The sequence below is a fragment of the Parvibaculum sp. genome (assembly GCF_040882025.1).
Classification (GTDB): domain Bacteria; phylum Pseudomonadota; class Alphaproteobacteria; order Parvibaculales; family Parvibaculaceae; genus Parvibaculum.
This window is the reverse complement of the sequence record NZ_JBBECC010000007.1, coordinates 1-48,069: the sequence shown is the minus strand read 5'-3', so window position 1 is coordinate 48,069 and position 48,069 is coordinate 1. Positions and strand designations below refer to the sequence as shown.

General features: G+C 62.5%; 53 protein-coding genes, 1 other RNA gene, 1 pseudogene and 1 riboswitch. Of the genes and pseudogenes, 37 read left to right on the top strand and 18 right to left on the bottom strand.

What is annotated here, in order from left to right:
* The 4 genes from WEB61_RS00700 to tkt all read right to left on the bottom strand — a co-directional run.
* Window positions 1–496, bottom strand: a 496-nt coding sequence (locus tag WEB61_RS00700) for a class I fructose-bisphosphate aldolase (RefSeq protein WP_368062403.1), incomplete at its 3' end; no start/stop codon positions are given.
* A gap of 35 nt (window positions 497–531) precedes the next feature.
* Complete coding sequence (gene pgk, locus WEB61_RS00695; protein WP_368062402.1) at window positions 532–1,740, bottom strand: phosphoglycerate kinase; 1,209 nt, start codon at window positions 1,738–1,740, stop codon at window positions 532–534.
* A gap of 18 nt (window positions 1,741–1,758) precedes the next feature.
* Complete coding sequence (gene gap, locus WEB61_RS00690; protein ID WP_368062401.1) at window positions 1,759–2,766, bottom strand: type I glyceraldehyde-3-phosphate dehydrogenase; 1,008 nt, start codon at window positions 2,764–2,766, stop codon at window positions 1,759–1,761.
* 26 nt (window positions 2,767–2,792) lie between these two features.
* Complete coding sequence (tkt, locus tag WEB61_RS00685; protein ID WP_368062400.1) at window positions 2,793–4,841, bottom strand: transketolase; 2,049 nt, start codon at window positions 4,839–4,841, stop codon at window positions 2,793–2,795.
* Between the two features lie 289 nt (window positions 4,842–5,130).
* On the opposite strand from tkt, the gene WEB61_RS00680 reads away from it, so the two are divergent.
* The 19 genes from WEB61_RS00680 to ftsH all read left to right on the top strand — a co-directional run bounded on the left by WEB61_RS00680 (window position 5,131) and on the right by ftsH (window position 21,241).
* The gene (locus WEB61_RS00680) at window positions 5,131–5,397 is read left to right on the top strand and encodes a DUF4164 family protein (protein WP_368062399.1); all 267 of its coding nucleotides are present in this window, start codon (window positions 5,131–5,133) and stop codon (window positions 5,395–5,397) included.
* Window positions 5,398–5,420: 23 nt separating this feature from the next.
* On the top strand, window positions 5,421–5,780 hold the full coding sequence (locus tag WEB61_RS00675) for a cell division protein ZapA (RefSeq protein WP_368062398.1): 360 nt from the start codon (window positions 5,421–5,423) through the stop codon (window positions 5,778–5,780).
* A gap of 69 nt (window positions 5,781–5,849) precedes the next feature.
* Window positions 5,850–6,006, top strand: a non-coding RNA gene (ssrS, locus tag WEB61_RS00670) — 6S RNA.
* 27 nt (window positions 6,007–6,033) lie between these two features.
* A complete protein-coding gene (locus WEB61_RS00665) occupies window positions 6,034–6,624 on the top strand; it encodes a 5-formyltetrahydrofolate cyclo-ligase (protein ID WP_368062397.1) in 591 nt (196 codons plus the stop codon).
* Window positions 6,625–6,626: 2 nt separating this feature from the next.
* On the top strand, window positions 6,627–7,442 hold the full coding sequence (locus WEB61_RS00660) for a YmdB family metallophosphoesterase (RefSeq protein WP_368062396.1): 816 nt from the start codon (window positions 6,627–6,629) through the stop codon (window positions 7,440–7,442).
* 5 nt (window positions 7,443–7,447) lie between these two features.
* Window positions 7,448–8,476 carry a glycosyltransferase gene (locus tag WEB61_RS00655; RefSeq protein ID WP_368062395.1) on the top strand — a complete coding sequence of 343 codons (1,029 nt, stop codon included), beginning with the start codon at window positions 7,448–7,450 and terminating at the stop codon, window positions 8,474–8,476.
* A gap of 240 nt (window positions 8,477–8,716) precedes the next feature.
* Window positions 8,717–9,463: a YebC/PmpR family DNA-binding transcriptional regulator gene (locus WEB61_RS00650; protein WP_368062394.1), complete on the top strand. Its 747-nt coding sequence runs from the start codon at window positions 8,717–8,719 to the stop codon at window positions 9,461–9,463.
* Between the two features lie 101 nt (window positions 9,464–9,564).
* Window positions 9,565–10,092, top strand: coding sequence for a crossover junction endodeoxyribonuclease RuvC (gene ruvC, locus WEB61_RS00645; RefSeq protein WP_368062393.1), 528 nt, complete (start codon window positions 9,565–9,567; stop codon window positions 10,090–10,092).
* Complete coding sequence (gene ruvA / locus WEB61_RS00640) at window positions 10,089–10,700, top strand: Holliday junction branch migration protein RuvA (protein ID WP_368062392.1); 612 nt, start codon at window positions 10,089–10,091, stop codon at window positions 10,698–10,700. The genes ruvC and ruvA overlap by 4 nt, the downstream gene beginning before the upstream one ends.
* Entirely contained in the window at window positions 10,697–11,749 is a 1,053-nt protein-coding gene (ruvB, locus tag WEB61_RS00635; RefSeq protein ID WP_368062391.1) for a Holliday junction branch migration DNA helicase RuvB, read from the top strand. Before ruvA ends, ruvB begins: the two co-directional genes overlap by 4 nt.
* A complete protein-coding gene (locus tag WEB61_RS00630) occupies window positions 11,746–12,219 on the top strand; it encodes a YbgC/FadM family acyl-CoA thioesterase (protein WP_368062390.1) in 474 nt (157 codons plus the stop codon). The genes ruvB and WEB61_RS00630 overlap by 4 nt, the downstream gene beginning before the upstream one ends.
* 251 nt (window positions 12,220–12,470) lie before the next feature.
* Window positions 12,471–13,196, top strand: coding sequence for a protein TolQ (gene tolQ, locus WEB61_RS00625; RefSeq protein WP_368062389.1), 726 nt, complete (start codon window positions 12,471–12,473; stop codon window positions 13,194–13,196).
* Between the two features lie 60 nt (window positions 13,197–13,256).
* Entirely contained in the window at window positions 13,257–13,658 is a 402-nt protein-coding gene (locus WEB61_RS00620; protein WP_368062388.1) for an ExbD/TolR family protein, read from the top strand.
* A gap of 9 nt (window positions 13,659–13,667) precedes the next feature.
* Window positions 13,668–14,489 (top strand): hypothetical protein, encoded by an 822-nt coding sequence (locus WEB61_RS00615; protein ID WP_368062387.1) that lies wholly within the window; start codon window positions 13,668–13,670, stop codon window positions 14,487–14,489.
* Window positions 14,490–14,589: 100 nt separating this feature from the next.
* Window positions 14,590–15,861, top strand: a complete 1,272-nt coding sequence (gene tolB / locus WEB61_RS00610; protein ID WP_368062405.1) for a Tol-Pal system beta propeller repeat protein TolB — start codon at window positions 14,590–14,592, stop codon at window positions 15,859–15,861.
* Window positions 15,862–16,173: 312 nt separating this feature from the next.
* On the top strand, window positions 16,174–16,704 hold the full coding sequence (pal, locus tag WEB61_RS00605) for a peptidoglycan-associated lipoprotein Pal (RefSeq protein WP_368062386.1): 531 nt from the start codon (window positions 16,174–16,176) through the stop codon (window positions 16,702–16,704).
* A 136-nt stretch (window positions 16,705–16,840) separates the two neighbouring features.
* Window positions 16,841–17,785 (top strand): tol-pal system protein YbgF, encoded by a 945-nt coding sequence (gene ybgF / locus WEB61_RS00600; RefSeq protein ID WP_368062385.1) that lies wholly within the window; start codon window positions 16,841–16,843, stop codon window positions 17,783–17,785.
* A 40-nt stretch (window positions 17,786–17,825) separates the two neighbouring features.
* The gene (gene tilS / locus WEB61_RS00595; RefSeq protein WP_368062384.1) at window positions 17,826–19,163 is read left to right on the top strand and encodes a tRNA lysidine(34) synthetase TilS; all 1,338 of its coding nucleotides are present in this window, start codon (window positions 17,826–17,828) and stop codon (window positions 19,161–19,163) included.
* Between the two features lie 170 nt (window positions 19,164–19,333).
* Window positions 19,334–21,241, top strand: coding sequence for an ATP-dependent zinc metalloprotease FtsH (gene ftsH, locus WEB61_RS00590; protein WP_368062383.1), 1,908 nt, complete (start codon window positions 19,334–19,336; stop codon window positions 21,239–21,241).
* A 64-nt stretch (window positions 21,242–21,305) separates the two neighbouring features.
* On the opposite strand, the gene WEB61_RS00585 is transcribed toward ftsH, so the two are convergent.
* Window positions 21,306–21,629, bottom strand: a complete 324-nt coding sequence (locus WEB61_RS00585) for a 2Fe-2S iron-sulfur cluster-binding protein (RefSeq protein ID WP_368062382.1) — start codon at window positions 21,627–21,629, stop codon at window positions 21,306–21,308.
* 11 nt (window positions 21,630–21,640) lie between these two features.
* Window positions 21,641–22,906, bottom strand: coding sequence for a cytochrome P450 (locus WEB61_RS00580; RefSeq protein WP_368062381.1), 1,266 nt, complete (start codon window positions 22,904–22,906; stop codon window positions 21,641–21,643).
* 170 nt (window positions 22,907–23,076) lie between these two features.
* On the opposite strand from WEB61_RS00580, the gene WEB61_RS00575 reads away from it, so the two are divergent.
* The 3 genes from WEB61_RS00575 (at window position 23,077) to glmM (ending at window position 26,078) form a co-directional block, all read left to right on the top strand.
* Entirely contained in the window at window positions 23,077–23,706 is a 630-nt protein-coding gene (locus tag WEB61_RS00575) for a TetR/AcrR family transcriptional regulator (protein WP_368062380.1), read from the top strand.
* Window positions 23,707–23,760: 54 nt separating this feature from the next.
* Window positions 23,761–24,570 (top strand): dihydropteroate synthase, encoded by an 810-nt coding sequence (gene folP / locus WEB61_RS00570; RefSeq protein WP_368062404.1) that lies wholly within the window; start codon window positions 23,761–23,763, stop codon window positions 24,568–24,570.
* A gap of 161 nt (window positions 24,571–24,731) precedes the next feature.
* A complete protein-coding gene (gene glmM / locus WEB61_RS00565) occupies window positions 24,732–26,078 on the top strand; it encodes a phosphoglucosamine mutase (RefSeq protein WP_368062379.1) in 1,347 nt (448 codons plus the stop codon).
* 11 nt (window positions 26,079–26,089) lie between these two features.
* On the opposite strand, the gene WEB61_RS00560 is transcribed toward glmM, so the two are convergent.
* Window positions 26,090–26,476 (bottom strand): hypothetical protein, encoded by a 387-nt coding sequence (locus tag WEB61_RS00560; protein WP_368062378.1) that lies wholly within the window; start codon window positions 26,474–26,476, stop codon window positions 26,090–26,092.
* A 113-nt stretch (window positions 26,477–26,589) separates the two neighbouring features.
* On the opposite strand from WEB61_RS00560, the gene thiD reads away from it, so the two are divergent.
* Window positions 26,590–27,408: a bifunctional hydroxymethylpyrimidine kinase/phosphomethylpyrimidine kinase gene (gene thiD / locus WEB61_RS00555; RefSeq protein ID WP_368062377.1), complete on the top strand. Its 819-nt coding sequence runs from the start codon at window positions 26,590–26,592 to the stop codon at window positions 27,406–27,408.
* Here thiD and WEB61_RS00550 read toward each other — a convergent pair.
* Window positions 27,405–27,875 (bottom strand): GNAT family N-acetyltransferase, encoded by a 471-nt coding sequence (locus WEB61_RS00550; RefSeq protein ID WP_368062376.1) that lies wholly within the window; start codon window positions 27,873–27,875, stop codon window positions 27,405–27,407. The two genes, thiD and WEB61_RS00550, sit on opposite strands and share 4 nt — an antisense overlap.
* A gap of 61 nt (window positions 27,876–27,936) precedes the next feature.
* Window positions 27,937–29,367, bottom strand: coding sequence for a PLP-dependent aminotransferase family protein (locus tag WEB61_RS00545; protein WP_368062375.1), 1,431 nt, complete (start codon window positions 29,365–29,367; stop codon window positions 27,937–27,939).
* A 141-nt stretch (window positions 29,368–29,508) separates the two neighbouring features.
* Here WEB61_RS00545 and WEB61_RS00540 point away from each other — a divergent pair, with 141 nt between their 5' ends.
* The gene (locus WEB61_RS00540; protein ID WP_368062374.1) at window positions 29,509–30,306 is read left to right on the top strand and encodes a PhzF family phenazine biosynthesis protein; all 798 of its coding nucleotides are present in this window, start codon (window positions 29,509–29,511) and stop codon (window positions 30,304–30,306) included.
* A 33-nt stretch (window positions 30,307–30,339) separates the two neighbouring features.
* Window positions 30,340–30,933, top strand: coding sequence for a LysE family translocator (locus tag WEB61_RS00535; RefSeq protein ID WP_368062373.1), 594 nt, complete (start codon window positions 30,340–30,342; stop codon window positions 30,931–30,933).
* A gap of 3 nt (window positions 30,934–30,936) precedes the next feature.
* On the opposite strand, the gene WEB61_RS00530 is transcribed toward WEB61_RS00535, so the two are convergent.
* Entirely contained in the window at window positions 30,937–31,785 is an 849-nt protein-coding gene (locus WEB61_RS00530) for an SDR family NAD(P)-dependent oxidoreductase (RefSeq protein ID WP_368062372.1), read from the bottom strand.
* 84 nt (window positions 31,786–31,869) lie between these two features.
* Here WEB61_RS00530 and WEB61_RS00525 point away from each other — a divergent pair, with 84 nt between their 5' ends.
* Window positions 31,870–32,445 (top strand): TetR/AcrR family transcriptional regulator C-terminal ligand-binding domain-containing protein, encoded by a 576-nt coding sequence (locus tag WEB61_RS00525; protein WP_368062371.1) that lies wholly within the window; start codon window positions 31,870–31,872, stop codon window positions 32,443–32,445.
* 29 nt (window positions 32,446–32,474) lie between these two features.
* On the opposite strand, the gene WEB61_RS00520 is transcribed toward WEB61_RS00525, so the two are convergent.
* Complete coding sequence (locus tag WEB61_RS00520) at window positions 32,475–33,377, bottom strand: DMT family transporter (protein ID WP_368062370.1); 903 nt, start codon at window positions 33,375–33,377, stop codon at window positions 32,475–32,477.
* Window positions 33,378–33,584: 207 nt separating this feature from the next.
* Between WEB61_RS00520 and WEB61_RS00515 the strand changes: the two genes are divergently transcribed.
* Window positions 33,585–34,760, top strand: a complete 1,176-nt coding sequence (locus WEB61_RS00515; RefSeq protein ID WP_368062369.1) for a phosphoserine transaminase — start codon at window positions 33,585–33,587, stop codon at window positions 34,758–34,760.
* 76 nt (window positions 34,761–34,836) lie between these two features.
* Entirely contained in the window at window positions 34,837–36,414 is a 1,578-nt protein-coding gene (serA, locus tag WEB61_RS00510; RefSeq protein WP_368062368.1) for a phosphoglycerate dehydrogenase, read from the top strand.
* Between the two features lie 50 nt (window positions 36,415–36,464).
* Here serA and WEB61_RS00505 read toward each other — a convergent pair whose 3' ends face one another.
* Window positions 36,465–37,049: a hypothetical protein gene (locus WEB61_RS00505; RefSeq protein WP_368062367.1), complete on the bottom strand. Its 585-nt coding sequence runs from the start codon at window positions 37,047–37,049 to the stop codon at window positions 36,465–36,467.
* A gap of 113 nt (window positions 37,050–37,162) precedes the next feature.
* Between WEB61_RS00505 and WEB61_RS00500 the strand changes: the two genes are divergently transcribed.
* Both WEB61_RS00500 and WEB61_RS00495 read left to right on the top strand, forming a co-directional pair.
* A complete protein-coding gene (locus tag WEB61_RS00500) occupies window positions 37,163–37,654 on the top strand; it encodes a PAS domain-containing protein (RefSeq protein ID WP_368062366.1) in 492 nt (163 codons plus the stop codon).
* A gap of 32 nt (window positions 37,655–37,686) precedes the next feature.
* The gene (locus tag WEB61_RS00495; protein ID WP_368062365.1) at window positions 37,687–38,181 is read left to right on the top strand and encodes a PAS domain-containing protein; all 495 of its coding nucleotides are present in this window, start codon (window positions 37,687–37,689) and stop codon (window positions 38,179–38,181) included.
* 16 nt (window positions 38,182–38,197) lie between these two features.
* On the opposite strand, the gene WEB61_RS00490 is transcribed toward WEB61_RS00495, so the two are convergent.
* Genes WEB61_RS00490 through WEB61_RS00480 form a run of 3 tightly spaced genes read right to left on the bottom strand, consistent with a single transcriptional unit; the run spans window position 38,198 to window position 40,202 of the window.
* The gene (locus tag WEB61_RS00490; RefSeq protein WP_368062364.1) at window positions 38,198–38,857 is read right to left on the bottom strand and encodes a pentapeptide repeat-containing protein; all 660 of its coding nucleotides are present in this window, start codon (window positions 38,855–38,857) and stop codon (window positions 38,198–38,200) included.
* A 22-nt stretch (window positions 38,858–38,879) separates the two neighbouring features.
* Window positions 38,880–39,269: an OsmC family protein gene (locus WEB61_RS00485; RefSeq protein WP_368062363.1), complete on the bottom strand. Its 390-nt coding sequence runs from the start codon at window positions 39,267–39,269 to the stop codon at window positions 38,880–38,882.
* A 3-nt stretch (window positions 39,270–39,272) separates the two neighbouring features.
* Window positions 39,273–40,202 carry a pirin family protein gene (locus tag WEB61_RS00480; protein ID WP_368062362.1) on the bottom strand — a complete coding sequence of 310 codons (930 nt, stop codon included), beginning with the start codon at window positions 40,200–40,202 and terminating at the stop codon, window positions 39,273–39,275.
* Window positions 40,203–40,381: 179 nt separating this feature from the next.
* Between WEB61_RS00480 and WEB61_RS00475 the strand changes: the two genes are divergently transcribed.
* Entirely contained in the window at window positions 40,382–41,674 is a 1,293-nt protein-coding gene (locus WEB61_RS00475) for an adenylosuccinate synthase (RefSeq protein WP_368062361.1), read from the top strand.
* A gap of 122 nt (window positions 41,675–41,796) precedes the next feature.
* On the opposite strand, the gene WEB61_RS00470 is transcribed toward WEB61_RS00475, so the two are convergent.
* The 3 genes from WEB61_RS00470 to WEB61_RS00460 form a co-directional block, all read right to left on the bottom strand.
* Entirely contained in the window at window positions 41,797–42,198 is a 402-nt protein-coding gene (locus tag WEB61_RS00470; protein ID WP_368062360.1) for an MAPEG family protein, read from the bottom strand.
* Between the two features lie 131 nt (window positions 42,199–42,329).
* On the bottom strand, window positions 42,330–42,746 hold the full coding sequence (locus WEB61_RS00465) for an MAPEG family protein (RefSeq protein ID WP_368062359.1): 417 nt from the start codon (window positions 42,744–42,746) through the stop codon (window positions 42,330–42,332).
* An 18-nt stretch (window positions 42,747–42,764) separates the two neighbouring features.
* Entirely contained in the window at window positions 42,765–43,829 is a 1,065-nt protein-coding gene (locus WEB61_RS00460; protein WP_368062358.1) for an NAD(P)H-dependent flavin oxidoreductase, read from the bottom strand.
* A gap of 66 nt (window positions 43,830–43,895) precedes the next feature.
* A riboswitch (TPP riboswitch) is annotated at window positions 43,896–44,007 on the top strand.
* A gap of 52 nt (window positions 44,008–44,059) precedes the next feature.
* Between WEB61_RS00460 and WEB61_RS00455 the strand changes: the two genes are divergently transcribed.
* From WEB61_RS00455 to WEB61_RS00430, 6 genes and pseudogenes are all read left to right on the top strand, one after another.
* The gene (locus WEB61_RS00455; RefSeq protein WP_368062357.1) at window positions 44,060–44,437 is read left to right on the top strand and encodes a hypothetical protein; all 378 of its coding nucleotides are present in this window, start codon (window positions 44,060–44,062) and stop codon (window positions 44,435–44,437) included.
* 25 nt (window positions 44,438–44,462) lie between these two features.
* A complete protein-coding gene (locus WEB61_RS00450) occupies window positions 44,463–44,849 on the top strand; it encodes a hypothetical protein (protein ID WP_368062356.1) in 387 nt (128 codons plus the stop codon).
* Between the two features lie 14 nt (window positions 44,850–44,863).
* A complete protein-coding gene (gene thiC / locus WEB61_RS00445) occupies window positions 44,864–46,735 on the top strand; it encodes a phosphomethylpyrimidine synthase ThiC (protein ID WP_368062355.1) in 1,872 nt (623 codons plus the stop codon).
* A gap of 5 nt (window positions 46,736–46,740) precedes the next feature.
* Window positions 46,741–47,115: a bleomycin resistance protein gene (locus tag WEB61_RS00440; protein WP_368062354.1), complete on the top strand. Its 375-nt coding sequence runs from the start codon at window positions 46,741–46,743 to the stop codon at window positions 47,113–47,115.
* Window positions 47,115–47,660, top strand: coding sequence for a mismatch-specific DNA-glycosylase (locus WEB61_RS00435; protein ID WP_368062353.1), 546 nt, complete (start codon window positions 47,115–47,117; stop codon window positions 47,658–47,660). The genes WEB61_RS00440 and WEB61_RS00435 overlap by 1 nt, the downstream gene beginning before the upstream one ends.
* A 66-nt stretch (window positions 47,661–47,726) precedes the next feature.
* Window positions 47,727–48,069, top strand: a pseudogene (locus WEB61_RS00430) (hypothetical protein); the annotation flags it as partial.

Sequence of the window (48,069 nt, the reverse complement as noted above, 5' to 3'; positions counted from 1 at the left end):
GCGCCGCATAGCGCGCGAGCGCTTCGGCATTGGCTTCGAGGCAGGTGCGGGTCGGGATGCCGGCTGCAATGTCGATCACCGCGCGCCATTTCGCGAAGCGTGCGCCAAGGTCGTGGTACTCCGCCAAGCGTTCGGCGAGCCCGTCGAGGCCCTCGGTCACCTTTTCGGTGGGGAAACCGGGCATGTCCTTGGCGCCCGTGTCGACCTTGATGCCGGGGATCGATCCGGCCTTTTTGATCAGGTCGACCAGCGGCGTGCCATCCTTTGCCTTCTGGCGGATCGTTTCGTCATAGAGGATCACGCCCGAGATATAGCTCTTCATCGCCTCTTCGGTGCGGAACAGCATCTCGCGATAGTCGCGGCGGCTGTCGGCCGTCGATTCCGTGTTGATGCTGTCGAAACGTTTCTTGATTGTGCCCGAGCTTTCGTCGGCGGCCAGGATGCCCTTGCCCGGCGCGACCATCGCCTGCGCAATCGATTCAAGCGTCTCAGTCATGTTCTTACCCTCTCGATCAAGTCTTGCCTTGCGGCCTATTCTCTTGCCAGCGCTGCGACACCCGGCAGTTCCGCGCCTTCCATCCATTCGAGGAAGGCACCGCCGGCGGTCGATACATAGGTGAAATCGTCCGCCGCGCCTGCCTCGTTCAGCGCCGCAACCGTGTCGCCGCCCCCGGCAACCGACACGAGTTCTCCCTGTTTGCTGCGCATGGCGACGAGGCGCGCGGCCTCGACCGTGCCGCGGTCAAAGGGCGGCACCTCAAAGGCGCCGAGCGGTCCATTCCAGACCACCGTTTTGGCGGTTTCGAAGCGGCCCGCCAGATGTTTCAGCGTGTCGGGCCCGACATCGAGGATCATCATGTCCTCCGGTACTGCATCTGCCGAAACCGTATGTGCGGCAGCGCCGGCCTTGAATTCGGCGGCGACCACCACGTCGGTCGGCAGGATGATGTCGCAATTCTCGGCGCGCGCGTTGGCAAGAATGTGGCGGGCGGTATCGAAAAGATCCGGTTCGCAGAGCGACTTGCCGATTTTCTTGCCCTGTGCCGCCAGAAAAGTGTTGGCCATGCCGCCGCCGATGACGAGCGCGTCGACCTTTTTCACAAGATTTCCGAGCAATGCGATTTTGGTCGAAATCTTGGCGCCGCCGACGACGGCGACAACCGGGCGCTGCGGGTTGCCCAGTGCGGCGTCGAGTGCCGTCAATTCCGCTTCCATCGCCCGTCCGGCATAGGAGGGCAGGAAACGGGTGATGCCTTCGGTCGAGCCATGGGCGCGATGGGCAGAGGAAAAGGCATCGTTGACATAGACATCGCCGTTTTTGGCCAGCGCGGCGGCAAAATCCGGGTCGTTCTGTTCCTCACCCGCATGAAAGCGCGTGTTCTCGAGCACGAGAATGTCACCGGGCGCAAGGGCGTCGACGGCGCGCGCGACGGCGTCGCCGATACAATCCTCGGCGAAGGCTACCTTGCTGCCGGTGTGAGCCGAAAGCGCCACGGCAACGGGCTTCAGCGTGTATTTGGTGTCCGGTTTGCCTTTAGGGCGGCCGAAATGCGACAGCACGACGACCTTCGCGCCCATGCCCGCAAGTTCCGTCAGGGTCGGCGCCACGCGTTCGAGCCGCGTGGCGTCGGTCACCTTTCCGTCCTGCATCGGCACGTTGAGATCGGCGCGGACCAGCACGCGAAGACCCTTGAGGTCGGCGGCTACAAAGAGGTCATCGAGTGTCTTGTGACCGGCCATGAGTCTCGAAGGCTCCGATCAGAGAAGCTTGCCCATCGCGACCGCCGTGTCGCCCATACGATTGGAAAAGCCCCACTCGTTGTCGTACCAGCTCAGCACCCGCACCAGCTTGCCGTCGATCACCTGCGTCTGGGTCAGATCGAAGGTGGACGAGGCAGGATTGTGGTTGAAATCGATCGAAACGTTGGGCTCGTTGGTCGTCGCCAGGATGCCTTTGAGGTGACCCTTGGAGGCGGCGATGATCGCCGCGTTCACCTCTTCCGCCGTTACTTTCTTTTTCGCCGTGAAAACGAGATCGATCACCGACACGTTCGGCGTCGGGACGCGGATCGAGGTGCCGTCGAGCTTGCCTTTCAGCTCCGGCAGGACAAGGCCGACTGCCTTTGCGGCGCCGGTCGAGGTGGGGATCATCGAAACGGCGGCAGCGCGTGCCCGGCGCGGATCCTTGTGCAGCGTGTCGACGGTGTTCTGGTCGCCCGTATAGGCATGGATCGTCGTCATGTAACCCTGCTCGATGCCGCAGGACTTGTGCAGTACCTGCGCCACCGGCGCGAGGCAGTTGGTGGTGCATGACGCGTTGGAGACGATCTTGTGCGACTTCTTCAGGTCCTTGTGATTGACACCGTAGACGACCGTCAGGTCCGCATCTTCGCCCGGTGCCGAGATCAGCACCTTCTTCGCGCCGGCTTTCAGGTGGGCAGCTGCCTTGTCGCGGGCGGTGAAGAGCCCGGTGCATTCGAGTGCAATGTCGATACCGAGGTCTTTCCACGGCAGCTTCGACGGGTCGCGCTCGGCGATCACCTTGATGGGGCCGCGTCCGAGATCCATGCTCGACTTCGTCGTCTTGATCTTGCCGGGGAAGGGGCCGTGGACGCTGTCATATTTCAGCAACAAAGCATTGGCGTCGACCGAACCGAGATCGTTGATCGCCACGACCGCGATGTCCTTGCGGCCCGATTCCGCGATGGCGCGCAGCACCAGCCGCCCGATCCGCCCGAATCCGTTAATCGCAACGCGCACAGCCATTTTTTTCTCCCGAGCCTGGTGATGTCTTACGATTTTTCCGCGAGGCGGGCCTTGGCCGCGGCCACGGCCGCCTCGGCGGTGATGTTGAAATGCTTGTAGAGGTCGGGCGCCGGAGCCGATGCCCCGAAACCTTCCATGCCGATAAAGTCGCCGTCGGCGCCGATATAGCGGTCCCAGCCATAGCGGATGGCGGCTTCGATGGCGATTTTCACCGTGCCTTCGCCCAGCATGCCCTCACGAAACTCGCGCGACTGCCGCTCGAAGAGGTCGAGGCAGGGCATCGAAACGACGCGTGCCGGAATGCCGTCCTTTTCGAGCATCGCTTGTGCGGCCATGGCGATTTCGACTTCCGATCCGGTCGCCAGCAGGGAAACCCTGGCCTTGGCCGATGCCGGCGAGAGTTCGTAGGCGCCACGCGCGCAAAGGTTTTTCGCGGAATTCTCAAGCCGGACCGGCGTGAGGTTCTGGCGCGTCAGGGCGAGTACGGATGGCGTGTCGTTCGCTTCGAGTGCCAGTTGCCAGCATTCGAGGGTTTCGACGGCATCTGCCGGGCGGAAGACCAGCAGGTTCGGCATGGCGCGCAGACTCGCCAGATGTTCGATCGGCTGGTGTGTCGGACCGTCTTCGCCGAGGCCTATGCTGTCATGGGTCATCACATAGATGACCCGTTGTCCCATCAGCGCCGAGAGGCGGATCGCCGGACGGCAATAATCGGTGAAGACGAGAAAGGTACCTGAATAGGGGATAAGGCCCTTGTGCAGCGCCATGCCGTTCATCGCGGCGGCCATGCCATGTTCGCGAATGCCGTAATGGATGAAGGAGCCAGAGAAATCCTCAGCCGTCACAACCTTCTGCTCTTTCGAACGGGTGTTGTTGGAGCCCGTCAGGTCGGCCGAACCGCCAATCATCTCGGGCAGCACGGCATTAATGACATTCAACGCTTCTTCGGAAGATTTGCGCGTCGCCCATTTCGGCTTCTCGGCGACCAGCTTTTCCTTGTAGGCGGAAATCGCCTTGCCGAGCTCCGCCGGCAGGTCGCCGGAGAGGCTACGTTCGAATTCGGTGCGGCGCGGTGCATCAAGCGCTGCAAGACGCTCTTCCCATGCCTTGCGTGCCTTGACATTGCGCAGGCCGGCGATACGCCAGGCGTCAAGTATTTCGGTCGGGATGACGAAAGGTTCGGCTGTCCAGCCGAGTGCGCCGCGCGCCAGTGCGATCTCCTCCTGGCCGAGGGGCGAGCCATGTGCAGAAGATTTGCCCTGCTTGTTGGGCGCGCCATAACCGATCACCGTGTGGCAGGCGATCAAGGTTGGGCGGTCGGACTTCTGAGCCTTCTCGATGGCAGCGGCAATCTCGTCGGGGTTGTGTCCGTCAATGCGGGTCGCATTCCAGCCCGCGGCCTCGAAGCGCTTCAGTGCGTCTCCCGATTCCGACAAGGAAAGTGCGCCGTCGATCGTGATGCCGTTGTCATCGTAAAGGACAATCAGCTTCGAGAGTTTGAGATGACCGGCGAGGCTGATTGCTTCGTGGCTGACACCTTCCATGAGGTCGCCATCGGAGGCCAGTACATAGGTGTGGTGATCCACGACCTTGTCGCCGAAGCGTGCAGCGAGCAGGCGCTCGGCAAGCGCCATGCCGACGGCTGTCGAAATTCCCTGGCCAAGCGGGCCTGTGGTGGTTTCCACGCCCGCCGCGTGACCGTATTCGGGGTGTCCGGCGGTAATCGAGCCGAGCTGGCGGAAATTCCTGATCTGCTCAATGGTCATATCCTCATAACCGAGCAGGTAGTTAACGGCATAGAGCAGCATCGAACCGTGACCGGCCGAAAGCACGAAGCGGTCACGATCCGGCCAGTCCGGCGCGCGCGGGTCGATCTTCAGGAAGCGTGTGAAGAGGACTGTCGCTATGTCGGCCGTGCCCATCGGCATGCCCGGATGGCCGGAGTTGGCCCGCTGCACCGCGTCCATCGCGAGTGCGCGGATCGCATTGGCGAGGGTCACGTGGGACGCTGCCGGCGCCCTTCCGGTTGAGGCTTTCGCCTTTTCGGCGACAGCAGATTTTTCGGTTGGTGTCATGTGTCACTCTGTAGCCCAGGCGGGCCTGAGCGGGCATGGAGGTCGCGGGTTTCAAGAACCGCAGGTCTGGCTCGGATCGGGCCCTCCCGAGAGCGGCGCCACAATGACCACGGGACCATGTTGAGTCAATGCCGGAATGGGCGCCCCGGCAGCCGTTTTCAGGCACATCTTCCTGCGTTTTCGCATATCGTTGGTGGCGTTATCGGCAGGGGCGCCGTTGACCTGGTTTCCCTGCACCGCCTATCTTGGGCCGCGAGGCCATAGAGCACCTCGAAGCCGGACAAAAAGCATGAGAAAACTCGATTCGGCGTTGGAGCGCTTCTCAAGCGCCGTTGACAAGCTGGAAGCGACGATCAATCGGCAAGTGGTGCGCGCGCAGGCGGCAAAGCGTCTGCAGGAAGAAGTCGACGCGTTGAAAGAAGACAGGTCCGGTCTTGCTGAAGAACTCGACCAGATGCGGTCGGAGGCGCGCAGACTCAACGAACTCAACGAGCGCGCATCGGAGACATTAGCGAACGCCATCGAAGGCATTCGCGAGGTGCTGGCCGAGGCCTGAAAAGGCCCGGGAAGGGGATTTCGATGGGACAGGTCAAAGTTTCGCTGAACGATCGCACCTATACGGTCGCCTGTGGCGATGGCGAGGAAGATCATGTCCGCGAGCTTGCGGCCTATATGAACAAGCATATGACGACATTGGCGCAGGAAGTCGGACAGGTCGGTGATGCCCGTTTGTTGCTGATGGCGGGGTTGCTGATTACCGATGAGTTGTCGGAGGCGCTGCAGAAGGCGAAATTGCTGGACCAGGAGATCGAGAATCTCTCCGGCGCCCGCAGTTCGGCGCTGGACCGGTCGCGGGAGGCGGAGGATGTGCTTGCCGATGTGCTCGATAATGCGGCGCGGCGCATCGAGGATCTTGCCAAACGCATCGAGGCGGCGTGAGCCACGCTCCGTTCCGTCGCGACGTTACGTGCTTGACCCGAGGGGTCTCCAAGGCCGATAGAATAGAGCCGGGTGCTGCCTGGTACGTCAGGAACACATACTCTCGGGGCCTTACGGTCCTCAAGGGAGCTGTCCCTGAGGGAGACCGTGGTCTTCTTCACACGGCGCCCACCTACGTTAGTAGGTCTCCGGGGAACGAAGTTCCAACGGCCAAGGCGGCCCCACCTTTCTCATCTCTTCCCGGACTGGCGGTATGAATGCGGCGAAGCGGGCGGTGCGCGCCGCAGCGATCCTGCGTCGAGATGCCGCGCGGGATGCGGCCGGGCCAGAGGCCGGGGCCCGGATCGCCGATCATTTTTTCAACTTCATCCCCCTCTCGGCCCAAGCCCGCGTCGCCGGCTATGTGGCGATGGGGAGTGAGGCCGATCCGTCGGAAATTCTGGTGCGCGCTTCGGCGAAGGGGCATGAGTGTGCGTTGCCCCGTGTCGCTCGCAAGGACGCGCCGCTGGCCTTTCTGCGGTGGCAGCCAGGCGATGCGCTTTTTGCCGGTGCGCATGGCACGCGCGAGCCTGCTCCGGGCGCTCCCGTGTGCCGGCCCAATGTCATGCTGGTGCCGCTCTTGGCGTTCGACCGGCTGGGCCGGCGTATCGGCTATGGAGGGGGCTATTATGACCGTACGCTTGCCGCGCTCAGGCGTGAGGTAACCGGTGTTCTTGCGGTCGGGGTTGCCTTTTCTGCGCAGGAGGTCGAAGACCTGCCGGAAGAGAAATTCGATGCCCGGCTCGACTGGGTTGTGACCGAAGCAGGCGCGCGCCTTTTTGCCGCCGCGCCTTCCGGAGTGTGAAAATGAGACTTCTGTTTCTGGGGGATATTGTGGGCCGCAGCGGGCGTGACTCGCTGATTGCCGAATTGCCCGGGTTGCGCCGCGCTCTGCAGCTTGATTTTGTGGTCGTCAACGGCGAGAACGCCGCTGGCGGCTTCGGCATCACTGGAGCGATTTGCGACGAGGTTTTCGATGCAGGCGCCGATGTCATCACGCTCGGCAATCACTCGTGGGACCAGCGCGAAGCGCTGGTTCATATCGAGCGAGAACCACGCTTGATCCGTCCCGTCAACTACCCTGCCGGTACGCCGGGGCGCGGTGCGACGCTTGTGGAAAGCGCCTCGGGCGCCCGCGTACTGGTCGTAAATGCGCTCGGCCGCGTTTTCATGGAAGCGCTCGATTGCCCGTTCGAGGCGGTTGAGCGTCAACTCGATGCCTGTCCGCTTGGGCAGGCGGCCGATGCGATTGTGGTCGACATTCATGCCGAGGCGACATCGGAGAAGATGGCGATGGGGCATTTTTGCGACGGGCGCGCGTCGCTCGTTGTCGGTACGCACAGCCATGTTCCGACCGCCGACGCACAGGTGCTCCCCGGCGGCACCGCGTACCAGACGGATGCTGGCATGTGCGGCGATTACAACTCCGTCATTGGAATGGAAAAGGATGAGCCACTCAATCGGTTCATCACAAAAATCCCGAGCGGCCGTTTTCAGCCTGCCATGGGGCCGGCAACGCTGTGCGGCGTGTTTGTGGAAACAGATGCGGGATCGGGTCTTGCACGTCGCGTCGAGCCCATTCGCATCGGCGGGCGCCTTCGTTCCGCCTTGCCGGAGATTTGACGCAGATGCGAATTGTACTGGCGGGCAACTACAATGAAAAGCGGGCCGGCATCAATTTCTATGCAACGGTGCGCAAGCTGACAAACGGCTTCGTGCGCAACGGTCATCTCGTAATGCCGTTCAGCGACCGGGACGTGGCGCGCGAACAGGGGCGTTTCGGCATCGGACGCGCTGGCACACGGCATGTCAATCGACGCTTGCTGGAGCTCTGCGAGAATTTTCGGCCCGATCTGCTGGTGCTCTTCCACGCGGACAAGGTGTCGAACCACACGGTGCGCGAAATACGGAGCCTGCTGCCTGGTCTCCGTGTCGCAGTTGTTAATCTCGACCCGATTTTTATTCCCGAGAACCCGCCGCGCATCCGGCGCTTCGCCGAAGTGGCGGATGTGACCTTCATCACCACAGCAGGCGAGCGACTGAAGGAATTTGCAACACCCACGCACGGGATGGCGTTCATTCCGAATCCGGCGGATTTGTCGATCGAAACGCTGAAATGTTTTGCGCGGAATGATCAACCGTTCGACTTTCTGTGCGCCATAGGCACCGAGCGGACGACCCCTCAACGGGGACAGATGATGCGTGAGATCGCGGCGCGGGTTCCGGAGGCACGCTATGCGTTTTACGGGTTGGCGGAGCGGCCTTATGTATATGGGAGTGCCTATTTCGAGGCGATCGCTTCGGCGCGTATGGGCCTCAACCTCAATCGGGCCAACGACCATTATCTCTATTCGTCGGATCGCTTTGCCCAGTATGCGGGCAACGGGCTTCTGGTCTTCGTCTCGCGTTCGACAGGGTATGACGATATTTTCTCCGACGAGGAATTTGCTTTCTACCGCGATGTCGACGACCTGGCGGATCGGCTGCGCTATTTCCTGAAGAACGACAACGAACGCCAGCGTATCGCGCGTAACGGTCATGCGCGTTATCACTCGTTGTTCAGCGAGCGCCTGGTCGCGCGTTTCATCGAAGAGGTCGTTTTCGATCGCGCCCTGTCCGGCGACTATGCCTGGCCGACCGAAATTTACCGCGGCTGAGAGCCCGAGCAGGAATTGTTCGGCGTTGGCCGAGGGATCGGAGACAGTGATTTTCCGAGACCATCTGTGGAGAGTTCGCAATGCCGCCCGAATCGCCTAATACACGTGAGAGATGTATATATCCGACATAGACGATTTCGGCGTGTATTTGGCTATGTTGGCGGATACTGGATTTTGGCTGAGGCGGCTTCTATAAAAGCGCCCAAATCCAGCTTGCACCGATGAGTGTTGGGAGACGGAATGGCCGGCCATTCACAATTCAAGAACATCATGTACCGCAAGGGCGCGCAGGACAAGAAGCGCGCCAAGATGTTCGCCAAGCTTGCCAAGGAAATTACCGTGGCGGCCAAAATGGGCTTGCCCGACCCTGAGTATAACCCGCGGCTGCGGGCCGCTATTCAGGCGGCACGTGCCGAAAACATGCCCAAGGACAATATCGAGCGCGCGATCAAGCGCAGCACGGATCAGGGCGGCGAGAACTACGAAGAGGTTCGTTATGAAGGGTTCGGCCCGGGCGGCATCGGTGTCATCGTCGAGACACTGACCGACAATCGCAACCGGACGGCTGGCGAGGTGCGGGCCATTTTCACAAAAAACGGCGGCAATCTCGGCGAAACCGGTTCGGTTTCCTTCATGTTCGACCGGCTGGGTCTGATTGAGTATCCGGCGGAAGCCGCGAGCGCCGACGACATGATTGAAGCTGCCATCGAGGCGGGCGCCGACGACTGCCAATCGAGCGCTGAAGCTCATGAACTCTACAGCGCCCCCGACGCATTGCATGAAGTCGCCAAGGCGCTTGAGGGCCGTTTCGGTGAACCGCGTACGGCCCGCATCGTCTGGAAACCGCAGAACACCATAGGCCTCGACGACGAGAAAGCCGAGACGGTGCTCAAGATGCTCGAAGCGCTGGACGACAACGACGATGTACAGCAGGTTTATGCGAACTTCGAGATGTCCGATTCGGTGCTGGAGAAGATGTCGGCCTGATCGATCCACCAGGATGGGTCCATGGCTTCCGTTCCGGCTCCCGTCACGGATGTGAACCCGGTAGACGTTTGCAGCTTGTCTGCCTGGAGGACCAGCCGCCCATGCCGGTACCGCTCAGAATTCTCGGCATCGATCCGGGCCTCGGCGCGACCGGTTGGGGCGTGATCGAGATTGCCGGATCGAAGCTCGTCCATCTTGCCAACGGCACGGTTGTTTCAAGTTCAAAGTTGACGCTTGCACAGCGGCTTGTCGAGATTGAGGCAGGACTTCTCGATGTACTCGATCGCCATGCGCCCGATGCCGCAGCGGTCGAGCAGGCGTTTGTGGCGCGCGATGTGGCGGCGGCGCTGAAGCTCGGTCAGGCGCGGGCCGTTGCGCTTCTGGTCGTCGCGCGAGCCGGTTTGCCGGTTGCCGAGTACGCGCCAAACCGGATCAAGAAATCGGTGGTCGGCGCCGGCCACGCGGCAAAGGCGCAAATCGGGCTGATGGTCGAAATGCTTTTGCCAGGCGCGAAACCCGCTACCGAGCATGCCGCCGATGCGCTTGCCATTGCCATTTGTCATGCCCATTCGGGTGGCGCCGACGAGCGGATCGCAGCGGCTCTTCTACGGGCGGGAGCTTCGCGATGATCGGCAAGCTCAAAGGCATTGTCGATTCAACGGGTGAGGACTGGGTTGTCGTCGATGTCGGTGGCGTCGGCTATCATGTCACCTGTTCGCGGCGAACGCTTTCCGCATTGCCGGCGTTGGGCAACCCGGTGACGCTTTCCATCGAAACCAAGATGAGCGACGAGGCGATCCGCCTGATCGGTTTTGCGAGCGACGGCGAACGCGAATGGTTCCGTCTGCTGCTGGGCGTGCAGGGCGTAGGCACGCGTGTTGCACTCGGTGTGCTCGGCGCCCTGACGCCGACTGACCTCGCTCGGGCGATCGCGCTTGACGACAAGAAGGCAGTGTCGGCGGCGCCCGGTGTCGGGCCGAAAGTTGCGGCACGCATTGTCGCCGAGTTGAAAGACAAGGCACCGGCAGGGGCCGGTCTTGCGGTGGTTCTGAACGGTGTCGATATCGATGTTGCTCCGGCCTCCGAACCGATGCGCGATGCGGTGTCGGCACTCGTCAATCTGGGTTATCCCGCCGCGCAGGCCGCAAGTGCGGTTTCGTCTGCGGCCCGCCGGGTTGATGCGGATGCAAGCGCCGAGGTGTTGATTCGGCAGGGTCTCAAGGAGCTGGCGCGATGACGGAACGCCTTCTCGGCGCGGCCAAACGAGCGGAGGACGAGTTCGAGCGCTCGCTCCGGCCACAGGTGCTCGCCGATTTCGTTGGGCAGGCGCGGGCCAGGGAGAACCTCTCGGTCTTCATCGAAGCGGCACGGGCGAGAGGCGAGGCGCTCGATCATGTGCTTTTCGCCGGTCCGCCAGGTCTCGGCAAGACGACGCTGGCGCAAATCGTGGCGCGCGAATTGGGTGTCAATTTCCGGGCGACCTCGGGACCCGTCATTTCCAGGGCGGGCGATCTGGCTGCACTTCTCACCAATCTCGAACCGCGTGATGTGCTTTTTATCGACGAAATTCACCGGTTGGCGCCGGCGGTCGAGGAAATTCTCTATCCGGCGATGGAGGATTTTCAGCTCGACCTCATTATCGGGGAGGGGCCTGGCGCAAGGTCGGTCCGCATCGAACTGGCGCCCTTTACGCTGATTGGCGCGACGACGCGAACAGGGCTTTTGACAACGCCGCTGCGCGATCGTTTCGGCATTCCCGTGCGGCTCAACTTCTACGAGATCGTCGAACTCGAAAGTATCGTGCGGCGCGGTGCGCGCGTCCTGGGTATCGAGATGACATCCGACGGTGCGCATGAAATTGCGCGCCGTGCGCGCGGAACGCCGCGCATCGCTGGCCGACTTTTGCGCCGCGTGCGCGATTTTGCCGCCGTCGAAGGCGTGCGTGCGATCGATGCAAATGCGGCCGACAAGGCGTTGCGACGGCTCGAAGTCGACGAATTGGGGCTCGACGCGCTCGATCACCGTTATCTCCGGTGCATTGCCGTCGGTTTTTCGGGCGGGCCGGTCGGTGTCGAGACAATCGCCGCCGCGCTTTCCGAACCGCGCGATGCCATCGAGGAGATCATCGAGCCCTATCTGATCCAGCAGGCACTGGTGAACCGGACCCCACGCGGCCGGATGCTGACGGCCGCCGCCTTCTCGCATCTCGGCATTGCACCGCCTCCGAGCGGGACCGCAGGGCAGGGCGCGCTCTTCAACGGTGACGAGGGTGGCGACCAGCAATGAGTTTCGATTGGCCCGATCTTGCCGGCCGGATCGACGGCCAGACCCATCGTCTGCCTGTCCGGGTTTACTACGAGGACACGGATTTTTCGGGCATCGTCTATCACGCCAACTATTTGCGGTTCGCCGAGCGGGGCCGGTCCGATTTCCTCCGATTGATCGGCGTTCATCATGCCGATCTCTTCGAAGGCGCGGCGCCGCTGGCTTTTGCCGTCCATCGCATGGAAATCGACTTTCTCAGACCCGCTCGTATCGACGACCGGCTCGAGGTCAGGACCCGTTACGTGAGGGCCAGCGGCGCGCGGATCGAAGCGGAGCAGGCGATCCTGCGGCTCGCCGAGGGTGGCGAACCGGAGCCGATCTGGCGGGCACGGGTCTTGGCGGCTTGCCTCGACCCCGGCGGCCGGCCGCGCCGACTGCCCGCCGGGGTGCGAGATGCGCTGGCGCCCTTTGTCGCCGCCGGAAACGGTTAAACAGGATCTCAAGAGGTCGGCCGCTGCGATGTTGTCGCTCCGCAACACCGGACCGCTAACCTCTTGAGGGGGCAGCCGTAATTCAGAATCGCGCCACGGTAATGACATAATTGAAAGACTAACTTCGGCCTCAATTCGGGGGCACACATTCAACGGCAAGGCGCAGCGGGCACGGATTGCCCGGATGCGGAGGCCGCGTCTGCGATGTGCCGCTCCCTGCATCGAGCCTGACAGCACGGAGAGGCAATCTGATGGATCCCGCTACCACTGCCCAGATCATCGCCGAGACGACGGTGGATACCGCTGCAATGGACTTCTCCATGTGGGGGCTGTTCCTGCGTGCCGACATCGTCGTCAAGCTCGTCATGCTGGGCCTGCTTTTTGCCTCGGTCTGGTCCTGGGCGATCATTTTCGACAAATGGTGGCGCTTCGCCCGCGTCGAGCGGCGTGCCGACCAGTTCGAGCGCATTTTCTGGTCGGGCCGGTCGCTTGACGACCTCTACCAGGAAATGGGGCATCGGCCGCAGCACCCGCTGTCCGCGCTTTTCATCGCGGCGATGCGCGAATGGCGACGATCGCAGGAGATCGCATCGAGTTCCTTCATCGGCCTCAAGGAGCGGGTCGACAAGGTGATGCAGGTAACGATCAGCCGCGAAATGATGAATCTCGAGGGTCGGCTTCTGTTTCTGGCGACCGTTGGTGCGACGGCGCCCTTTATCGGCCTTTTCGGCACGGTCTGGGGCATCATGAATGCATTTCAGTCGATCGCGATAAGCCGCGATACCAACCTGGCCGTCGTTGCACCAGGCATCGCCGAAGCCCTTTTCGCAACGGCGCTCGGACTGCTCGCCGCCATTCCGGCGGTCATCTTCTACAACCGCTTCGCCAACCAGGTCTCGCGGATCGGCGCGCGGCTCGAAAGCTTCTCGGATGAGTTCTCCGCCATCCTGTCGCGGCAACTCGACGAACGGAGCTGATCTATGGGGATGTCGGCAGGGAACAGAAAGTCAGGGCGCGGCCGCTACAGCCGGGCGCCGATGGCCGAGATCAACGTGACGCCGGTCGTCGACGTGATGCTGGTGTTGCTGATCGTGTTCATGGTGGCGGCGCCGTTGCTGACGGTCGGCGTGCCGGTGGATTTGCCGAAAACGCAAGCAGCGCCGATTTCAGGCGACAACGAACCGCTGACAATCACGCTCAATGGCAACGGCGAAATTTTCGTGCAGGAGACGCCTACAGAAATCGACGCCATGGTGCCGCAACTGCTTGCCATCGCGGAGAATGGGTATGAGCAGCGCATTTTCGTGCGCGCCGATGGATCGCTTCCCTACTCGGAAGTGATGAAGGTGATGGGTGTCATCAGTTCGTCCGGGTTTTCCCGTGTCGCTCTCGTGACGGAGTCCGAAGTAAAGCCGGCGCGCGGGGCCGGCGAAAGATAAATAGCGAGAATGCGCAATTCTGTTCTCTTTTCGGTCGCTGCGCATGGCCTGATCGTGGCGTTGGCACTGGCGACCTTTCCTTCACCCGAGGAACTGCCCTCGGTGGAGACGCGTGCGCTGCCTGTCGATCTCATTACGGTGGACGAGCTGACGAATCTCAAGCGTCTTCCGAAGATTGAAAAGCCGCTGCCGCCGGTCGAGGAGCCTGAGCCGTCGAAAGAAATAGAGCGGCCGAAAGCGGAGACGCCGCCTGCGCCGCAGCCGGCGCCCCCGCCGCCTGAGCAGGAACCGGAACCCTTGCCGGAAAAGACGGTGGAAAAGAAGGAGCCGCCGAAGCCTGTCGAAAAGAAGGTAGAGAAGCCGGCGCCGCCCAAGAAGGAGCCAGAACGCAAATTCGATCCGAACAAAATTGCCGCGCTGCTGAACAAGGAGCCGGACGCGGCGTCGAAACCGCAACCCTCACCGAAGGTCGAGGAGGATGTCGATGCACCGCGTACGGATGACCCGGAGATGCGACTGACACTGAGCGAGAAAGATGCGTTGAAAGTGCAAATGCGCCGTTGCTGGAGCGTTCCTGCGGGCGCTCCAAATGCCGAGCAATTGGTCGTGAGAATCAAGATCTATCTCAATCAGGACGGATCGTTGGCGCGGCCGCCGGAGCTTCTCGACCGCTCGAAGCTGATTACGGGCGGTTCCTATTATCAAGCCGCAGCAGACAGCGCGATGCGTGCCATCCGCCTGTGTCAGCCGTTCAAGATGCCGCCCGACAAATATGCAAGTTGGCGCGAAATAGATATGAATTTCGATCCGAGAGAAATGTTGGGCGGATAGCCCGTCGTCCTGGGAGTTAAGCGCAATGACCAATTTTCGCATATCACGGCAAAGAGAGCGGAGCCTGAAGCGGCTGGCGTTGGCGACATTCGCCGTGGCGATGGCTTTTGCTGTGCCTGCGCACGCCGCTCTGCAAATCGACATTACCGAGGGTCATGTCGATCCCGTGCCGGTGGCAATCGTCGATTTTCTGGGCATGCCTGGCGAGGATAGTCCCGTCGGTGCGGACATTGCCGGCGTTGTGACGAATAACCTCGAGCGTTCAGGCCTGTTCAGGCCGTTGCCCAAGGCGGCCTTCATCGAAAAACTCAGCGACATCAACGTTCAGCCGCGTTTCGGCGATTGGCGCATCATCAACGCGCAGGCGCTCGTCACCGGTCAGGCGCGCATGGAGTCGGACGGCCGTCTCCGCGTCGAGTTTCGCCTGTGGGACGTTTATGCCGAGCAGCAGCTTACCGGTCTCCAGTTCTTTACGACGCCCGACAACTGGCGGCGCGTCGCGCATCTGATTTCCGACGCTATCTACAAGCGTCTAACTGGCGAGGATGGATATTTCGATACGCGCATCGTCTATGTTTCGGAAACGGGGCCAAAGAACAATCGCATCAAGCGCCTGACGATCATGGATCAAGACGGCCACAATCCACGCATGCTGACCAACGGCCGCGAGCTGGTACTGACGCCGCGCTTCAGCCCCAACTCGCAGGAAATCACCTATCTTGCCTATCGGAACAACGCGCCGCGCGTCTATGTGCTCGACATTGAAACGGGCCAGCAGGAAGTGGTCGGCGAGTTCCCGGGCATGACATTTGCGCCGCGTTTCTCGCCGGACGGCCAGAAGATCATCATGAGCCTGCAGCGCGGCGGCAATGCGGACATCTACACGATGGATCTTCGTAGTCGGCAGGTGACGCGACTCACAAACACGGCCGCTATCGACACAGCGCCCAGCTACTCGCCGGACGGTCGCCAGATTGTGTTCGAGTCCGACCGTGGCGGCGCGCAGCAAATCTACGTGATGAATGCCGACGGTTCGAACCAGCGGCGCATCAGCTTCGGGCAGGGGAGCTACGCGACGCCGGTCTGGTCGCCGCGTGGCGATCTCATTTCCTTCACCAAAATCTCGGGCGGGCGCTTTGTGATCGGTGTGATGCGTCCGGACGGCACTGGCGACCGGGTGCTGACCGAAGGGTTTCACAATGAAGGGCCGACATGGGCTCCCAACGGGCGTGTATTGATGTTCTTCCGTGAGACACGCGGCGCTCAGGGGGGGCCGAGCCTCTGGTCGGTCGATGTGACCGGTCACAACGAGCGCCCGGCAGCAACGCCGACCTTTGCCTCCGACCCGGCATGGTCTCCACGCATTCAATAACTAAAACAAGTATTCGGTATCTCTCTGGAGCTTCACTGCTTAAAATATGATGTAAAAATGTCACGTAAACTTGACCGAAAAGCCGCAGAGTGGCTGGCGCTTCTTGCGTAGTAGACAAGCCTGTGGCAAACAATGTGTTGCGGTACAGCAACCCCCAGCGTCGGCCAATTGTGGGCGATGCGAACTGGCCACCCGGAGTGCCGGAGTCAGTAAGAGCTTGTACGTGGATTTCTCCGGATAAATGGGGCGTAGCCTGTTTTGTCGCGGGGCGTCTCGTGCAAAAGTAACAAATCGATTGAGCGCTGAGGCGCCATGGCCGCTGAGATCAAAAGGAGATCACTCGAAATGAAGTCCCCGAATGCTGGCCTGCGGATTGCCGCTGTGGCCGCTGCTTTCTTCATGTTGGCCGCTTGCAGCTCGAAACCCACCGATACTTCCGATGGCTCGACCTCAGGCGCCGGCACCATCACCCCCGGCACGCAAGAAGAGCTGGTCGCGAATGTCGGCGACCGCGTTTTCTTCGACACCGACCAGTCGTCGCTTGGCGACGAAGCCCGCGCCACCCTGCAGCGTCAGGCGGCGTGGATGCAGCTCTACCCAAACCTGACTTTTACTCTTGAAGGTCATGCCGACGAGCGCGGCACGCGGGAATACAACCTTGCGCTGGGTGGCCGTCGTGCCAACGCCGCAAAGGATTATCTCGTGAGCCTTGGCGTCAATTCGGGCCGTATCAACACCGTATCCTACGGCAAAGAGCGTCCGGTCTGCCTCGACTCCAACGACAATTGCTGGGGTCAGAACCGCCGCGCCGTGACAGTGGTTGCGTCTGGCGTCGGCAGTTAAGCTACGCCATCGTCAACAGCGGCTTAATTCCTGGGAGCGCTCTTCCGCTGGTTGCGGAAGGGCGCTTCTTTGGTTTCTGGCACGGGCAAGTACGCCCCAATTTTGTCGTAGTTGCAGTTACGATGCGGAGGGTCGAGTGAGATACGCGCTGGAGGTTCGATTGCATCCCGGTTTTCGACGGAAACATGGCGTCCTTTGGACCATTGCGGCTTCCGCTCTGGCCGGCCTGTCCTTGCTGGCCGCAGATGCCGCGGTTGCGCAGTCAGGCGGCGATGTCGATATGCGTGCGATCGGCAATCGGCTCGACCGGATTGAGCGTGAAATAACCGATCTGCAACGGCAGAGCTATGGCAGTGGTGCGTCTACGGGCGTACCCACGCCGCTCGGCAGCGGCGCTGGAGCGGCCGATGCCCAGTCGCGAATTTTTGAACTTGAAGAGCAGGTCCGTCGTCTCAACGGTACGTTGGAAGAGATGGGGCATCGCGTCGAACAGATGAACCGGGATTTGCAGCTCTTCAAGGCCGACACCGATATGCGCTTTCAGGATGCGCAGGGCGGTAGCGCGGCGACGGCCCCTGGCGGCGCGACATCGCCGGCCGATGATGAGGGCGAGACTGGCGGCGGGCCAGCGTCCGCTGAAGGTTCGCTCGGCGTGGCTCCTGCCGCTTCAACGCCGGCTGCGACCGTGCTTCCTAACGGCACACCTCAGGTGCAATACGACTTTGCGATCGATCTGATGAAACGCGGCCAGTACGATCAGGCGCGCGCCGCGTTTATCGAGTTCCTGCAGCTCCATCCGAAGGACACGCTTGCGGGCAACGCGCAATATTGGCTGGGCGAGACCTATTATGCGCAGAACCGGCACAAGGAGGCAGGCGATGCGTTCCTTACCGGCTATACGACCTATTCGTCGAGCAACAAAGCGCCCGACAGCCTGTTGAAACTCGGCATGAGCCTTGCCGCGCTCGGCAACAAGGATGCGGCCTGCACGGTCTGGAGCGAACTGGGCTCGCGATTCCCGCAAGCCTCGCCCGCGGTCGTCGCCCGCAACAAGCTGGAACGCGAAAAGGCCGGCTGCTGAGTTGTCGACCGGAGATCAATCCGCAGAAGGAAGAAACCTGATGCATGCTCGCGAAGATCCGGTGTCGTCCGGCGATCTTCCCGTTCTGCCAGAGGAGTTCGCCGAGCGATTGTGTCGACACAATCCATCGAACGCAATTGCGGTCGCTTTCTCCGGCGGACCGGACTCGCTGGCGCTGTTGATTCTTGCTGCCGGATGGATTCGAAGCCGACCTGGCGCTCGGCTTGTCGCGCTTACCGTCGATCATGGCCTTCGCGCCGGCTCGGCGACAGAAGCGGCGATCGCGGGGCAGCTTGCTTCCGCGCTGGATGTTCCGCACCGCGTTCTGTCGTGGGAAGGATCGAAGCCGGAAAGCGACATACAGGCGGCGGCACGCGATGCGCGTTATCGATTGCTCGCGGCCGCTTGTCGCGAGCTTGGTGTTCGCGATCTTCTCGTTGCTCATCATCTTGAGGATCAGGCAGAGACATTCTTGCTGCGCCTGCGTCGAGGTAGCGGCGTTGACGGATTGTCGGCAATGCCGTCCGAGCGGGCGCTCGACGGGAGCGATCCGCCGGTGCGGTTGTTGCGGCCGCTGCTCGACTTGCCGCGCGGCCGCCTTGCTGCGACCGTGGCGCGGACCGGGCTTGAACCGGTCCTCGATCCAAGCAACGAGAACGACCGCTTCGACCGCGTCAAGATTCGGCAGGCGTTGGTACTGTTTGAGTCCCTTGGTTTCGATGCAGCGGGCTTCGCCGATACAGCAGCGAGAATGGGACGGGTGCGCGAAGTGCTTGAGGCAGAGGTTGCGACGCTGCTGGCCGCTCATGCAGGACTCTCCCCGTTCGGCCATGTCGAGGCCGATGCGGCGGGGCTTGTCGCTGCGCCCGCCGAGACGCGCCTGCGGGCGCTTGCCGCGATTCTGAAAGTCGTGAGCGGGCGCACCTATGGGCCCCGCATGGAGCGGGTGATGGCGATCGATGCTGCGCTGCTTGAGGGGACCCTGGGGCGAGGGCGGACACTCAATGGTGTGAAATTCGAGATGACGCGCGGGCGGCTTTTGGCCGCGCGGGAGCTGGCGGCGGCGCGGAAAACGCCGTCTCTGCGTCTCGCGCCCGGTGAAGCTGGTCGGTGGGATGGTCGTTTCGATGTAACGCTTGAAGCGGCGGGAGGATACTCGTATGTCGACGTGCGGGCGCTTGGCCCGGAAGGGCTTTCGGCGTTGGCAACGGCTGGTGTGGTGCTACCGCTCGTTCCCAAAGCTGCCCTGATGGCGTTGCCTGGGCTCTGGGCCGGGGCGTCGCTGTTGTCAGTGCCTCATCTAGAGACGGCTGATGCGGGTGTCAAAGCACGGGCTCTGCTCGCCCCATTTAAATTTTTTGCCCAAATTCGTCGCTAACGGGGCGATGCCTACCCTTTGATGGGCCTCAGGAAAGCGATCCAAAGGCCTTGGTAAACCTTTATATGGTCACTATGTTTCTCATAGATTAGAAACAGTCGAGAGCAGGGAGTCCGCTGGCACGTCCCCTGCAGAGCTGAGCCTGTCGTCAGGTAGAGAAGGTAAAGCCTTTGTCCAATTTCAAGAATTTCGCCGTTTGGGTGCTGGGTGCGCTGCTGTTGATAGCGCTTTTCAACTTGTTTCAGGGGCCGGCGCCGCAAAACGCCGCCTCTACCGAGATCAATTTTTCGCGGCTGCTGTCCGATGTGGAAGCGGGTACTGTGCGCGAGGTGACCATCCAGGGTGACAAGATCACCGGCCAGTATGCCGATGGACGCCGTTTCTCGACCTATGCGCCGGCAGACCCTACGCTGGTCAACCGGCTTTACGACAAGGGTGTCCAGATCACGGCCAAGCCGTCGGACGAAAACGTGCCCTCGCTTCTCGGGGTGCTCGTTTCCTGGTTCCCCATGCTGCTCCTCATTGCGGTCTGGATTTTCTTCATGCGCCAGATGCAGGGCGGCGGCGGCAAAGCCATGGGATTCGGCAAGTCGAAGGCGAAACTTCTGACTGAACGACATGGTCGCGTCATGTTCGACGACGTTGCCGGTATTGACGAGGCCAAGGACGATCTCACAGAGATCGTCGACTTCCTGCGCGATCCGGCCAAGTTCCAGCGGCTCGGCGGGCGCATTCCGAAGGGCGTGCTGCTGGTCGGACCGCCCGGCACCGGCAAGACCTTGCTGGCGCGTGCCATTGCCGGCGAGGCTAATGTGCCCTTCTTCACGATTTCCGGTTCCGACTTCGTCGAGATGTTTGTCGGCGTCGGCGCAAGCCGCGTGCGCGACATGTTTGAGCAGGCGAAAAAGAACGCGCCCTGCATCATCTTCATCGATGAAATCGACGCGGTCGGCCGTCATCGTGGCGCCGGTCTTGGGGGCGGAAACGACGAACGCGAACAGACGCTGAATCAGCTTCTGGTGGAGATGGACGGCTTCGAGCCCAATGAAGGCATCATTCTGATTGCCGCGACCAACCGTCCGGACGTTCTCGACCCGGCGCTGCTGCGTCCCGGCCGCTTCGACCGTCAGGTCGTTGTGCCGAATCCGGATGTCATCGGACGCGAAAAGATTCTCAAGGTCCATATGAGGAAGGTACCGTTGGCACCGGATGTCGAGCCGCGCACCATCGCGCGCGGAACGCCTGGTTTCTCCGGCGCCGACCTCGCCAATCTTGTCAATGAAGCGGCGCTGATGGCGGCCAGGCGCGGCAAACGTCTCGTCACCATGGCTGATTTCGAGGATTCCAAAGACAAGGTGATGATGGGCGCCGAGCGCCGCTCGATGGTGATGACCGAGGAGGAAAAGAAACTCACGGCTTACCATGAAGGCGGTCACGCGCTTGTGGCGCTGCACATGCCGGAATCCGATCCAATCCACAAGGCGACGATCATTCCGCGCGGCCGCGCGCTCGGCATGGTGATGCGCTTGCCGGAACGCGACCAGCTTTCGGTTACGCGCGCCAAGCTCAAGGCGGATCTTGCGGTTGCCATGGGCGGACGCATTGCCGAGGAACTGATCTTCGGCCACGACAAAGTGACATCGGGCGCGTCGTCGGACATTTCGATGGCGACCAAAATGGCCAAGGCCATGGTCACGCGCTGGGGCATGAGCGACAAGCTCGGACCGCTCGCCTATCAGGACAATGAGGAAGAAGTGTTCCTCGGTCATTCGGTGGCCCGGCACCAGAACATGTCAGAGGAGACGCAACGCCAGATCGATGCCGAGGTGCGGCGCATCGTCGAGGAAGGTTATGCGACCGCGAAGAAAGTGCTGAATGAGCACGTTGCCGATTTGCATACAATCGCCAAAGGTCTGCTTGAGTATGAGACGCTCTCCGGCGATGAAATCATTGGCCTGCTCAAGGGTGATCTGCCGGTACGCGAACGCGGCGAACCCGAGAAGGTCGATGTCGGTCCGGTTTCCTCCGTGCCGACCACCGGCCCGATCGGTGCGCCGCCGGCACCGCAGGGAACATAGAAACCCGAGATAGCGAATAGAAAAGGGAGGCTCGAAGCCTCCCTTTTTGTTCGGCGCGTATCGTTCAGTGCTGTCGGTCGGGCAATCGCAGCACCAATCCGTTGAGTTCGCCGGTGACCTTGATCTGGCATGCCAGGCGGCTCGTCTCGCGGACATCCTCGGCGAAATCGAGCATGCTCTTTTCGAGACCGTCCGCTGCCGGGCCGGTCTTCGCGAGCCATTCCGGATCGACGTAGATATGACACGTGGCGCAGGCGGCGGCGCCGCCGCAATCGCCGTCGATGCCGGGTACACCATGCTTCACCGCGGCTTCCATCGCCGAGATGCCATTTTCGGCCTCGACCGTGTGTTCGGTTCCGTTTGCTTCGATATATCGGACGACAGTCATTTCCGTTTCCTTCAGGCGTGAAGCCGCACGGGCAACGTGGTATAGCCGCGCACGAAGTTGGAACGCACACGCACAGGTTCGCCCGTCACCTCAATGCGCGAGAAACGCTTCAATATCTCCTCCCAGAGAATCTTTATCTGCATCTCCGCCAGCCTGTTGCCGACGCAGCGGTGAACGCCGAAGCCGAAGGAGAGGTGCTGGCGCGGCCGTTCGCGGTCGATGATGAATTCCTCCGGCCGGTCGATCGCCGTCTCGTCACGATTGCCGGAGACGTACCACATCACCACCTTGTCGCCCTTGCGGATGGTCTTGCCGCCGACCTCCGCGTCGGCGATTGCGGTCCGGCGCATATGTGCGAGCGGGGTCTGCCAGCGGATGATTTCGGGCACCATGCTGTCGATGAGTGCGGGATTGGCCTTCAGCTTTGCAAGCTCCGCCGGATTCTGATGCAGCGCCAATACGCCGCCCGTCATCGAATTGCGCGTCGTGTCGTTGCCGCCGACGATCAGCAGCAGCACGTTGCCGAGATAGTTCTGCGGGGTCATGTCGCGGGTTGCCGGCGAATGCGCCAGCATCGAAACGAGGTCCATGCCCGGATTGTTCAGACGTTCGTTCCAAAGGCCCTGAAAACAAGCGGCGCATTCCATCAGCTCGCTCGTGCGCTGCTCCCAGCTGTCGACAATGCCGCTTCCGGGCTCCGCCGTCGCGACGTCCGACCAGCGTGTGAGCTTGGAGCGCTCCTCGAAAGGGAAATCGAAGAGGGTCGCGAGCATTTGCGTCGTCAGTTCGATCGAAACGGCGGGCACCCAGTCGAATTCCTCCCCGACGGGAAGGCCGTCGAGCACGCGGCCGACGCGCTCGCGGATCGTGCCCTCGAGCTTCGCAAGGTTCGCAGGCGCGACGATGGGGCTTACGGCCTTGCGCTGTTCGTCGTGCTTCGGCGGGTCCATGGCAATGAAGTTCGGCAGGTCGATCGCACCTTCGCTGCTGCTTTTCTGGATGCCGTCTTCGATGATGATGCCGCCCAGCCCGGCCTCCGAAGAGAACACCTGGTGGTTTGTATCGACCGCCATGATGTCCTTGTAGGTCGTGATCGACCAATACGGGCCGTAAGCACTTTCGGCGCAGTAATGCACCGGGTCTTCTCGGCGCAGGCGGGCGAAATAGTCGCCTTCGACATTGCGTTCGAAAAGCTCGGCGCGGCTCACGTCGATCCGGTCGAGAGGGAGGCTATCGGCCTCCGTCGCGGCGGTGGTCTTGGATGCAAGTGCGGTCATGGCGGTTCCTCCCCGGTATGCCTCCTCGTCATTATTGAGTAATATATCAATAGCAATTGAACAAAGAGTCAATATGGGTTGAAATGACCTATCCGCCGACGCGTTGCTCCGGCCCGATCCGTCTATACTCGCCGGGGAAATCCGCCGATTCCCGAAGGAGATCGTCCGTCGTGACAACCGCCAGAACCGTCCGCACGAGGCTCGCGCCATCGGCCCGCCGCGCCCAGCTTCTCGAATGTGCGCTCGCGGCCTTTGCCGAGCATGGTGTCGCGCGGGCGACGCATTCCCATGTCGCGGAGCGGGCGGGTGTTTCGGTTCCCGCAGTCCACTCCTATTTTCGTACGCGGGAAGATCTCGTTGCCGCCGTTCTGGATGAAGTGGAGGCCTATCTCCTTGACATCGTTTCGTCGTCGCTCGGCGGTCCCAAAGCGGTTCCCGAAGCGCTTGAGGCGCTGGCGGTCAATTTTTCGCGCGATGCGACGGAGAAGCCCGACATGATCAAGGTCTGGCTCGACTGGAGTACTGGTGTGCGCGCGGATGTCTGGCCGCGCTACATGGATGTGCTCGACCGTTTGCACGGCATCGCACAAAGGGTTCTGGAGCGCGGCAAGCGAGAAGGGATCATTCCCGCTGCCCTCAACGTGAAAGCGGCGGCGCGCGCCTATCTTGGCGGCGGGCACACGGTGGCGCTCATGCAGTTCTCGGGCGCGAAACCCCGAGAGTTCGACGCCGTGATCGAACATCTCGTCCGCGCCGCGATGGGTGTCGGTTTCGACACGCCGATCCGGCCTCTGCGCTAGACCGTGCCGCTGCCCGCATCTGTATCGGAAGCGGCTGGCATGCTAGAAATCGCCATGTTCCAGTGCCCCTTGATTTTCGGCATCGTCAACATCACGCCGGACAGCTTTTCGGATGGCGGCAAGTATTTCGCGCCCGACGCTGCCATCGCCCATGCACGCCGGCTCGTCGCCGATGGGGCGCATGTCGTCGATCTCGGGCCGGCCTCCTCCAATCCCGATGCCACGCCCGTTCCGCCCGAGGAGGAGATACGCCGCCTCGCGCCGGTGCTGGAAGCGCTCGCTGCGGACGGCATTGCCGTGTCGGTCGACAGCTTCCAGCCGGAAACGCAAGCCCATGCGCTTGTCCATGGCGCGCGCTACCTGAATGATATTCAGGGCTTCAACGAGGCGCATTTTCACCCGGCGCTCGCCGCGTCCGATGCACGCCTGATCGTCATGCATTCGATCCAGGGCCGCGGCAATGCCGATAGGCGCGCCGCGCCCGAGGGCGACATCGTCGAACACATTTGCCGCTTCTTCGAGGCGCGGATCGCGCGGCTCGAAAGGGCTGGCGTTGCGCGGGACCGCCTGATCCTCGATCCCGGCATGGGCTTTTTCCTGGGGCCGACGCCCGAGACTTCGTTCGAGGTGCTGGCGCGGCTGGGCGAGCTCAAATCCCGTTTTGGGCTGCCGCTGCTCGTTTCGGTGTCGCGGAAATCCTTCCTGCGCGCCGTCACCGGCCGTTCGCCGCAGGAGGCGGGCGCAGCCAGCCTTGCCGCCGAATTGCTTGCGACAACCGGTGGCGCGGACTACATCCGCACTCACGAACCGGGTCCGCTTGCTGATGCCCTGGCGGTCCGCGCTGCCCTGAAAGGGCGCCAATGAAAGATTTGGCAAGAAAACGTTAACTGCAATGGGCTCATAGAATTCTAATATCCGCCACATATGCTGCGTATTGTAGTTATTGAGGGAGCAGGTCGGGGTCCGAATTGGGGGGCGCTGGCAGGCCGAAATTGAAGAGACAAGGCGCAAGGACCGTTCGACTGATGTCGCGCAAATATTTCGGGACCGATGGCATTCGCGGCAAGGCGAATTCCGGGCACATGACCGCAGAGACGGCGTTGCGCATTGGCATGGCAGCAGGCCGTGTTTTCCGGCGCGGCGATCATCGCCATCGTGTCGTGATCGGCAAGGACACACGGTTGTCGGGCTACATGATCGAACCGGCGCTCACTGCCGGTTTCACCTCGATGGGCATGGACGTCTTTCTGTTCGGGCCGCTGCCGACGCCGGCGGTTGCCATGTTGACGCGCTCGCTGCGCGCCGATCTCGGTGTGATGATCTCCGCGTCGCACAACTCCTTCGAGGATAACGGCATCAAGCTCTTCGGACCGGATGGCTTCAAGCTCTCCGATGAGGTGGAGCTCGCGATCGAACATCACATGGACAACGGGCTGGCCGACAATCTCGCCGGCTCACGCGATCTTGGTCGTGCCAAGCGTATCGAGGATGCGCAGGCGCGCTATATCGAGCATGTGAAGCACACCTTCCCGAAGCAGCAGACGCTGGAAGGTTTGCGTATCGTCATCGACTGCGCCAACGGCGCCGCCTACAAGGTCGCGCCCGCCGTGCTCTGGGAACTCGGTGCCGACGTCGTGCAGGTGGGCACCGATCCCAACGGCTTTAATATCAATGAGGATTGCGGTTCGACGGCGCCGGAACGCATGTGCGCGGCGGTGCGCGAACGCCGGGCCGATATAGGTATTGCGCTCGACGGCGATGCCGACCGTCTGATTGTCGCGGATGAAAACGGCAAGATCGTCGATGGCGATCAGATCATGGGTCTCATTGCCCGCCACTGGAAGGAAATGGGAACGCTGTCGGCGCCTGGTGTCGTCGCCACGGTCATGTCCAATCTGGGGCTTGAACGGTTTCTCAAATCGCTCGATCTCGATCTTGTGCGCACACAGGTTGGCGACCGCTATGTCGTCGAATATATGCGGCAGCACGGCTACAATGTTGGTGGCGAGCAGTCAGGCCATATCGTGCTGAAGGACTTTTCAACAACTGGTGACGGCCTGATAGCCGCCCTACAGGTTCTTGCTGTGCTGAAAAGCGGCACCAGACCGATAAGTGAGCTCTGCCATCTCTTTGATCCTCTGCCTCAGCTTCTCAAAAATGTTCGCTTCAAACGTGGCGAGCCGCTGCGGGAAAAGGAAGTGGAAGAAGCGATCCGCGATGGCGAAGCACGTCTCGGCAAGACCGGGCGTCTCGTAATCCGCAAGTCGGGCACCGAACCCTTGATCCGCGTTATGGGCGAAGGCGACGACGAAGGCCTTGTCAGGTCTGTCGTTGGCGATATCGTTTCCGCGATCGAACACAACGCGGCCTGAGCGGCGGCCCGTCAAGGCGCGAAGCTCGATCGTCCCTTTACACCCCAGTGTCCATCCTCACACGTCATGATGTAGATCGAGTCGAAATGCCCGATCACGCTGCCGTCGGCGCGAAAGCGCGCGAAGCGAGTATCGAAATGTACCTTGTCGGCGCCCGCATGGATTACTACGCGGCGTTCCCATGCGGAGTGATGCCACTCCTCGAGAGCACCACGCGTGAAAGTGTCGGAGGGGTGCCATCCCGGCCTGTCGATGATGACGAGCTTGCCGGAGGCTAGCCGCACGCTCGGAAAGTTGAACGTCGCCTCCCAAGCCTTCAGATCGCGCGCGTTGAAGGCCTCCATGAAATCGTCGAGGCACTTCATGGCAGCGGCGACGGATGCTGAATAATCGGTCATAGTTGGCCCATTGTCATTTTATCCGACGCTTGACTCCTAACCCCGGGGCCATGGCGGGTCAAACGGTCTGGATGCTGAGTGGCGTGAGAGCCGGAACGGAAGAAAGTCATCTAATGAACGAGAGCATGAGGGGCCGTGTCCTCATTGTCGCCGGTTCGGATTCGAGCGGTGGCGCCGGCATCCAGGCCGACATCAAGAGCGTCACCGCGATGGGCGGTTTCGCCATGACGGCGGTCACAGCGATTACAGCCCAGAACACGCTGGGCGTCCACGGTATCCATGAGGTGCCGGTCGAGATCGTGCGTGCGCAGATGAAGGCCGTGCTTGACGACATTGGTGCCGATGCGGTGAAGACCGGCATGCTGCACAGCGCGGCGATCGTCGAGGCCGTGGCGGCTGAGCTTGGCGCGCATGCCGAGGTGCCGTTCCTCGTCGTCGATCCCGTGATGGTGGCAAAAGGCGGTGCGTCGCTGCTCGACGGATCGGCGGTGGCGGCACTGAAGGAAGTACTCATTCCACTTGCAACGCTCGTCACGCCCAATGTCCCGGAGGCCGAGGCGCTGACGGGGCGGACGATAAGCGATCTCGATAGCCAGAAGGCGGCAGCGGATGCCTTGCTTGGACTCGGTTGCGACGCCGTTCTGATCAAAGGTGGGCATCTGGATGGTGCAACGCTCTTCGACGTTCTGGCGACGCAGGAAACGATGCAGGTTTTTTCCTCGCCGCGCATCGATACCCGCCACACGCATGGCACGGGCTGTACGCTGGCTTCCGCCATCGTCGCGCTTCTTGCACAGGGTGTCGAGCTATCGGTCGCCGTCGAGACGGCTCGCGACTACGTGCATGAGGCGATCCGCACCGCGCCGGGATTTGGAAAGGGCCATGGCCCACTCAATTTTCTCGCCGTATTCAGCGACGATGGCGAGAGCTAGAAGCTGAGTTCCATTAGCGGTAGTTTGCGGCCCGGTATCGATCCCGAGGGTACCTGGCCACACATGCGGAACCCCTCCCGCTCATAGAAATCGGTTGCGTTCGGGTCAGCCTCGACCTGAACGAACTGGATGCCGTGACGGCGTGCATGATCGAGCATATCCCGCATCAGGCAATGACCGACGCCAACGCCCATGAAGCGCGGAGCAACGAACAGATCTTCGACATCGGCCATTCTCTCGACAACACCCATTGCCGAGAAACCAGCCCGTTCACCGTCAATCTCGGCAACGCGGATACGAAACTTTGCAATCTTTTCGGATGTGATGGTGAGTTCGTCGCGGCATTGCGCCATGAATTCGGCGTCATAACCCCAATGGGCCTTTGCTTCGAGCGCGAGCTCAGAAAGCGCCGGGCCTTCATCGGGCCACGCGGGACGAACGAACACCGCATCATGCGTGGTGGTCATCGTCACCTCCCTGTATTTTCTGCAATCTAGCACGAAAGGCGAAGCGTTTCACCCGTAGGCGTTATGCTGGCGCCGAAATTTCAATAGGTATCTCACCCATGAGGGATGCGATGGCGGCGAGACCCTTTTCAAGCTCATCCCTTGTCTGCGGCTGGCCGATCGCAAGCCGCACATGCCGTGAGGCGCGCTCGGGTCGTCCGACCATGAAGTCCTCACCCGCTGCGATGGCGATGCCACGCGCCCGCGCCGCCTCGACGAAAGCATGCGCGCGCCATGCATCGGGCAGGGCGAGCCAGGCATAGGACGAGGTGTTGCGGGTTGCGATGTTGCCGTCCGGAAGCGCTCCGCGCAGCATCGCATGGCGGGCGCGCATTTCCTCCATCTGACGCCTCGTGAGCGTGTCGGCATCGCCGCCTTCGATCAGTATGGCGGCAAGTTCAGCCATCAACGGCGGCACGGTCTGGCCGAAGCCGTACTGGATGGCGCGGGCGCGTTCGAGTTGCGCGGCGGGCGGTTTCAGAAAGCCGATACGCAACCCGCAAGCCACGCTCTTTGCGAGGCTCGTCGCATACCACGTGCCTTCCGGATAAAAACTGGCGATGGTCGGCGGGCGGTCGTCGACCAGCTTGCCGTAAATGTCGTCCTCGATGACGGCGAGGCCGTACGCCCGCGCGACATCGGCGATGTCGCGCCGCCGCCGCTCGCCCATGATGGCGCTGGTCGGATTGTGCAGGGTCGGTACGACGAAGATGGTTCGCGCGCCTGTCTCGCGCGCCGCGCGGTCGAGCGCCTGCGGCACAAGGCCTTCTTCGTCGATGTCGACCGGCGCGACGTGCCGCCCCACCGACGCTGCCTGGTTCACCATCGCGGTGTAGGTCAGGGCTTCGGTCAGGATCGTGTCGCCGGGCTCTGTCGTACCAAGGACTGCGGTCAGGATCGCCTGTTGTGTCCCCGAACAGATCACCAGTTCGTCGGCACCGGGCGCGAAACCGACATGCGCGACCCATTTCGCTGCCATCGCGCGCTGATACGGCGTGCCGCCGACGGGCGGGTAGCTGTTGAACGGTGAGCGGCCGGGCATATCCGGCAGCGCGTCGAGGAGGCGCCGCATAGCCGCGCCGAGAATTTCCGTCTGGCCGACAGGTGCGGGCAGCGCCGCCTTCATCGCTGCCTGCATCGCGTCGGGTATGGTATGGAACGTCGCCGCGCCGACGCCCGCTCCTGCGCCGCTTCCTGCGTTGCGGTCGCGCACATAGGTGCCGCGTCCGACTTCGCCCGTCACCTCGCCGCGGCTTGCCGCCAGCGCATAGGCGCGCGACACGGTGCCCACCGTGACGCCAAGCCGATAGGCGAGGTCGCGTAGCGGCGGCAGCTTGGTGCCGGGCGCGGCCGCCCCCATCTTCACGGCGTCGCTCAGCGTGTCGGCGATGGCCTTGTAGCGCGGGCCGGGACGGGCGGCGATACCGGCCGGATCGAAAAGCGAAATTGTCATGGGTACAATAAACTCATTGAATCCATATTAAACGTGGATCATCTTTCTAAAACAGTCACAATATCGATGATTTTGAGCCGAATGGCAAGATTTCTATTCTATATCCTCAAAATTGTACCCATACAATACGGAATAATGGCGATGAAAGCAGTTCTCTACCAGGTCGATGCGTTCGCGGACCGCGTTTTCGAAGGCAACCCGGCCGCCGTTGTGCCGCTCGACAGCTGGCCGGACGATGCCGTCATGCAGGCGGTTGCGGCCGAGAACAATCTTGCCGAAACGGCTTTCTTCGTGCCCGAGGGCGAGGGCTATCGCCTGCGCTGGTTCACGCCGGCGGTCGAGGTGCCGCTCTGCGGCCACGCAACGCTTGCCTCGGCGCACGTGCTTTTCACGCATCTCGGCCATGCGGCGCCCGAAATTCATTTCGAGACAAAAAGCGGGCGGCTCACCATTGCGCGTGAGGAGGACCTGCTCGCGATGAACTTTCCGGCCAACCCGGCAAAGCCTTATCCGGCGCAGGCCGAGATCGCCGCGGCGCTCGGCGCGAGCCCGCGCGTCTGGGCGAAGTCCACCTTTCTTCTCGCCGTTTTCGATAGTGCGGCCGAAGTGAAGGCGCTCGCGCCCGACATCGGCGCTCTGAAGCGGCAGCTGACGCCGCTCGACCTGCTGCTGATCGTCACGGCGCCAGGCGACGAGGATTCGGGTTTCGATTTCGTTTCGCGCGTCTTCGCGCCCGTGCATGGCATCGACGAAGACCCGGTGACGGGTGCTGTGCATTGCACGCTTGTTCCCTACTGGGCAAAGAAACTCGGCAAGAACGATCTCGTCGCGCGGCAGGTGTCGGCGCGCGGCGGTACGCTGCGCTGCACGGATGCCGGCGAGCGCACGATCATTCGCGGCCGCTGCGCCGACTACATGAAGGGCGAGATTTCCTTCTGATCTCTCCGGGTTCACTCCCTTTCCGGTCACATCATGCCCCTTGAAACCCTGGCCCTCGGCGCCGTCTTCGTCGCCACGATGAGCTTCACACCCGGACCCGCCAATCTCAGCCTTCTGTCGGTCGGCGCATCGCTCGGCCTTGGCCGTGCGCTTCCCTATCTTCTCGGTATCTGGCTCGGCGGCTTCTTCGTCATCGTGGCCGGCGCGCTTGGTCTCGGCGCGCTGCTGGTCACGCTGCCGGAAGTTTTTCTGGCGCTGAAGATTTTCGGCTTCGCTTATATCTGCTGGCTTGCCTGGAAGCTTGCGCTGGCAGGCTTTGGCGGGCGTCCACATGAGGTTGCGCCCTCTTTCTGGGCGGGCATCCTCCTGCATCCGGCCAACCCGAAAGCTTATGTGCAGACACTGATGGTGTTCACGGCTTTCGTCGCACCGGAGGCGCCTTATGCCCCGCAGGCCGTCGCGCTTGTCGCGATCAGCATGGTCCTGATGATGATGGCGACTTCGCTCTGGGGCCTCGGCGGCGACGCGATCCGCCTCTTTGTTCGCGATGCTCGTGTGATGCGGGTGATCGCCGTTTCCGCCTCGCTTTTCATGGTCGTCAGTGTCGGGGTGGCGCTGGCCGTCTGACGGTCATGACGTCGCGAAGGGAATGATTTTCCGGTATTGAACAAGTTCGCCGTAGGGTGCCGCCGTGCCTGCCGGCAGCGTCGCAAGCCAGATCACGTCACCCGCCGCATCGTCGGGCATTTTCGGTTCGATCGAGGGATCGAGCTGGTCGAGGTAAGGCCGTGATGCGTCGGTGATCATCCAGCCGGGGCAGGCGGCGTTGACGACGATGTCCGCAGGTGCGTTTGCGTCGGCTGCAAGCTCACGCGCGAAAGCGCGTGTCAGAGCTACCTGGCCGATTTTGGATATTGGATTTACCCAATCCGGCCAGCCCTCGTCTTGTGCACGACGCTTGGCCAGCGACGCCAGATAGCTTTCGAGATTGCGTTCGACATCCTCTGGCCCGACATTTTCGAAAAGCGGATGAAGCCGTGCGTCGAGGCTTTCCAGTGTGCCGTAGCCAGACGCAACGATGACGACGCGCGCGCCCGGGCGGAGCAGGGGGCGGAAGGCCGTGAGCATATGTGCCGTACCATGATTGTTGGTGTCGATGGTAAGGCGCGCTTCTTCGAGCTTTGTCGGGCCGGGTTTGGGCGCATAGGCTGCATTCTGAATCAGAATATCTACGCCGCCATGCCGCTTTTTCATCTCGGCTGCGAGAGCCGTGATGCTCGCGGGGTCTGCAATGTCGAGCTGTTCGAATTTTGGCGCGAGGCCTTCCGCCACGAGCTGGGTCATCGCCGCGCGTCCCTTTGTCTCGTCGCGCGCGGTCAGGTAGACGGCCGCATCAGGGCCAAGAAGCCGGCAAAGCCCCCGCACCAGAGCCAGCCCAAGGCCCCGGTTGCCGCCGGTCACGATGGCGATCTTGCTCATATGGCGCTCCCTATTTCGATACGATACGTCTCGTATTATATATTTCGAGACGAGCCGTATTACAAGTGCTAGCAAGAACCGGTCATGGCGAAGGAAGAAACCTCAGCGAAAAAGCCCGGCAGACCGCGCGATCCGGCGGTGGAGGCCGCCGTATTCGCGGCGGCGCGTTCGCTGCTGGGGGAGGTGGGCTATGACGCTGTGAGCATGGAGGCGGTTGCCGCCGCTGCGGGCGTCGGCAAACAGACGCTTTACCGGCGCTGGCCGAACAAGGCGGCCCTTCTCGTCGGTGCCTGCCTCGTCGATGCCACCGAGCGTGTCGCCGATCCGGCAACGGGCAATCTGGAAGGCGACATCGAGCAGTTTCTCGGCGGCACTTTCGCCGCGCTTGAGACCACGGGGCCGGGCTTGCGATTCCTGATGAGCCAGGCGGGGCTCGACCCATCGTTTCGTGAGCGTTTCGATGCCGATTTTGCTTCCCGCCGCCGCGACGCGCTGCGCGAGATCATTTGCCGCCACGTGAAGGCGCGTCGTCAGGTGGGGCCGGTGATCGACATGCTCTATGGGGCGATGTGGTACCGGCTGCTTCTCGGACACGGCCCGCTCGATGCCCGCTTTGCCAGGGATTTGGCGGCCGCCGCGGCTCGCGCTCTTGCGGCCTGAGGCGACGTCCGCAATCGGGATTCTCGCATTCAATCCTGCAAGCTTCGCCACTCGCTCAAGGCGATGCCGGCCAGAATCAGCGCGAAGCCGCCGAGCACGCCGAGGCGCAGTTCCTCGCCAAAGACGAGATAACCGGTCAGCGCGGCGAAGACGGGCACCAGATAGTTCGTCAACGAGACGAATGTCGGCCCGGCACGATCGATCAGGCGGAAGAAGACGATGGCGGCAAGGCCGGTTGAAAATATTCCAAGCCCCGCCACGCCGAGCAGCGATATGGCGCTTGCTGCGAGCAGGGCCGTGGGTGGCGTCATTGCGCTTGAGATAGCGGTCCCCATCAGCGCGCCGGCCAGCATCACGCCTGACGATTTCGCCAGCAGCGGCATGTCGGGCGCGAGGCGGGCCATCACATTGTTGCAGGCAAAGAAGAAAGCGCCGGCCAGCACGGCCGCTTGCGCGAGGCGGGCATCGCCGCCCGACGCCGTCACGATGCCGAGCAGCGCTTCCGGCCCGACCACAATCACAAGTCCGGCAAAGCCGAGGATGAAGCCCGCGAGGCGAAGCGGCGTGATGAATTCGCCGGGCACGAAGGCGCGCGCGATCAGCAGCGTCGCCAGCGGCGTGAAGCCGATCAGGATGCCCGCCAGCGCCGAGGAGATGTGTTGCTGGCCCCAGCTGATCGTGAAGAAGGGTGCGATGTTTCCGATAAGGGCGAGGGCGATGAGCCACGCCCATGCGCGACTATCCCGCGGCAGGCCACCCTTCGTGAAAAACAGGCAGGGCAGCAGCAGCGCCGCGCCGGTCAAAAGCCGCCCGGCCATGGTCCATTCCGGCGCCACGGTCTCGACCGCGATTTTCGCGAAGGCGAATGCCAGTCCCCAGAGCACGACTAGCATGCCGAGCATCAGCCAATGAGACAAAGGGTGTATGGGCAAGGCAAAGTCCGTGGGGACGGGGAGCGAACGGCCACTTTTCAAGGCTGTGCCGCGCCTGTCAATCGCAAGGCGTTGTGCGAATCTTGAGGGTCGCCGCGATTTTCCGCCGCAGTACCGCCATTTGACTTCGCTCGACGACAAGCTTATACGCGGCGGCGGGACACCCCTCCCCACCGAGGGGCAGCTATCTGAAAGGGTAGGTTGCAAATGACCGCCATCGAGCGTCCGGCCGTGCGTCCGGCCAATCCGCACTTCTCTTCCGGCCCCTGCGCCAAACGGCCGGGCTGGTCCATCAAAAATCTCGAAAATGCGCTTGTCGGCCGGAGCCACCGCTCCAAGCCGGGCAAAGCACGTCTCGCCGACGCCATCGAAAAGACGCGCGCCGTTCTCGGCGTGCCCGCCGACTGCAAGATCGGCATCGTCCCGGCCTCGGATACCGGCGCCGTCGAAATGGCGCTCTGGTCGCTGCTCGGCGCGCGTGGCGTCGATCTTCTTGCCTGGGAGAGCTTCGGCGAAGGCTGGGTCTCCGACGTCGTCAAGCAGCTCAAACTCAAGGACGCGCGGACGCTGAAAGCCGATTACGGCAAGCTGCCCGACCTCACGAAGGTCAATTTCGACAATGACGTCGTTTTCACCTGGAACGGCACTACCTCCGGCGTGCGTGTGCCGAACGGCGAATGGATTCCGGCCGACCGCAAGGGGCTGACGATCTGCGATGCGACATCGGCCGCCTTCGCACAGGACCTTGCCTGGCCGAAGCTCGATGTCGTCACCTTCTCCTGGCAGAAGGTGCTGGGCGGCGAGGCGGCGCATGGCATGCTGATCCTCGGCCCCCGCGCCGTCGAGCGGCTCGAGAGCTACACGCCCGCATGGCCGTTGCCGAAGATCTTTCGTATGACCAAGGGCGGCAAGCTGATCGACGGTATCTTCAAGGGCGAGACTATCAACACGCCGTCCATGATCGCCGTCGAGGATTATCTCGACGCGCTCGACTGGGCAGCCTCCATCGGCGGTCTCAAATCTCTGATCGGCCGGGCGGACGCCAATGCCGCCGTCATCGCCGAATGGGCCGCCCGCACACCTTGGGTCGATTTCCTCGCCGAGAAAGTCGACACGCGCTCCAACACCTCGGTCTGCCTCAAAGTCGTCGACCCGGATGTGACCGCGCTTTCCGGCGACGATCAGGCTGCTTTCGCCAAGAAGATCGCCGACCTGCTCGACAAGGAAGGCGTCGCCAACGATATCGCCGGCTACCGCGATGCGCCGGCCGGCCTTCGCATCTGGGCGGGCGCGACCATTGAGGTGTCCGACATGCGCTCGTTGATGCCGTGGCTCGACTGGGCTTATGCGCAAGCCAAAGCGTCGCTGAAGGCGGCGGCCTGACCAATTTCGTTCATTGAGCCGCCGGTCCGGCGAGCGATGCTCGCGGGACGGCTGGCCATTCAACCAGGAGGCATTCATGCCCAAGGTTCTGATTTCCGACAAGCTTTCGCCCGCGGCCGTGCAGATTTTCAAGGATCGCGGCATCGAGGTCGGCGGCAAGACCGGTCTTGACCGCGATGAGCTCATCAAGATCATCGGCGACTATGACGGTCTCGCGATCCGTTCGGCGACCAAGGTCACGCCGCCTGTGCTTGCCGCCGCGAAGAAGCTGAAAGTCGTCGGCCGCGCTGGCATCGGCGTCGACAACGTCGATCTACCCGCCGCCACCGCCGCCGGCGTTATCGTGATGAATACGCCTTTCGGCAATTCGATCACGACGGCCGAACATGCCATCGCCATGATGTTCGCGCTCGCCCGCGATATTCCGCAAGCGAACGCCTCCACCCATGCCGGCAAGTGGGAAAAGTCGAAATTCATGGGCATCGAAGTGACGGCCAAGACCCTCGGCATCATCGGCTGCGGCAATATCGGCTCCATCGTCGCCGACCGGGCGCTTGGCCTTCGCATGAAGGTCGTCGCCTTCGATCCGTTCCTGACCCCCGACCGCGCCAGTGATCTCGGCGTCGAGAAAGTCGAGCTCGACGAGCTTCTGAAGCGCGCCGATTTCATCACGCTGCACACGCCCTTGACTGACAAGACGCGCAACATTCTCAATGCCGGAAATCTTGCCAAGTGCAAGAAGGGCGTTCGCATCGTCAATTGCGCGCGCGGCGGCCTCATCGTCGAAGCTGATCTCAAGGCGGCGATCGAAAGCGGTCATGTTGGCGGTGCGGCGCTTGACGTGTTCGAGGAAGAGCCGGCCAAGTCCAACCCGCTCTTCGGCATGGAGCAGGTCATTTGCACGCCGCATCTCGGTGCCTCGACCAACGAGGCGCAGGAAAATGTCGCACTGCAGGTTGCCGAACAGATGGCGGACTACCTGCTGACGGGTGCTATCGCCAATTCGATCAACGTGCCGGCTGTGTCGGCGGAAGAAGCGCCGAAGCTGACGCCGTATCTGACGCTTGCGCAGCAGCTTGGCTCTTTCGCGGGCCAGCTCACGGAGACGGGCATTTCCGCCGTCACCATCGAATACGCGGGCGACGTTGCCGAAATGAACACGCGTGTGCTCACCAATGCGGCGCTGACCGGTCTTCTGAAACCGCAACTCGAAGACGTCAACATGGTGTCGGCACCGGTCATCGCGAAAGACCGCGACATCAAGGTCACGGAGGTGAAGCGCGAGCAGCAGGGCGCCTATGAGACCTATATCAAGATCGAGGTGAAGACCGAACGTCAGGAGCGCTCGGTCGCGGGCACCGTGTTTTCCGGCGGCTTGCCGCGCCTCATTCAGATCAAGGGCGTCAATATGGAGGCCTCGCTCGGCCGCCACATGCTTTATGTGACGAACCAGGACAAGCCGGGCTTCATTGGTGCACTCGGGTCGCTGCTCGGCAAGTCGGGTATCAACATCGCGAACTTCAATCTTGGCCGCGAAAAGGCCGGGGGCGATGCGATCTGCCTCGTCGAGGTCGATGCCGATGTGCCGGCCAATGTACTCGCCGAGATTCAGGCGCTGCCGCATGTCGTCCAGGCGAAGTCGCTGACGTTCTAGGATTGCAAAATCGGCAATGGACAAATGGGCGGTGCTCTCCGGGGCGCCGCCTATTTCGTTTCCGGCTGATGTTCCAGTTCCTCGATCCTTTTGCGATAGGCCTCCGCGTCGCCGAAAGCGACGAAGCTGCGATACTGTTCGTGCGCGCCTGCGAGTTTTTTTGCGTGCTTGATCGGACACCAATAAGCCTCGGTGCGGCCGGCGATCTCGCGTACATACGCGATCAGCCCGTTCGCATAGGAGCAATAGGCGCAGTTCAGCTTTTCAAGTGCATTGAGATATGCGAGATGGCTGCGGTCGAAAACGAGGTACTCGCGCCGCTTTACCTTTTCGATGCCATAGGCCGGGAAGCAGACCGCTTGATAGACGCTCACACAAACGTCGAGCAGGACGAGCGGCACGATGAGGAAATAGATGACCGGTGCCGTCAGCACGACGAGAGGCTTGGCATGGAGGACGTAGTATGAGAGCCGTGTCTGTAGTTCACGGTGGCGGCGGATAATCTCCTCTTCGAAGACGGCGCGTCCATGTTCGAGCCCATATCGAAGTGCTGCGCTCTGCTTGGCGATTTCGGCTTCGAGTTCGAGTTGCAGCGCATGGATGTGTTCCGCCAACTCATCGATCTTTTCGTTCATGGCGATTCCTTGCGGCTGTCGGCGAGACGGCATGGTAATGCTTTCTTAACCATGCTGCCGGGAAACTGGGTTCGGGGATAGGGATTTCCCGCGTATCGGGATTGGGGGCAAGAGTGACGGCGGAGCTATTCTGGGACAAGCGTCTCGACGTTCTGTACGGGTACTGGCTGGAGAAAAAGGGCGGGCGGGCTGCGCCGACGCGGGCCGATTTCAATCCGGCTGAAATCAAGCCGTTTCTGCCGATTGTCAATTTCCTGGACGTTCAATGGGAGCCGCCTGGTTTCCGTCATCGCCTCGTCGGCACCGAGATCGTCGAGCATCTCGGCCGCGATGCGACCGGACGCTGGGTCGATGCGGACCTCTATGGGCAGTCAGCCGGGCGCATCTTCGAGTCGCTGCTGCAGGTCGCGCACGAGGCCCGTCCTTATCGCCGCCGCTCGCCGATGAATTGGCACCCACGATCATGGCTGACGATGGAATCGATCGAGCTGCCGCTCGTTGACGAAAGCGGCCGGGTCAACATGATCCTGCGCGGGGTCAGCTATTCCTCGCCGAAAAATCCACCACCCGATCACTATCTCGTTGCGCCGCTGCCGTCGCATTGAATGTGCCGGCGTGGTGCTGAATACCGGGAAGAATGAACTCGATGGATGAGCTTTTCTGGGATGAGCGTCTGACTGAACTCTACCGTGTCTGGCGCGAAAGGAAGGGTACGCGCCTTGCGCCAACACGTGCCGATTTCGATCCGACAGAATTCTTTGCGCTGATGCCCATCGTCAATCTTATCGAGGTGCACCGGGAGCCGCTGGGTTTTCGTCATCGTTTTGTCGGCACCGAGCTTGCGGAGCGCATGGGCCGCGATGTGACGGGCCGTTGGGTCGATGCCGGTCTCTATGGCGAAGCCGCCGCCGATATCTTTGACGGGCTTCGTGCCGTCGCCACAGAGGCCCGGCCTTATCGCCGTCGCGCCCGGCTTGACTGGCACAAGCAGCACTGGCTTACCACCGAGGCGGTGGAAATGCCGCTGCTCGGGCCGGATGGGACGATCAATTTGATCCTGCGCGGCGCGACCTTCACCGTTCGCCCGGAGCGCTTGCCCCAACGTCTCGACTACCTTGCTCTGGCGGCATGAAGCGCCGGCCTTCTCTCTAGCTGCCGTCGCAATGTGGGATCGACAGCCCCGGCGGCAGGATCGTGCGCTCGTCGCCGCAGGCGCGTGAAAGCTGCGCGTCCGTGAGGCCGGTGGCGCGGGTGAAATCCGCGCCGCGGAGGTCGGTGCCGGTGAAGTCGACGCCGCCGAGAAAGGCATGACGGAAAATCGTGCCGCGCGCATCGGCGCCGGCGAAAGTCAGCTTCTTCACATATTCGAGCAACCGGAAATTGGCGCGCTGGATGTTGGCGCCGGTGAAGTCCGCGCCATGAACGCGCACGGCGTCGAGCCGCGCGTCCGAGAGGTTCGCACCGCGCAGATCGGCATTGGTCAGCACGGCACCCGCCATATTGGAGCCGCTGAAATCGGCGCCAGCCAGCTTCGCGCGCGTGAGGTGGATGCCGGTCAGGTCGGCGCCGCGTAGCCGTGCGCCCGTCAGATCGGCGCGTTCAAGCGCCGCCAGCCGCAGAAACTGTCCGTCGAAATCGGCACCGGCAAGGTTGCAGCCCTCGCAATTGATGATCGTCTTGAACTGGTCGGCCCTGATCTTCGTCGCCAGCGCCTCGACTTCCGGTGTCGCCTGGGCAAGGCCGGGAACGGTCTGGAAGGTCAAGGCCGAAAGCACGGCCAGGAATGCCGCAGCGCGGCGGGTCGCCATATGTGTTTTCATGACCGGCATACTAGACGAAGCGCGTCGTAATGGGTGTGCCGCGTTTTAACGTTTTCGTGACCGGCGTTTTTTCGACAATGTCCATGATCCGTTCCATTTGTTCCTCCGTCAGCGTCTCGCTGAAGGAGACTGTGCGCTCGATCTTCTCGTTTCCTTCCGGATCACGCCGGAATTTCAGGTCGGCTGTGATGGTTCCGAGGATCCAGCCCTTGCGGTCTGCATACATGCGCAGCGTCGCCGATGTACAGGCCGCCAGCGAGGCGAGCAGCAATTCGTAGGGTGCCGGGCCCTTGTCGGTGCCGTGATTGCTCACCGGCTCGTCGGCTGTCAGGCGGTGCTGGCGCGCCTCGATTTCCTGGAAAACGCCGGATGTGCTCGTCAGGTGGACGCTGGTTGCCATGCTTCATTTCTCTGGTAGCGGGATGAATTCGGTCTCGTTCGGTACCGGCTTGAAGCGGCCCTGCGCCCAGTCTTCCTTCGCCTGTTCGAGGCGTTCCTTGCTCGATGAGACGAAGTTCCACCAGATGATGCGTGGCCCGTCCATCGCCTCGCCGCCGAGCAGCATCAGCTTTGCCGGCGTTGTCGCCTTCACGGTGATGGCGTCGCCGGGACGGAAGATCAGCAGGCGCGGGCCCTCGAAAATATCGCCCGCGATGTCGATGCTGCCCTCGACCACATAGATGGCGCGTTCCTCATAAGCCGCATCGAGCGGGATCGTTGCGCCGGCCGGCATCGTCACATCGACATAGAACCACTCGGAAAAGGTTTTGACGGGCGATGTCGCGCCAAAGACATTTCCGGCGATCACGCGCGCGGTGACGCCGCGATCCTCGACCACGGGCAGGCTCGCGGCGCTGAAATGCTGGAAGCCCGGCGCCGTTTCCTCATGCGCCTTCGGCAGCGCGATCCAGCTCTGGATGCCGCTCACTTTCTGGCCGGCTGCGCGTGCTGCGTCGGGTGTGCGTTCGGAATGGGCGATGCCGCTTCCCGCCGTCATCAGGTTCATCGCGCCGGGCAGGATTTCGAGCGCGTTGCCTTCGTTGTCGCGATGCATGATCGCGCCCTCGAAAAGATAGGTGACGGTCGCAAGTCCGATATGCGGATGCGGGCGTACATCCATGCCTTGCCCGGGCGCATGCGTTGCCGGCCCCATCTGGTCGAAAAAGATGAAAGGTCCCACCATTTGCCGCTTGCCGTGTGGCAGCGCGCGCCTGACCTCGAAGGCGCCCCCCGCGCCGCCGATATCACGGGCGCGCGGCACGATCACGAGGTCGAGCGCGTCGCAGGATTTCCGGTCCCCCGCCACGGGGTCTTCCGCCGGCCGCCAGCTCATGCCTCGTCTCCCGCCGTTCGAGATGTTCGTGTGCTTTCTTTCTAGCCTTCCGCCTCCCGATCCGCTAGACAATGCCAAAGCCCCCGGCCCGAAAGGTCAAGGGGGCTTTCGGCTTGTCTGGGGGGTCGCGAAAGCGATCGCGCCGGACCGGGCACCAACTCTCTAAGGCATTGATTTAAATGGCAAATGTGGCGGTTGTCGGCTCCCAATGGGGCGACGAAGGCAAGGGCAAGATCGTGGACTGGCTGTCGGAGCGCGCCGATGTGGTGGTGCGTTTCCAGGGGGGTCACAATGCCGGCCATACGCTCGTCATCGACGGCGTCACCTACAAGCTCTCGCTGCTACCCTCGGGCATCGTACGCAAAGGCAAGCTCTCCATTCTCGGCAATGGCGTGGTGCTCGATCCCTGGGCCTTCGCGAAGGAAGTCGACGAGATCGCCGCGAAGGGCGTCGTCGTAACGCCGGACAATCTGAAGATCGCCGAGAACGCGGTGCTGATCCTGCCCGTTCACCGCGAACTCGACGAGATGCGCGAAAGCGCCAATTCGGGGGTCAAGATCGGCACGACCAAGCGCGGCATCGGCCCGGCCTATGAAGACAAGGCAGGCCGCCGCGCCATCCGCGTCGTCGATCTTGCCGATCCTTCGACGCTTCCCATCAAGGTCGAAGGTCTGCTCGCGCATCACAATGCGCTGCGCCGGGGCAACCGGCTCGAGGAACTCGAAGCCGGTCCGATCGTCGCCGCGCTGAAAGAGATTGCCCCGCGTGTGCTGCCTTTCGTGGCGCCGGTCTGGAACGTGCTCGATGAGGCGAAGCGTCAGGGCCAGCGCATTCTCTTCGAAGGCGCGCAGGGCACGATGCTCGATGTCGACCATGGCACCTATCCCTTCGTCACCTCGTCGAACACGGTGGCGGGGCAGGCCGCCGGCGGCTCCGGCGTCGGTCCGGGCGCCATCGGCTATGTGCTCGGCATTACGAAGGCCTACACGACGCGCGTTGGCGAAGGACCGTTCCCGACTGAACTGACGGATGCCGTCGGCCAGCGTCTTGGTGAGCGTGGCCACGAATTCGGTACCGTCACCGGCCGCAAGCGCCGCTGCGGCTGGTTCGATGCCGTGATGGTGCGTCAGGCGATCAAGACCGGCGGCATCACGGGCATTGCGCTGACGAAGCTCGACGTGCTCGACGGCTTCGACGAACTCAAGGTCTGCACGGCCTACGAGATCGGTGGCAAGCGCATCGATCATCTGCCCGCCGGCATGGATGCGCAGGCGCGTGTGACGCCGATCTACGAAACGCTGGAGGGCTGGAGCGAGAGCACGCAGGGCGCGCGTTCATGGGCGCAGTTGCCGGCTGCGGCCGTCAAATATGTGCGCTATGTCGAGGAGTTGATTGAGGCGCCGGTCGCGCTTCTCTCCACCTCGCCCGACCGCGAGGACACGATCCTGATGACCGATCCGTTCGCCGATTGAGGCTCGACATCCAACAAACCCGTCATGGCCCGTCTAAAGCGAGCCAAGACCGGTTTTGGTAAGATGGGAAAAAAAGCGCCGGGGTTTCCCCCGGCGCTTTCTTGTTGAAACAAGCGCGCGCGTCAGACGTTCATCAGCAAGGCGATGAAGATGAGCGCGGTGCCGACCACGCCGGCGAACCAGGCGATGGTGCGGATACCCAGAACCGTCCATCCGGCGACATAGATGATCGCGTAGAGGATGCGGGCGATGATGAAGATCTGAGCGCCGAGGATGCTGAGTTCCGTGCTCACGCCGGCGAGATGTGCCGGCACCGCAATCGAGGCATAGATCAGCAGGTTTTCGAGATGGTTGAGATAGGCGCGCCGCGCCCGCGCACCCCAGCCCGTTGTCGTTGCGGCCTGGTCGCGGTTGCTGATGCCCCAGCCCATGCCCATCGCCGATACGTTGGCATTGGCCGATAGCAGGATCAATATAAAGAGAAGCACGCCGCCCCAGACGAGCGACCAGAGTTCGATTGTCATGGGTTTCCTCCCCAGTGAGTTGCCACCGGGAACGAGACTAGGCCGATTCGGCTTGGCCGCACCCCGAACTTCATCCGTGGGCGGAATCGAATCACATCTCGCTCACCCGTTCCCATCCGTTCGGATGGGGATTATTCCATCAGCACGGTGAGAAGGGCCCTGTCAAACAGTGGCACCATGCAGAGCACGATGCCGATCGTCGCTATCTGCCAGATGAATGTCCTGATCCAGGGCAGGCCAGCCGCATAGGCGGGCACATAGGCGAGCCGCGCCCAGAAATAGACCTGTGCGCCGATTTCACTCCATATGCTCGAGCGTTCGGTGGCGTAGACGGCCAGCACCACGGCCGCGAATATGGGGAAGGTTTCGAGGAAGTTCCTGAGCGCCCGCTCCATGCGGCCCGCGAGCCCGGTGGAGGGACGCGGTTCATCCCGCGCGCCCACCGTATAGGAATTTCCCTCCTGTGCCTTGTAGGTGAAGCTCTGCGCACCCACCTGCACGAGCCCCAGCACGGCGGCCCAGAAAAGCATCGCGATTTCGACAGTCATGAGACCTGCTCCTGTGCCCTATTCCCGCATCAGCTTCCGCGCCTCGTGCATCAGGCGCGTCGTTTTCTCGGCGGCAGGTTCCGGTCTGGACAATGCCGCCGCCTGACCGGACCAGAGTTGCATGAATTCGGCGTGATTCGCCTTGGCGCTGGCGCTGGTGAGCGGCGCGACAAGCGGCCGCTGCGCCGGAAAGGGTGCGGCGTTGCCTTCATGCGGCCGGAGCTCTTCCGTCAGCCGGTTGCGGATCGCCCGTGCCGGCCGGCCGGAAAAGAGTTTCGTCACGACGGTCGAATGGTCGGAGGCCTCGGCAAGCGCCTTGCGGTGAACGGGATGGACGCTCGCCTCCGGGCAGGCGAGATAGGCCGTGCCGAGCTGCACGCCGGCCGCGCCCAGCATGAAGGCGGCGGCGATCCCGCGTTCGTCGCCGATGCCGCCAGCCGCGATGACGGGAAGGCGGACCGCGTCCACGACCTGCGGCACCAGCGCCATCGTGCCCACCGTGCCGAGATCGACATGATCAAGGAACGTGCCGCGATGGCCGCCCGCCTCATGGCCTTGCGCGATAATGGCATCCGCGCCGCCGCTTTCGAGCGCGCGGGCTTCCGCCGCCGTTGTCGCGCTGCCAAGGATGACGATGCCGGTCTCTTTCAGCGCCTTCACCGCGTGCGCAGCAGGCAGACCGAAATGAAAGCTCGCGACGCGCGGCCGCAGTTCCAGCACCAGCTCCAGCATTTCGTCGTTGAACGCCGGCGCGGGCGAGGCGGGCGCGGGCACGGCGCCGAGGCCGAACTCGGCAAAATAGGGCGCGAGCGCCTCCCGCATCGGCCCCGCATCGTGATGTGCGAGGTCCGGTTCGTCATGGACGAAAAAGTTGAGGTTGAAGGACTTGTTGGTGACCGCGCGCAGCGCGCCCGTCGTCTTGCGCAACTCGTCCGGTGTCATCATGGCGGAGCCCAGCGAGCCGAGCCCGCCCGCATTCGACACGGCGGCCGCCAGTTCCACCGTCGATGCGCCCGCCATCGGTGCCTGAATGAGGGGGAGGTCGATTCCGAGAAGGCGCGTCAGCGCCGCGCTGGTTTTCATGTCGCGTCTCCTCCGTTCGCGCCCCGCTTTTCCTTTACCTCAAACGGCGAAAGAGTCACACTCCTCTCTCATTCCGAGGGGGGCCGGCGCAACCGGCTGAGATGGGTCTGAGGCGGGCCTACCACCCTTAGAACCTGATCCGGGTCATGCCGGCGAAGGGACGGGAGTCGCGTTGTCATTTGTGTTCCCGCCCTCATTTCCCCATGGCCTGCCGCTCGCGGGAGGGAACGATGATTTTCTGGCGCTGGATTGCGGGTATTCTCGGGGCTTCGCTGATGATCGGCGAGACGATACGAAGCTGGGGCATGGGCCGCCCGCTTGCTTTCGTCATCGACGATTTCTTTATCGGCATTCCGCTCGTCGTCACCGCCGTCCTGATGGCGAAGGACACGATCGCGCGCCGCGCCGCCTTTGCCGGCGCCTGGGGCATGACGGTCGGCGGTCTCTATCCGAGTTTTTTCGGCAAGCTGATTGCGCCGACGGAAGCGGCCGCCGCCACGACCAACATCCCGCTCAATCTGCTGACGGCGCTGATCGGCGCGGCCTATTTTACGGCGTTTGCCGGTCTCGTCGCCAGCGTCGTGCTGAAACAGCGCGGCACCACCTGACGCAATCGAGGAAAGGAGCGAATCCATGCAACCTTCCATATTTCTCGCACAACTCATCGGCCCGACTCTGCTGGTGATGGGCATCGGCATGATCGTCAACCGCGCGGCCTACCGCGCGATGGCGCAGGAATTCATCGACAGCCGCGCGCTCATTTTCATCGCCGGCCTTCTCGCCTTCGTGCCCGGTCTTGCCATCGTGCTCACGCATAATGTCTGGGTGGCGGGCTGGCCGGTCATCGTCACGGTGTTCGGCTGGATCGCGCTTCTCGCCGGCATCTTCCGGCTGCTCTTTCCGCAGGAGGTCACGCGGCTCGGCACGCGCATGCTCGCCAACCCGGCCGCGTTCACCGCGGGCGGCGCAGGCACGATCCTCCTCGGCGCCATTCTTTCCTTCTACGGCTATTTCGCCTGACCAACGGTATCCCCATGAATATTCAAGCCCCCCGCAAGGACGCCCTGCCCGAAGTCACCACCGGGCCGCTGCCGGCCAGCACGAAAATCTTCACAACGCCGGAAGGCTTTCCCGATCTGAAAGTCCCCTTCCGCGAGATTGCGCTGCACCCTTCCGCCAAGGAGCCGCCGGTCCGCGTCTACGATACCTCGGGACCCTACACGGACCCGACCGCGGCGATTGATCTCGAAAAGGGCCTGCCGCGCATCCGCGAGGCCTGGCTCGAAGCGCGCGGCGGCACGGCGCTTTACGAAGGCCGCGACGTGAAGCCGGAAGACAATGGCAATGTTGGCGAGAAACATCTCGCGCGCGCCTTCCCGGTCGCCAATGCCCCGCGCCGGGGTCTCCCCGGCCATCCGGTCACGCAATATGAATTCGCGAAGGCCGGCATCGTCACTGCCGAAATGGCCTATATCGCCGAGCGCGAGAATATCGGCCGAAAAGCCGCCGCCGCCAATGCCGCGCATCGCATCGCCGAGGGCGAAAGCTTCGGCGCCGACATTCCGGAATTCATCACGCCGGAATTTGTGCGTTCGGAAGTCGCTGCCGGCCGCGCCATCATTCCGTCCAATATCAATCACCCGGAACTCGAGCCGATGATCATCGGCCGTAATTTCCTGGTCAAGATCAACGCCAATATCGGCAATTCGGCCGTCGCCTCGTCGGTCGCGGAAGAAGTCGACAAGATGGTCTGGGCGATCCGCTGGGGCGCGGACAATGTCATGGACCTGTCCACCGGCCGCAACATCCACAACACGCGCGAATGGATCGTCCGCAATTCGCCGGTCCCCATCGGCACGGTGCCGATCTATCAGGCGCTCGAGAAGGTCGACGGCGTCGCCGAAGACCTCACCTGGGAAGTTTACCGCGACACGCTGATCGAACAGGCGGAGCAGGGCGTCGACTATTTCACGATCCATGCGGGCGTGCGGCTGGCTTATGTGCCGCTCACCGCGAAGCGCGTCACCGGCATCGTCTCTCGCGGCGGCTCGATCATGGCGAAGTGGTGCCTCGCGCATCACAAGGAGAGTTTCCTCTACACCCACTTCGCCGAGATTTGCGACATCATGCGCCAATACGATGTCTCCTTCTCGCTGGGCGACGGGTTGCGTCCGGGTTCGATTGCGGACGCCAATGACGAGGCGCAATTCGCCGAGCTCGAAACGCTGGGCGAGCTGACGCAGATCGCTTGGGCGAAGGGCTGCCAGGTGATGATCGAGGGCCCGGGTCATGTGCCGATGCACAAGATCAAGGTCAACATGGACAAGCAGTTGAAGCATTGCGGCGGCGCCCCCTTCTACACGCTCGGGCCGCTCACCACCGACATCGCGCCCGGCTACGACCACATCACGTCGGGCATCGGCGCCGCTATGATCGGCTGGTTCGGCTGCGCCATGCTCTGCTATGTGACGCCCAAGGAACATCTCGGCCTGCCGGACAGGGCAGATGTGAAAGAGGGTGTCATCACCTACAAGATCGCCGCCCATGCCGCCGACCTCGCCAAGGGCCACCCGGCGGCGCAGCTTCGCGACGACGCGCTGTCACGCGCGCGTTTCGAATTCCGCTGGGAGGACCAGTTCAACCTCGCGCTCGATCCCGAACGCGCCAAGGAGTTCCACGACCGCACGCTGCCCAAGGAAGCCCACAAGGTGGCGCATTTCTGTTCGATGTGCGGCCCGAAATTCTGCTCGATGAAGATCACGCAGGAAGTCCGCGACTATGCCGAAAGCGGCATGGCCGAAATGGCGAGCGAGTTCCGCAATTCGGGAAGCGAGATTTATCTCGAAGAGGCCGACGCGGCGAACAAGGCGGCCAACAGGTCATTGGGCGGCAAGGCGGCGGAGTAGGGGACATGACCGATCCCGCCATCGCCATTCCCGTTCTCGCCTCGCTCGACCTCGCGCAGTCGAAGCGCTTCTATGAAGAGAAGCTAGGCTTCACTGCCGAACTCTTCGGCGACTATCTGATCGTCCGCCGCGACGGAATGGAAATCCATTTCTGGCTGGCGTCGGACCGCATCTATCCCGAAAGCACCTCCTGCTATATCCGGGGCGGGCAGGTGCCGGCGCTCTACGCGGAATATTCGAAAGCGGGTATCGGCGTAAACCCCATCGACGGCGAACGCATTTCGGATTTTCAGGTCCGGCCCTGGAACATGAAGGAGTTCTATGTCTGGGACTGCCACGGCAATCTGCTGAAATTCGGTTGCGCGCCCGAAGAGGTCTGATGCCGAAACGCTGGCGAAAGACCATCAGCCGGGAAAAGCTGCCGGACGTTCTCGTTCCCGGCCTCGATGTCGTCTTCGTGGGCACGGCGGCCGGCCGCCGCTCGGCCGCTGTCGGCGCCTATTACGCCCATCCCGGCAACCGCTTCTGGCGGACGCTCTTCGACGTCGGGCTGACGCCGCGCCTCTGCCAGCCGCATGAGTTTCCCGACCTGCTGCCGCTCGGCATCGGCTTCACCGACATGGCGAAGCTCGCTTCCGGCATGGACCACGAAATCGATCCCGCGCAATTCGACGTGCCGCGCTTCGAGGCGGCGATGGCGCGCTGCGTCCCGCGCGCCATCGCCTTCACCTCGAAGAAGGCCGCCAGCGTCTTTCTGCGCGAACCGACCGGGCGCCTTGCCCATGGCCGGCAGAAGCGCCCGCACAAGCGCTCGGAAATCTTCATCCTCACCTCGCCGTCGGGCGCCGCCACGCGCTACTGGACCGTCGAGCCCTGGCGGGAGCTCGCCCTTTTCCTCGGCCGCGCGCCGGCGGGCGAAAGCTGACAGACGGCGCCTGCGGGGCTAGGCTTGCGCTTATCGGCAGCCCGTTGCCGGACCGCAGGGAAATAGATGAAGTTTGCCGGTCTTTTGGTGGCGATCTGTCTCGGGCTCGGCGCTTGCGCCGGCGTGCCCCTGCGCGCGCCCGGCCCGGCCGTCACCGCCATTGCCGCGCCCGAAGAGACGCCCCTCTGGACGGTGCTTGTCGCGCCGGCCGAGGCGGCGGCGGGGCGCTCGGGTTTCTTCTTTCTCGAAAGCGGGCTCGATGCCTATCAGCTGCGTCTGACGGCCATCGAGGCGGCGACGCGCACCGTCGACATTCAATACTACATCTGGGATTTCGACGGCAGCGGCCGCGCGATCAGCGAAGCGCTGCTGCGCGCGGCGGAGCGCGGCGTGCGCGTGCGCGCACTGG

Excerpts from the sequence above, each read along its gene's own strand:
- WEB61_RS00615 (WP_368062387.1), top strand. The coding sequence starts at position 13,668 with ATGCGCAATTCTGTTCTCTTTTCGGTCGCTGCGCATGGCCTGATCGTG.
- WEB61_RS00475 (WP_368062361.1), top strand. The coding sequence starts at position 40,382 with ATGGCAAATGTGGCGGTTGTCGGCTCCCAATGGGGCGACGAAGGCAAG.
- WEB61_RS00490 (WP_368062364.1), bottom strand. The coding sequence starts at position 38,857 with ATGGCGACCCGCCGCGCTGCGGCATTCCTGGCCGTGCTTTCGGCCTTG.
- pgk (WP_368062402.1), bottom strand. The coding sequence starts at position 1,740 with ATGGCCGGTCACAAGACACTCGATGACCTCTTTGTAGCCGCCGACCTC.
- WEB61_RS00655 (WP_368062395.1), top strand. The coding sequence starts at position 7,448 with ATGCGAATTGTACTGGCGGGCAACTACAATGAAAAGCGGGCCGGCATC.
- serA (WP_368062368.1), top strand. The coding sequence starts at position 34,837 with ATGCCCAAGGTTCTGATTTCCGACAAGCTTTCGCCCGCGGCCGTGCAG.
- thiC (WP_368062355.1), top strand. The coding sequence starts at position 44,864 with ATGAATATTCAAGCCCCCCGCAAGGACGCCCTGCCCGAAGTCACCACC.
- WEB61_RS00660 (WP_368062396.1), top strand. The coding sequence starts at position 6,627 with ATGAGACTTCTGTTTCTGGGGGATATTGTGGGCCGCAGCGGGCGTGAC.
- WEB61_RS00440 (WP_368062354.1), top strand. The coding sequence starts at position 46,741 with ATGACCGATCCCGCCATCGCCATTCCCGTTCTCGCCTCGCTCGACCTC.
- WEB61_RS00540 (WP_368062374.1), top strand. The coding sequence starts at position 29,509 with ATGAAAGCAGTTCTCTACCAGGTCGATGCGTTCGCGGACCGCGTTTTC.
- WEB61_RS00545 (WP_368062375.1), bottom strand. The coding sequence starts at position 29,367 with ATGACAATTTCGCTTTTCGATCCGGCCGGTATCGCCGCCCGTCCCGGC.
- WEB61_RS00470 (WP_368062360.1), bottom strand. The coding sequence starts at position 42,198 with ATGACAATCGAACTCTGGTCGCTCGTCTGGGGCGGCGTGCTTCTCTTT.
- WEB61_RS00650 (WP_368062394.1), top strand. The coding sequence starts at position 8,717 with ATGGCCGGCCATTCACAATTCAAGAACATCATGTACCGCAAGGGCGCG.
- WEB61_RS00585 (WP_368062382.1), bottom strand. The coding sequence starts at position 21,629 with ATGACTGTCGTCCGATATATCGAAGCAAACGGAACCGAACACACGGTC.
- WEB61_RS00525 (WP_368062371.1), top strand. The coding sequence starts at position 31,870 with ATGGCGAAGGAAGAAACCTCAGCGAAAAAGCCCGGCAGACCGCGCGAT.
- WEB61_RS00680 (WP_368062399.1), top strand. The coding sequence starts at position 5,131 with ATGAGAAAACTCGATTCGGCGTTGGAGCGCTTCTCAAGCGCCGTTGAC.
- WEB61_RS00535 (WP_368062373.1), top strand. The coding sequence starts at position 30,340 with ATGCCCCTTGAAACCCTGGCCCTCGGCGCCGTCTTCGTCGCCACGATG.
- tolQ (WP_368062389.1), top strand. The coding sequence starts at position 12,471 with ATGGATCCCGCTACCACTGCCCAGATCATCGCCGAGACGACGGTGGAT.
- WEB61_RS00455 (WP_368062357.1), top strand. The coding sequence starts at position 44,060 with ATGATTTTCTGGCGCTGGATTGCGGGTATTCTCGGGGCTTCGCTGATG.
- WEB61_RS00580 (WP_368062381.1), bottom strand. The coding sequence starts at position 22,906 with ATGACCGCACTTGCATCCAAGACCACCGCCGCGACGGAGGCCGATAGC.
- WEB61_RS00620 (WP_368062388.1), top strand. The coding sequence starts at position 13,257 with ATGGCCGAGATCAACGTGACGCCGGTCGTCGACGTGATGCTGGTGTTG.
- WEB61_RS00480 (WP_368062362.1), bottom strand. The coding sequence starts at position 40,202 with ATGAGCTGGCGGCCGGCGGAAGACCCCGTGGCGGGGGACCGGAAATCC.
- WEB61_RS00675 (WP_368062398.1), top strand. The coding sequence starts at position 5,421 with ATGGGACAGGTCAAAGTTTCGCTGAACGATCGCACCTATACGGTCGCC.
- WEB61_RS00465 (WP_368062359.1), bottom strand. The coding sequence starts at position 42,746 with ATGACTGTCGAAATCGCGATGCTTTTCTGGGCCGCCGTGCTGGGGCTC.
- tilS (WP_368062384.1), top strand. The coding sequence starts at position 17,826 with ATGCATGCTCGCGAAGATCCGGTGTCGTCCGGCGATCTTCCCGTTCTG.
- thiD (WP_368062377.1), top strand. The coding sequence starts at position 26,590 with ATGAACGAGAGCATGAGGGGCCGTGTCCTCATTGTCGCCGGTTCGGAT.
- glmM (WP_368062379.1), top strand. The coding sequence starts at position 24,732 with ATGTCGCGCAAATATTTCGGGACCGATGGCATTCGCGGCAAGGCGAAT.
- pal (WP_368062386.1), top strand. The coding sequence starts at position 16,174 with ATGGCCGCTGAGATCAAAAGGAGATCACTCGAAATGAAGTCCCCGAAT.
- tkt (WP_368062400.1), bottom strand. The coding sequence starts at position 4,841 with ATGACACCAACCGAAAAATCTGCTGTCGCCGAAAAGGCGAAAGCCTCA.
- folP (WP_368062404.1), top strand. The coding sequence starts at position 23,761 with ATGTTCCAGTGCCCCTTGATTTTCGGCATCGTCAACATCACGCCGGAC.
- WEB61_RS00530 (WP_368062372.1), bottom strand. The coding sequence starts at position 31,785 with ATGAGCAAGATCGCCATCGTGACCGGCGGCAACCGGGGCCTTGGGCTG.
- WEB61_RS00450 (WP_368062356.1), top strand. The coding sequence starts at position 44,463 with ATGCAACCTTCCATATTTCTCGCACAACTCATCGGCCCGACTCTGCTG.
- WEB61_RS00665 (WP_368062397.1), top strand. The coding sequence starts at position 6,034 with ATGAATGCGGCGAAGCGGGCGGTGCGCGCCGCAGCGATCCTGCGTCGA.
- WEB61_RS00560 (WP_368062378.1), bottom strand. The coding sequence starts at position 26,476 with ATGACCGATTATTCAGCATCCGTCGCCGCTGCCATGAAGTGCCTCGAC.
- WEB61_RS00550 (WP_368062376.1), bottom strand. The coding sequence starts at position 27,875 with ATGACCACCACGCATGATGCGGTGTTCGTTCGTCCCGCGTGGCCCGAT.
- WEB61_RS00495 (WP_368062365.1), top strand. The coding sequence starts at position 37,687 with ATGAACTCGATGGATGAGCTTTTCTGGGATGAGCGTCTGACTGAACTC.
- WEB61_RS00630 (WP_368062390.1), top strand. The coding sequence starts at position 11,746 with ATGAGTTTCGATTGGCCCGATCTTGCCGGCCGGATCGACGGCCAGACC.
- ruvB (WP_368062391.1), top strand. The coding sequence starts at position 10,697 with ATGACGGAACGCCTTCTCGGCGCGGCCAAACGAGCGGAGGACGAGTTC.
- ruvC (WP_368062393.1), top strand. The coding sequence starts at position 9,565 with ATGCCGGTACCGCTCAGAATTCTCGGCATCGATCCGGGCCTCGGCGCG.
- WEB61_RS00505 (WP_368062367.1), bottom strand. The coding sequence starts at position 37,049 with ATGAACGAAAAGATCGATGAGTTGGCGGAACACATCCATGCGCTGCAA.
- WEB61_RS00485 (WP_368062363.1), bottom strand. The coding sequence starts at position 39,269 with ATGGCAACCAGCGTCCACCTGACGAGCACATCCGGCGTTTTCCAGGAA.
- WEB61_RS00460 (WP_368062358.1), bottom strand. The coding sequence starts at position 43,829 with ATGAAAACCAGCGCGGCGCTGACGCGCCTTCTCGGAATCGACCTCCCC.
- tolB (WP_368062405.1), top strand. The coding sequence starts at position 14,590 with ATGGCTTTTGCTGTGCCTGCGCACGCCGCTCTGCAAATCGACATTACC.
- WEB61_RS00435 (WP_368062353.1), top strand. The coding sequence starts at position 47,115 with ATGCCGAAACGCTGGCGAAAGACCATCAGCCGGGAAAAGCTGCCGGAC.
- ruvA (WP_368062392.1), top strand. The coding sequence starts at position 10,089 with ATGATCGGCAAGCTCAAAGGCATTGTCGATTCAACGGGTGAGGACTGG.
- WEB61_RS00515 (WP_368062369.1), top strand. The coding sequence starts at position 33,585 with ATGACCGCCATCGAGCGTCCGGCCGTGCGTCCGGCCAATCCGCACTTC.
- gap (WP_368062401.1), bottom strand. The coding sequence starts at position 2,766 with ATGGCTGTGCGCGTTGCGATTAACGGATTCGGGCGGATCGGGCGGCTG.